Origin of the sequence: Roseisolibacter agri (genome assembly GCF_030159095.1) — a bacterium.
In the GTDB taxonomy this organism is placed as follows: domain Bacteria; phylum Gemmatimonadota; class Gemmatimonadetes; order Gemmatimonadales; family Gemmatimonadaceae; genus Roseisolibacter; species Roseisolibacter agri.
Window position 1 is genome coordinate 114547 of sequence record NZ_BRXS01000003.1, and the last position, 57193, is coordinate 171739.

The following is a 57193-nucleotide window of genomic DNA, read 5'->3' on the forward strand; positions in this document are numbered from 1 at the left end:
GACCGAGGGGGAGACTTGAGCTGCTTGACGCAGCTGTCACGATGCGCGCGTCGCGACGCGCGCATCGTGACCTTTCCGTGACTCAGGCCGATGGCGTGGAGCGCATGTACACCGCGCCCACCTCCTGCGCGCGCAGCACCGCGTAGACGCCCGACGGCTGCAGCACCACGCCCGGCACGAGGTGCGCGCGCACCTCGGCCCGCACGGCCTCGGGCGTCTGCGTCGTGCGGCGCGCGATCCCGCCGATCAGGTTCTCGAGCGCGACGTTGCAGGCCAGCACCACGCCGCCGTCGCGCACGATCCCCTCGAGATTCGGCTCCGGCTGCCCCTCGAGCATGACCGCGAAGTTCCCCTCGGGCTTCGGCGCGTCCGGCAGCGGACGCGCGTACGGGTTCCGCTCCGCCGGCTTCTTCGAGACGGGGTCGTTGATCTTCCGCGACTCGCCGAGCTTGTACTTCGCCCACAGCGCGTCGTCGACCGCCAGCACGGTGGCCGCGTGGCGGATGACCACCACCGGCACCGCCGCCTGCGCCTCGGCCGGCCCCAGCGCGTCGCGGTAGCCGCGGCGGAAGAGCCACGCCTGCCAGAGCGCGAGCCCGTCGGACACCTCGGGCGAGTCGAAGACGGCGCGGTGCTTCGCGGCCCGCACGCGCGCGCTCCACGCGTCGTCGAAGGCGGGCGCGCCGCCGGTCGCGCCGCCCGCGGGTGCGGCGCCGGCCGCGGGCCCCTGGGCGCCCGCCGTGCTCGCGGCGCAGCCGACGGTCGAGAGGCCGGCCGACACGAGGCCGGCGGCGGCGAGCTGCGCGAGGAAGTCGCGGCGGGGCGTGGTGTCGCTGGACACGGGACGGGGAGGACGTGGGGAGAGTGGGAGGGCGGCGCCGGAACGTACGACGGGGGACGCCCGGCGGCGCCCCCCGTCACCTTCAGTGGTGTCGGACCGCGGTCACCAGATCTGCGCGCGCAGCGCGGCCGGGCGGACCATCTTGTCGCCCTCCTTGCAGCCGAACGCCGCGCGGAACTCCGGCATGTTGGAGAGCGGGCCGTTCACGCGCCACATCCCCGGCGAGTGCGGGTCCGTCTGCACCTGGTTGCGCGCCGCCTCGTCGCGCTGGAGCGTGCGCCACACTTGCGCCCAGCCGAGGAAGAAGCGCTGCTCGGGCGTGAAGCCGTCGATCTTCTCGCGCGACTTCCCCTCGTAGGCCTTCTGCATCGCGGCGTAGGCGATGGTCAGCCCGCCGAGGTCCGCGATGTTCTCGCCGAGCGTGAGCTGGCCGTTCACCTTCGTCACGCTGTCGACGACGGTGTAGCCGTTGAACTGGTCGACGACCTTCTGCGCCTCGGCCTTGTACTTCGCGGCGTCGGCGGCCGTCCACCAGTCGCGCAGGTTGCCCTTCGCGTCGTACTGGCGGCCCTGGTCGTCGAAGCCGTGCGACATCTCGTGGCCGATGACCGCGCCCATCGCGCCGTAGTTCACGGCGTCGTCGGCGTTCGGGTCGTAGAACGGCGACTGGAGGATGCCCGCCGGGAAGACGATCTCGTTCCAGCTCGGGTTGTAGTACGCGTTGACCGTCGGCGGCGTCATGCTCCACTCGGTCTTGTCGATCGGCTTGCCCAGCTTGGCCCAGTTGCGCGCGCGGTTGAAGTCCTGCACGCGCTTCAGGTTCGCGAGGTACGGCCCGTCCTGGACGTCGAGCGCCGAGTAGTCGCGCCACTTGTCGGGGTAGCCGATCTTCGGCGTGAACGCGGCCAGCTTGGCGAGCGCCTGCTGCTTGGTGGAGTCGCTCATCCACGCCGCGGTCGTGATCTTGTCGCGCAGCGCGGCGCGCAGGTTCTCGACCATCGCCAGCGCGCGCTGCTTGTCCTTCTCGGTGAAGGTGCGGCGCACGTACTCCTGCCCCACCGCCTCGCCGAGCGCGCCGTTGGTGGTGTTGGTGCACCGCTTGGCGCGCGGCTGCTGCTCCTTCGCGCCGCTGAACGTCGCGCCGAAGCGGAACGCCTCGTTGACGAACGCGCTGCTCAGCGCGCCCGCCGACGCGTCGATCGCGTGGTAGCGCAGGTAGGCGCGCCACGTCTCCACCGGCTCGGTGGCGAGCAGCGAGTCGATCGCCCTGAAGTACGCGGGCTGGCGGACATTCACCTCGGTGAACGCGGGCGCGCCCTGCGCCTTGAAGTAGCCGGCCCAGTCGATGTGCGGCGTCATCTTCTGGAAGTCGGCGAGCGACATCTTGTTGTAGACGGCGTTCGGGTCGCGCATGGCGACGCGCGACATGCTCGCCTCCGCCATCTTCGTCTCGACCGCGAGCACGCGCTCGGCGTCCGCCTTCGCGGTCGCGGCGTCGGCGCCGGTCAGCTCGAAGTACTTCGCGGCGTGGGCGACGAACGCCTCCCGCACGCCCTTGCTGCGCGCGTCGTCCTTGAGGTACAGGTCGCGGTCGGGGAGACCGAGGCCGCCCTGGCTCGCGCTGACGATGAGGGCGTTGGAGTTCTTGGCGTCCGGCCCCGGCCCGGCCCCGAACGGCGCCAGCCCCGCCTCGGCCTCCAGCGGCCCGAGGGCGCGCGCGAGGTCCTGGTGGGTCTTGATGCCGTCGATGCGGGCGAGCAGCGGCTTGATGGGCGTGTAGCCGGCCGTCTCGAGCGCCACCGAGTCGATGCACGACCGGTAGAAGGCGCCGATGCGCTGGACGTTGGCCTGCGGGGAGCTCTTGGCGTCCACGACCGGGACCGTGCGGACGGCCTGGCGGTCGGGCCGGCCGGCGGTGCGCGCGTCGGGCTTCGGCTGGGCGGCGGCCGCCTCGACGATCTGGCGCAGCACGCCCTCGTTCTTGTCCGCGAGCTCGTTGAAGGCGCCCCAGCGCGAGTAGGCGGCGGGGATGGTGCTCCGCTTCAGCCAGCCGCCGTTGGCGAACTGGTTGAAGTCCGCGCACGGGGCGCAGGTGGTGTCGAGGTTGGCGGGGTCGAGGCCGCGGGAGCGGGCGGGACCCTGCGCGGCGAGGGGCGCGGCGCTCGCCAGGAAGGCGAGGAGCGCGAGGCGGGAACGACTCATGACCGACACGGCGGAGGAGGGTACGGCGGAGGACGAGGCGGCGGAGGGCGGAACGGCGTGCAACGATACGGCGGAGACCCTGGGGCGTCCGTCGGCCGTTCAGCCTCGCAGTGTACCCGCCGGATCCGCCGGTGCTCCAGATGAAGTGACACCGATTTCACCAACCCGGAACGGCGGCACCCTTGTCCCGATTCGGCCGCCGGTGGCCGGCAGAAAGTGCCAGACGGCAGCTTCTGCCGAGTGATCCACAGGTGGCCGCGCGGGCCGCAGAAAGCGCGCAACCGCTGGCCTGACAACGGCTTGAGCGAGCGCGACCGGAACGGCGCGGCGGTTGCCTTCCGGCGGGTGCCTCCCTCCTGCCCCTCCGCCCATGCCCTTTGGCTTCATCAACCGCGTCTCCTCCGCCGCGTCGCTGCGCTCCGCGCTCGACGTCAGCGCCGCGCGGACGCGTGCGATCGGCGACCGGGTCGCCAAGGCGTCGCTGAACAACGGCGACGGCTTCGCCCTCGCGGCAACTTCTGCCGAGAGCCCGGAAGGGGCCAAGCCCGGCCCGCCGGTGGACCTGGAGGGGGAGATGGTCAGCCTCGCCGACGAGCAGCTCCGCTACGAGGCCACGGCCAAGCTCCTCGAGAAGACGTACTCGACGATCCGGCTGAGCCTCCGCGACCGCTGACCGCGAGACCGTAGATGCCCTCGATCCCCAAGCTCGGCCTCCTCCCCGCGTTCGCGCCGCAGTCGCCGGTGCGCCCGATGTTCCGCTCGATGGCGATCGCCGCGAGCGGGCTCTCGGCGCAGCGCCAGCGCCTGGAGACGATCGCCACCAACCTGGCCAACGCGGAGACCACGCGCGGCCCGGACGGGACGCCGTACCGGCGGAAGGTGGCGGTGATGCAGACCGCGACGGCCGAGACGCAGCTGTTCGGCGCGACCACCCCGGCAGGACTTGCCGGCACGGTCTCGAACCCGGTCCCGCCGTTCGGCAACAACGCCTTCCAGGTGCCGGCGCTCTCGGCCATCCAGCCGCGCGGCGACTCCGACGCGATCCCCCTCCCCCTCGGCAACGACGACGGCCTGCACGGCGTCCGCGTGGCCGGGATCGCGGAGGACCAGACGGAGGGCCCGCTGGTCTACGACCCGTCGCACCCGGACGCGGACGGCAACGGCTACGTGCGCTACCCGAACGTCCGCGTGACCGACGAGATGATCGACATGCTGGACGCCCGCCGGATCTACGACGCCAACGCGACGGTCTTCCAGTCGGCGAAGGCGATGCTGAAGAAAGCCCTCGAAATCTGACCCCCGCAGGCCCCATGTCCGTCTCCAACGTCAACAACAACCCGCTCGCCGCCGCGCTCCGCGGCGCCGGCCGTCCGCTGTCCAACGGCGTCCAGCCGGGCGCGGGCAATGCCGGCCACGCCGGCGCCGTCCGGCCGCAGGCGGCCCCCGCGCCCGCCGCGCTCCGGCCGCAGCAGCCGCTGGCCGCGGTGCAGCCGTCGCTGCCGGCGGAGCCGCCGGCGGGCACCGACCCGGCGCTCTGGAGCGTGCTGACCGGTGAGGAGCGGGCGTTCTTCGCCAAGGCCGCCACGATGGGCCCGCTGACCTACAGCCGCATCTCGGCCGGCATCGGCCAGCTGCAGGGCGGCGCGCCCGCCCCGGCCGGCGCGATGATCGGCGGCCGCCTCGACATCCGCGCCTGAGGCCCCGACCATGGCCGACGCGATCTCCGGCATCACCAGCCGCATGGCCCAGCTGGGCGCCTACGGCCAGGGGCCGCTGGGCGGCATGGGCGGGCTGCGCGGCGTCGACACCGGCGCCATCAAGGTCCCCGCGGGCGCGCCCGAGACGGGCGGTGGAGGAACCTCCGGCGCCAGCTTCGGCGACACGCTGAAGCAGTTCATCGGCGGGGTGTCGGACGCCCAGGACGCGGCCGGCGAGCTGCGCGACAAGTTCGTGCGCGGCGAGAACGTCGAGCTCCACCAGGTGATGGCCGCCAGCGAGGAGGCCAGCATCTCGCTCGAGATGATGGTCGAGCTGCGCAACAAGGTCACCGAGGCCTACCGGACGCTGATCAGCATGCAGTAGGACGGGCAGTCGCGCGGCGGTCGCCGCTCGCGCCGCCCCTTCCGGGCGCCCACTCGCCACGCCGCGAGCGGGCGCCCGCGTGCATCCGGGGCGGCCGAGCGGCAAACCCGGCCGCTCGGAGGCCGGCAGGAATTGCCGTCCGGGCACGTTCGGACCGGCGCGGCAGAATCGGCCGAGGAAGGTAAGTCGCGCAACGACAGTGACTTGAGCGAACGGACGGGCGCGGTACGCAGACTGCCTCTACGGGTGGCACCACGGCACCACGGGCTCCCCCTCCCGCCCGCGCCGTCCCGCCTCGCTCCCGCCTCGTGTCCTCCTCCCTGCTCGATCCCATCCAGCCCCTGCTCGACCGGATCGGCGGCGCCCGTCGCGCCGGCATCCTGCTCGTGGGGCTCGTCACCGCCGGCCTGATCTTCGGCGTGTCGCGCTGGGCCACGGCCCCGGTGTGGGTCCCCGCCTTCGCGGGCGTGCCGGTGGAGAGCGTCGGCAAGATGACCGACAAGCTGACCGAGGCGGGGATCGCCTTCCAGCTGGAGAAGGGCGGCTCGGAGATCCAGGTCCGCACCGAGGATCTCGCCAAGGCCCGCGTCGCGCTCGCCCGCGAGGGGCTGCCGACCGCCGGCCGTCCCGGCCTCGAGCTGTTCGACCAGCCCAGCTGGGGCATGACCGACTTCACGCAGCGCATCAACTACCGTCGCGCGCTCGAGGGGGAGCTGGAGCGCACGATCGGGAAGATGCGCGGCATCGAGCACGCGCAGGTCCACGTGGCGATGGCGGAGAACGCCGTCTTCCGCCGCACCGACCGCCCGCTCGAGGCCTCCGTCGTCCTCAAGCTCGCCGGCGGCGAGACGCCGCCCGCCGACGTCGTGCGCGGCATCGCGCACCTCGTGGCCGCCAGCGTCGACGGCCTCGACTCCGACCACGTGACCGTCGTCGACGACGGCGGCCGCATGCTCACGCTCGACGCCGAGGACGCGTCGCTGGCCGGGCTCACGAGCCGGCAGCTCGCGGTGCAGCGCGAGGTCGAGAGCTACCTGGAGAAGAAGGCGCAGTCGATCGTCGGCCAGATCGTCGGCGGCGCCAACGCCCGCGTGCAGGTCTCCGCGCTGATCAACTTCGACCGCGTCGAGCGCACGACGCAGGCGGTCGATCCCGACAAGCAGGCGGTGGCCACCGAGCAGCGCGCCGAGATCACGCCGGGCGCGCAGGGCGGCGCGGCGTCGAGCAACGTCGCGACGAGCTACGAGACCACGAAGAGCACCGAGAGCTTCAGCGGCGCGATCGGCAACGTGAAGCGCCTGACGGTCGCGGTGCTGGTGAACGACCGCGCGGTGCCCGGCCCCAAGCCGTCGGCGCTCCCGCGCACGTCGGCCGAGCTGGCGCGCATCGACACGCTGGTGCGCAACGCGGTGGGCGTGGACAGCGCGCGCGGCGACAAGCTCTCGGTCGTCAACGTCGCCTTCGACGGCGCGCCGGTGGCGGTCGCCGACTCGGTGCCGCAGGACCTGTGGGCGAAGGTGTCGCAGGTGCAGAAGCCGCTCGTCACCGGCGGCGCGCTGCTGGCGATCCTGCTGGTCGCGGTGCTGACGATGCGATCGCTGCGCCCCGCGAAGCCGGCGCTCGATCCCGTGCTGGCGCGCGTGGGCCCCGGCGCCGCCGGCGCCACCGCGACGGCCGCGCTGACCACCGGCACGCACGCCGCGCTGAGCGCCGAGGAAATGCGCGCGCTCGGCTCCGGCGAGGGCGAGCGGCACTCGCAGGTCGTGATCGCGGGCCCCGAGGCGCACGAGCCGATCGTGCTGCGCGAGGTGGCGAACCCGGTGCGCGACCAGGTGGTCGCGATCATCGAGCAGCGCCCCGAGGCGGCGACGCGCGTCGTCCGCAACTGGCTGAAGCAGGACTGAGGCAGAGCCCCCGATGAAGACCTCGACCGCCCTCGCGCAGTTCACCGAGTCCAAGGCCATGCTGCACGGCCGCCCGCTCACCGGCCGGCAGAAGGTCGCCGTGCTGTGCATGGCGGTCGGCACCGAGTTCGCCGCCAAGATCACCACCGGCCTCTCGAACGACGAGGCGGAGATGATCTCGTACGAGATCGCGCAGCTCGACCGCATCCCGCAGGACCTGATGGAGGTCGTGCTCGCGGAGTGGCTCGAGAGCACGCTCGGCATCGCGTCGCTGACGACGGGCGGCCTGGAGTACGCGCGCGAGGTGCTGGAGAAGGCGTACGGGAAGTCGCGCGCGGACGGCATCCTGCGCCGCATCACGAGCCAGCTGGCCGACACGGCCGGCCTGCACCGCCTGCGCAAGGCCGATCCGCAGCAGCTCGCGACGACGCTGCGCGGCGAGCACCCGCAGACGGTCGCGCTGGTGCTCGCGCACCTCGACGCGCCGCACACCGCGGCCATCCTGCGCGAGATGCCGACCGCGTTCGGCGGCGAGGTGCTCTACCGCATGGCGCGCATGGAGAAGGTCTCGCCGGAGATGCTGCAGCTCATCGAGCGCGCGCTCTCCAGCGACGCGGACCTCAGCTTCTCGCAGGGCATGTCGGCCGCCGGTGGCCCGGCCGCGGTGGCGTCGGTGCTCAACCTCGTCAGCGGCACGCTCGAGAAGGAGCTGCTGGAGGGCGTCTCGGAGCGCGACACGATGCTCTGCGAGCAGATCAAGAACCTGATGTTCGTCTTCGAGGACCTCGTGACCCTCGACGACAAGTCGCTGCAGCGCCTCCTGCGCGAGGTCGAGGCCAAGCAGCTCGCGCTGGCGCTCAAGGCGGCCAGCGACGAGCTGAAGGGCAAGATCCTCGGCGCGATGTCGCAGCGTGCGGTCGCCGCGCTCAAGGAGGAGATGGAGTTCATGGGCCCGGTGAAGATGCGCGACGTCGAGGCCGCGCAGTCGGCCATCGTCTCGCAGGTCCGCAAGCTCGAGGAGACGGGCGAGATCGTGCTGAGCGCCGGGAGCGACGATGTCCTCGTCTGACCCGCGGCGCGTCGCCGTCCGCGGCGCGGTGCTCGGCCCCGACGCGCTGGCCGCGTTCGGCCTCGCCGGCACGGGCAGCACCGGCGCGGCGGGCGCGTGGCAGCCGCGCGACCTCGCCGACGCGGGCGCCGCGCCGGTCGCGACGCACGCCGCGCTGGAGGCCTTCGCATCGTTCGACGCGGAGCCGGTGGCCGTCGCGACGCCGTGGAGCGGCGACGTGGACGCCGCCGACGACGCCTTCGCCGACGCGCTCCCCGACTTCCTGACCGTCGAGGACGACGAGGTCGCGGTGGGCCTGTCGCCCGAGCTGACGCTGGTGCGCGAGCGCGCCGTGCGCGACGAGCTGGCGCGCGACTACGAGGCGCAGCTGGCCGCGATGGCCGCGCGCCACGAGGCGGAGCTGCAGGAGGCCTACGCCGCCGGCCACGCCGCCGGGCAGGCCGACGGCGCCGCGCAGGCCGAGCAGATGCTGGCCGACGCGATGAGCGTCCTCGAGGCCGCGCGCGCGCAGCTCCTCGCGCACGAGGACCGCTGGCTCGCGCACCTGCAGGAGAACGTCGCCGTGCTCGCGGTGGGCGTGGCGCGCCACGTCATCGGCCGCGAGATCGCGGGCGACGACACGCTGGTGCGCGCGCGCGTCGCCGCCGCGGTGGCCGAGTTCCCGCTGCACGAGCCGCTGACGCTGCGCGTGCACCCGGACGACCTGTCGCTGCTGAAGATGGCGTTCGAGCTGGAGCGCGGCGGCGACCTGCGCGAGCCGCGCTGGATCGCCGACGACCGCGTCGCGCGCGGCGGCTGCCTGGTGGAGGGCCGCGAGCGCATCGTCGACGGGCGCGTGGACACCGCGCTGGAGCGCGTGTACCGCCAGCTGAGCGGGCAGCATGCCTGAGCTCATGTCCGCGCCCGTCCTCGCCGACGATCCGGCGACCGCGCTGCTGGCGTCGCTCGCCGGCGTGCCGCAGGTCGTGAGCTACGGCAAGGTGACGCGCGTCGTCGGCCTCGTGATCGAGGCGACGGGGCTCGACGTCGGGCTCGGGGAGCTGTGCCGCGTGACGTCGCTCTCGGGCGACCGCTCGGTGCTCGCGGAGGTCGTCGGCTTCCACGAGAAGGGCGTCCTGCTGATGCCGCTGGGCGAGATCGACGGCCTGCATCCGGGCAGCGCGGTGCGCCCGCTCGGCCGCTCGTTCGGCGTCGACGTCGGGCCGCAGCTGCTCGGCCGCATCCTCAACGGCCTCGGACATCCGATCGACGGCAAGGGGAAGCTCGACGCCACGGAGCGCGTGCCGCTCTCCGCCGAGCCGCCCAACCCGCTCGTGCGCGAGATGGTGAGCGAGCCGCTCGAGACGGGCGTGCGCGCCATCGACGGCTGCCTGACGTTCGGCCGCGGCCAGCGCGTCGGCATCTTTGCCGGCTCGGGCGTCGGCAAGTCGACGCTGCTGGGCATGATCGCGCGCCAGGCGCGCGCCGACGTGAACGTGATCGCGCTGCTCGGCGAGCGTGGCCGCGAGGTGCGCGAGTTCATCGAGCACTCGCTCGGCCCCGAGGGGCTCGCGCGCAGCGTGCTGGTGGTGGCGACCGGCGACCAGGCCGCGCTCGTGCGCGCGCGCGGCGCGCTGGTGGCGACCGCGATCGCGGAGTACTTCCGCGACCAGGGCAAGCAGGTGCTGCTGATGGTGGACTCGGTCACGCGCGTCGCGATGGCGTGGCGCGAGATCGGCCTCGCCGTCGGCGAGCCGCCCACCACGAAGGGCTATCCGCCCTCGGTGTTCGCCGCGCTGCCGCGCCTCCTGGAGCGCGCGGGCAACGGCGAGACGGGCGGCATCACGGGCATCTACACCGTCCTCGTGGACGGCGACGACTTCAACGAGCCGGTCGCCGACGCGGCCCGCTCGATCCTCGACGGCCACGTGGTGCTGACGCGCAAGCTCGCCGCCGCGGGGCACTTCCCCGCGATCGACGTGCTCGACTCGAAGAGCCGCGTGCGCGACAACATCATCACGGCCGACCACAAGGCCGCCGCGAACCAGCTGCTGAAGCTCGAGGGCGCGTACCGCGAGAAGGAGGACCTGATCCTCGTCGGCGCGTACCAGCAGGGGAGCGACCAGACGGTGGACGCCGCGATCGCGCTGCGCGAGCAGGCGCTCGGCTTCCTGCAGCAGCCGCCCGACGAGGCGTCGCCGATGGCGCTGACGCAGAACACGCTGAAGCACCTCGCGATGCAGGTCGCCGCCCGCCGCAACGCGCCGCCGCAGCCGATGCAGCAGCAGATGATCCGCCGCTAGCCCGCCGTTCTCCGCTTCATCGTCTCACGCAGTTCCGTTCTCCGCCTCACCGTCCTCCGCCTCACCGTCCCGCGATGTTCCGCTTCCGCCTCCAGCGAGTCCTCGACATGCGCGCGCGCACCGAGCGCGACGCGGCCACCGCGCTCGTGTCCGCGCAGGAAGCCGCCGACGCCGCGCGCGACGAGCAGCGGCGGCTGGAGCGGCAGCGCGAGCAGCTGGCGGCGGCGCAGCGCACGCCCGACGCGGCCGGCGCCTCGGTGGGCGAGCTGCGCAACCTCGGCTTCCTGCTGGAGCGCATGGACGAGCAGGTCGCCGGCGCCGCGGCCCTCGCCGCCGCCGCCAACGACACGGTGCTGGAGCGCGAGGACGCGCTGCGCGCCGCGTTCCGCGAGCGCCGCACGCTCGACCGCCTGCGCGAGAAGCACGAGGACGCGTGGCGCGCGGGCGAGATCGCGCAGGACCGCGCGCTGATGGACGAGATCGCGCTCACCCGCTTCACCACCCAGGGCAACTCCGGCAAGCCCGGCGCCGCGCCCGCCTCCGACGCCGGTTCCGGGTCCTGACATGCTGAAGGTCATCCTCTCCGCCGTCGTCGGCCTGCTGGTCGGCCTGGGCGGCACCACCACCCTGGTCGTGCAGCGCGCCAAGCAGGCCGCCGCGAGCGCGCCCGCCGACAGCGCGAAGGGCGCGAAGGCGGCCAAGCACGGCGCCGACTCCGCCGCGAAGCCCGTCGCCGCCGCGCCGACCGACAGCGCCGCCGCGACCGACACGACCGCGCACGCCGCCGCGGCCGACAGCGCCGCCCCGCACGACGCCAAGCCCGCCGACGCGCACGCGCCGGCGCCCGCCGCGGCGCCCGCGAAGGTCGCCGCGAAGCCGGTCGCGAAGCCCGCCGCGAAGCCCGCCACGAAGCCCGCCGCGCCGACGACCGCGCCGACCGCCGCGAAGCCCGACAGCGCCGCGCAGCACGCGTCCGCGGAGTCGATCGCCGCGCGCGTGTCGAGCGCGAAGGCCGCCGACGCCGGGCAGAGCGCCGAGCGTCGCCTGGCGAAGTACTTCAGCGCGATGGCCGCGAAGGACGCCGCGAAGATCCTGGAGCAGATGGACGACCGCGACGTGCTGCACATCCTCAGCTTCGTCGCCGACCGCCAGGCGGCGGCGATCCTCGGCAGCCTGCCGGCACAGCGGGCGGCCTCCATCGGGCGCGCCACGCTGCGCCCCCAGCCCACGAAGGGACGCTGATGCAGATCACGACCGCATCCGCCGGCCTGGCCGACGTGCTCGCGCCGGCCGCCGCGCCGTCCGAGCCGCGCCCGTCCGAGTCCACGACCGCCGAGTCCACCGCCGCCGCGTTCGACGCGATGCTGGCCGCGCTCGTGGGCCCGAGCGTCGCGAGCAACCAGCCGACGCCGGTGACCTCCGAGACCGAGGAGGTCGTCGACGGCGAGACGCCGGAATCCGACGACGCGGCGTCCACCGACGCCGCCACCGGGATCGAGGGCGCGCTCGGCGCCGACGCGCCGACGATGGAGACGCTGCACTACGGCCTGCGCACCGACGCGCAGCTCACGACGCCGCGCGCCGAGACGGCGGGCGAGCCCGCGTCCGAGCAGGGGAAGGCCGCGCACGCGCGCCGCGACGCGCGCCACCAGCTGTCGGGCCACGGCCGCGGCTCGGCCGCGCACGACGCCGCGCGGCAGGCGCGCCTGGCCGCGAAGCAGACGCCCGATACCGCGAGCGACGACGTCGCGATCGAGGACGTGGCCGATGACGCGAGCGACGTGACCACCGCGGTCGCCGCCGACGCCGCAGCCGAGACGATCGCGCGCTTCGACACGAACGGGATGACGCGCGCGGCGCGCACCGAGCGCACCGAGCGCGCGGCGCCCGTGCCCGTCGCCAGCGACGCCGCCCGCGCGCACGCGAACGCGCACAGCCGCGTCGCGCGCACGACGACGGAGACGGCTGCGCCCGAGACGACGGCGCCCGCGTCCACCGCGCCCGCGTCCACGACGTCCACCGCGCCCTCGCGCGACGTCGCGGCGCTCGCGCCCGAGCTGCAGACGCGCCTGGAGCGCGTGATGGACCGCATGCGCGACGAGTTCGGCTACGACGTCGAGGTGGTCGAGACGCAGCGCTCGCAGGCACGCCAGGACGCGCTGTTCGCGCAGGGGCGCACGCAGCCCGGCGAGGTCGTGACGTGGACGCGCAGCTCGCGCCACCTCACCGGCGACGCGGTGGACGTGAAGATCGACGGCGGCTGGGACGACGCCGCGGCGTTCCGCACGCTGCAGCGCGTCGCGAAGGAGGAGGGGCTGAAGACGCTCGGCCCGCGCGACGCCGGGCACCTCGAGCTCCCGCGCCACCTCGCGAAGGAGATCATCGCCGCGGAGGTGGACGTGACCGCGCCCGCGACCGACGCCGCGCCCATCGCGCTGCCGAAGCCGGCCGCCGCGCCGAAGCAGGCCGCCCTCCCGTCGCACGTCGTCGCGCCGGTGGCCGAGGTCGCGAGCGTCGCGCAGGTCGCGCGCGTCGCGGAGGTCGCGGCCGTCGCCGCGCCGGCAATCGTCGCCAACGCGAACGCGAACGCCGACGCCGCGACCGACGCGAAGCCCGGCGTGCGCACCGCGCGCGGCCCGCGCGCCGGCGTGCCCGCCGCGACGCGCGCCACGCGCAACGACGAGAAGGGCGAGCGCGGCGAGGGCGCTCCCGGCCAGCAGGTCGCGGCCGGCACGCCCGCCTCGCAGCATGCGCCGCGCTTCGCGGCGACGGGCGCGCCCGTCCTCGGCGCCGCGGCGGTCGATCGCGTGACGCGCGTGACGGACCGCATCGAGGCCGCCGCGGCGGACCGCGGCGTCTCGCACCTCACGCTGCGCGTCGACAACGCGCTCGGCGGCGAGGACCACATCCGCATCGACGTGCGCGGCCTGACGGTGGACACGCAGATCGCGCTCGGCGATGCGGCCGCGGCGGAGCGCCTGGGCAACAACATCGGCGAGCTGCGGCAGGCGCTGGAGCGTCAGGGCCTGACCGCCGACACGGTGCGCATCAGCAGCGCCGGCGCGAAGGCGGCCGAGGCGGCGAACGCCGCGCCGGTGGACGCGGGTCGCGTCGCCGCGTCGTCGGGCGTCACCGCGGGCACGAACGCCGGCGACGCCGGCAGCGCGCGTGACGGCTCGTCGCAGTCGCAGCACCAGCAGTCGCGCGAGTCGATGCATCGCGACGCGTCCTCTTCATCGCAGCAGCACGGCTCGCGCGACCACCGCCGCGGCCACGACGCCGAGCCCTGGCTCGCCGACGAGTTCACGCCGCGCGGCCACGCCTACGGGCGGGCGCGCAACGGTCGCTGATCCACCGCCGATCACCCTTCCCGAGACACCATGGCCATCAACGGCACGACGACCGCGCCCCCGATGGGCTCCCTGGAGCCCACCACGCCCGGCGTGATCCCGAGCAACCCGAAGGGAAAGCTCGGCAAGGACGAGTTCCTGAAGATGCTGGTCGCGCAGATGCAGAACCAGGATCCGCTCTCGCCCATGGACGGGCAGCAGATGGCCGCGCAGCTGGCGCAGTTCTCGAGCGTCGAGCAGCTCGTGACGCTGAACGAGACGATGTCGAACCAGGCCGCGGGCCAGAGCGCGCTGCTCGAGTCGCTCGGCGGCAGCCTCACGCTCGGCGCGCTCGGCAAGTCGGTGGAAGTGGACTCGTCGCAGGCCGTCGACGCGAATGGCAACCCGGCGCCGCCGAACACGGTGCTGCGCGGCACGGTCGACGGCGTGCGCTTCACGCCCGAGGGCCCGGTGCTGACGATGGGCCAGTACGAGTTCCCGTTCGGCGCGGTTCTGTCGATCAAGTCGTGATGCACCGCGCGCAGAACTTCACGAATTTCTCGCTGCAATACGCGTAAACGGCGAAACGCGAACCGTGGCTCGCGCGTCGATAGACGCTGCATCGTGACGCTGCCACGTCACGACGCCTGGCGAGCAACACGCTCCGCGTTCGGCCGTCCTCCCCTGTCCTTCCTCTCAACGCCCCCGGAGTCGACCCCCCATGCTTCGCTCCCTCTTTGCTGGCGTCTCGGGCCTGCGCAATCACCAGGTCCGTATGGATGTTATCGGCAACAACATCGCGAACGTTAACACGGTCGCGTTCAAGGCCGGCCGCGTGACCTTCAAGGAGGGCTTCGCGCAGCTGCTCGCCGGCGCCAGCCGTCCGCCTGGAGACCAGGGCGGCATCAACCCGATCCAGGTCGGCCTCGGCATGCAGATCGGGTCCATCGACCAGCTCTACACGCAGGGCAACATCGAGACGACGGGCCAGAGCACGGACCTCGCGATCCAGGGCGACTCGCTGTTCGTGGTGCGCAAGGGGAACCAGAGCTACTACACGCGCTCGGGCAACTTCCAGCTCGACGCCGACGGCAAGCTGGTGTCGCCGACCAACGGCTTCGTGGTGCAGGGCCGCATGTACGACAACGGCCAGCTCGAGGACGGCATCCAGGACATCAAGCTGCCGTTCGGCCAGAAGGTCTCGGCCAAGCCGACGACCGAGATGACGATGGGCGGCAACCTGAACGCCGCCGCGCCCACGTTCGTCGGCGACTTCGACGACGCTGGCCGCGCCGACCCGCAGAACGCGAAGGCGTGGACCGAGACGACGCTCGGCGTGTTCGACTCGCAGGGCACGAAGTGGGACGTCAAGATCCAGTACTGGAAGACGGGCCCGAACACGTGGAACTGGCAGATGGACCCGATGGTCAGCGCCGCCTCGGTGGACTACGTCGTCGACGGCAACTACCCGCTGCCGACCGACGCGGCGAGCGGCCTCCCGGACGGCTACGAGATCCAGGAGGCGAACATCGAGGTCACGAGCCCCTCGGGCGTGCCGTACAAGAACCCCGACGACTACACGATCAACGCCGATGGCGAGATCGAGTTCGAGGCGTCGATCCCGGCCGGCTCGCAGGTGAAGATCCACTACCACATGAACCCGACGGACCCGGAGGCGGGCGCCAACACCGGCACCTTCACCTTCGACTCGGCCGGCACGATCATCCCGCCCGCCGACATGCCGTCGATCGACTTCGCGGTGCCGGGCGCGCTGCCGGTGCAGGTGAAGCTGCAGGTCGGCTCGGGCGTCAACGGCCTGACGCAGTTCGCGACCGCCAGCACCGCGGTGCTCCGCGACCAGAACGGCTACACCGCCGGCCAGCTGCAGAACTTCTCGATCGACCGCACGGGCCTCATCACCGGCTTCTTCACGAACGGCACGACGACGCCGCTCGGCCAGATCGTGCTCGCCGACTTCAACAACCCGTCGGGCCTCCTGCGCGTCGGCGACAACATGTACCAGGAGTCGGCCAACTCGGGCGGCGCGGTGCTCGGCTTCGCGCTCGAGGGGAGCCAATCGCAGATGACCTCCGGCGCGCTCGAGATGTCGAACGTCGACCTGGCGCAGGAGTTCACGAACATGATCATCGCCCAGCGCGGCTTCCAGGCGAACTCCAAGGTCGTGACGACCTCGGACGAGATGCTGCAGGAGCTGATGGGGCTGAAGCGGTAAGCGTCGAGCGGTGAGCGTCGAGCGTCGAGGCAGCTCCACTCGACGCTCGACGCTCGACGCTCGCCCGGCAGTTCCTTCCGCGCGCGCCGCCGGCAGTTCCTGCCGGCCGGCGCGTTCGTGCGTCCGGACCCGCCGCCGCCGGAAACGCCCAAGCGCCGATATCTCAAGCAGTTAGCCACGGGCAGCGGGGTGCCCGCCGCCTGGCACCGGCCCTGCCTTTCCCCTGGCCGAGCGCCACCGCGCGCTCGTCCCCTGCTCCCTGCCCCGCCACGGGCTCCCCGCCCGTCCCGCTCCCGCCATGGCTGCCTCTCCCGAGTCCGAAGTGCCCGCCGCCGACGAGGCGTCGCCGGCCAAGGGCGCCTCCAAGCTGACGCTGATCCTCGCCGTCGTCGGCGGCATCGCCGCCGGCGCGGCCGCCGGCGCGTTCGCGGTCGGCCCGCTGGTCGCGCAGAAGCTCGTGCCGCACGCGGCGGCCGCCGCGGCCGCCGCCGACTCGGCGAAGCTGGCCGAGGGCGAGGCGGAGCATGGCGAGGAGGGAGCCGAGGGCGCCGCGGCCAAGCCGGTGCACACGATCGACAACCTCGTGCTCAACCCCGCGCAGTCGGGCGGCCAGCGCTTCCTGCTGCTGACGATCGCGTTCGAGCTGAAGGACGCCGCGACGCTGGAGGCGATGAAGTCGCGCGACGCCGAGCTGCGCGACGTGGTGCTGCAGTCCGTCGGCGCGAAGTCGGTGGAGTACCTCGCCGACATGGCGCAGCGCGACTCGCTGAAGAGCGAGCTGAAGACGGTCGCCGGGAAGCTGTTCCCGGACAAGAAGGGCGTCATCCGCCGGATCTACTTCCCGCAGTTCGTCATCCAGTAGCCCGGGCGCGACGATGTCCTCCGACATGCTCTCGCAGTTCGACATCGACCGCCTGCTCGGCGGCGCCGGCGCGGCGCTGCCGTCGGCCGGCAACACGTTCGGCGGCGGCGCGCAGTCCGGCGCGGTGACGCTCGAGCAGGAGATGTCGGTCTACGACTTCCGCCGGCCGCACCGCGTCTCCAAGGAGCGCCTGCGCACGCTGGAGGCGATGTACGAGCGCCTGTGCAAGTCGCTCGAGGCGTGGCTCGTGTCGCGCGCGCGCGGCCACGTCGAGCTGCGCCTGCAGAGCGTCGAGCAGTTCTCGTTCGGCGAGTTCGCGCTCTCGCTCCCGACGCCCTGCGCCACGTACATCTTCGACGTGAAGGGCAGCGGCGGCGTGCAGGGCGTGATCGACGTCGGCCACGAGTTCGCCTACTTCCTCATCGACCGCCTGTTCGGCGGCGGCGGCACGCCGAGCATCCCGGGGCGCGCGCTGTCGCCGGTGGAGCGCCTGGCCGTGCGCACGGTCGGCGAGCGCACCGCGCAGCTGCTCGAGGAGATCTGGTTCGACCACGTCCCGCTCGAGCTGAACGTCACCGGCTTCGAGTCGAGCCCCGAGATCCTGCAGATCGCCAACCGCGAGGATCCGGTCCTCGTGGCGAACATCGAGGTCGTCGCCGGCCAGGCCAGCTCGCTGCTGCTGATCTGCCTCCCGTTCGCGGTGCTCGAGAAGTTCTTCCAGTCCAGCGGCCAGCGCCGCGTGGGCGGCGTCGCGGGCACGGAGCGCGAGCAGAAGGAGGCGCGCCTGCGCACCGAGCGCGCGCTGCGCGCCACGCCGGTGACGGTCGCCGCGCGCCTGCCGCAGTTCCAGATGTCGCTGCGCGACCTGAGCAACCTCGCGCCGGGCCAGGTGCTCGCCACCGGCATCCCGCGCGACGCGGAGCTGAGCGTGATGATCGGCGGCCGCGAGCGGTGCAAGGGCGCCGCCGGCCGCGTGGGTCGCCGCCTCGCCGTCCGCCTGCTCGACCAGATCGCGCCGCCCGCCGCACTCGACGAGGACAACGGCGGCTGATCCGCTCCTGGGTTTCGCGCCGTTCCGTCCTCCGCTCGCTCGTCCTCCGCCGTTCCGTCCTCCGCATCATCGCGCTCTCATGAATCCCGCCGAAATCGACGCCCTAGTCGCCAGCGTGCAGGCCGCGAAGGCCAGCGGCCAGCCGATCCCACAGGTCGCGTCCGACGAGCCCAATCCCGCCGACTACGGCATGGGCGCGGACTTCTCCGACGCCAACGCCGCGTTCGCGGGCTCGGAAGTGCCGCTCGGCATGCTGCTCGACCTGTCGCTCCCGGTCTCGATCGAGCTGGGGCGCACGAGCATGACCGTGCAGGAGATCCTGCGCCTCGGGCGCGGCGCGGTGATCCAGCTCGACCGCCTCGCGGGCGAGCCGATCGACGTCTACGTCGGCGACCGCAAGTTCGCCGAGGGCGAGGTGGTGGTGCTGGGCGAGCACTTCGGCGTGCGCATCGTGCGCATCTTCGCCGCCGCGCCGCAGCCGCAGGCCGCCTGAGCGTCCGAGCGACCGACCGATGAGCCTCAGCGCCACCCTCGGCGTCTTCGTCGCCCTCGGCGCCGTGCTGACGCTGCTCCTCGTCGCGCTGCGCGTGCTGAAGCGCTTCGCGCCGAACGCGGGCAGCGGGCGCGGCAGGCTGCCGATGGAGGTGGTGCAGCGGCTGCCGCTCGGCCCCAAGCAGAGCATCGCGGTGGTGCGCGTGGGCGACCGCGTGCTGGCCGTCGCGGTGGGCGAGGGCGGCATGCAGCCGCTCGCCGAGATCGAGGGCGACGACCGCGCGGCGGTGCTGGCGGCGTCGGTCGCGCCGACGCCGTTCGCGAGCTCGCCGGTCGCGCTGCGCGGCGTCGCGACGGCGATGGCGATGGTGCAGCATCCGGAGCTGAAGGCGCTGCCGGGCGCCGCGTGGCTCGCGCGCCGGCTGGCGCCCGCGCCCGACGCGACGACGGACGTGGCGACGACGGACGCCGCGGTGACGCAGCCGCTGCCCGAGGCGGCGGTCGAGACGCCCGCCGCGGCGCAGGTCCCCGCGGCACCCGCGGCCGATGCGTTCCGCGCGGTGCTCGGGATGGCGATGAGTGGCTCGACGCGCCTCGCGGCGCTGCTGCTGACGGCGGGCGCGCTGACGCTGGCCGCGCCGCGCGCGCAGGCGCAGGCGCCGACGGACTCGCAGCCGCCCGCGGTCACGGCGATCACGACGCCCGCGGTGCAGGCTCCCGCCGCACCGGCGACGCCCGCGCTCGCGACGCAGGCGCCCGCTGCCGCACAGAGCGCGCCGAGCGCCGCGCCGCAGACGGCCGCCGCGCAGGCCGCGACGGTGCAGGCCGCGCTGCGTCAGGCCGCGCTGCGTCGCTCGGCCGCGGCGCGCGTGGGCGCGGGCACCACGCCGCGTGGCAACACCGCGGCGCCCGCCGGGGGCTTCGCGGCGGCGCCGCCGAGCACCACGGCGCCCGCGAACGCGGTCGGCACGGTGGACACGCTCGTCGCGCGCCTCGCGCCGACGATGGACGTGCGCATGGGCGGCAAGGGCGAGGGGCTGCGCCTGAGCGGCACGGTGGGCGTCGTCGTGATGATGGGGCTCCTCACGCTCCTGCCGACGCTCGTGCTGATGATGACCGGGTTCACGCGCATCCTGGTCGTGCTGCACTTCCTGAAGCAGGCGATGGGCACGCAGACGGCGCCGCCGAACCACCTGATCGGCGCGCTGGCGCTGCTGCTCACGGGCTTCGTGATGGCGCCGACGATGACGGAGGTGAACCGCGTCGCGCTGCAGCCCTGGATGGAGGGGCGCATCGAGCAGGCGGAGATGATGAGCCGCGGCGCGGCGCCGCTGCGCGAGTTCATGCTGCGCCAGACGCGCGAGCGCGACCTGCAGACGTTCGTCGAGATGAGCAAGCCGGCCACGCCGCCCGCCTCGGTGGACGAGATCCCGCTGGTAGTGGTGATGTCGGCGTTCGTGACGAGCGAGCTGCGCACGGCGTTCCAGCTCGGCTTCGCGCTCTTCCTGCCGTTCATCGTGATCGACATCGTCGTCAGCTCGGTGCTGATGAGCATGGGCATGATGATGCTGCCCCCGGCGATGATCGCGCTGCCGTTCAAGCTGCTGCTCTTCGTCCTCGTGGACGGCTGGACGCTGGTGATCCAGTCGCTGGTGCAGAGCTTCAAGTAGGGCTGCGGACTGCGGGCTGCGGATTCAGGGGCTCGGGACGCGTCGACGCGCCGGGCCCCTGTGGCTTTTGGGGAGGATACGGATCCTTCGGATGAAGAAGGATCATGCGGATCGCTCCGCGTGGCGACGAGGTCCCATGCGCCGGTGCGGGACGATCCGAGGCATCCGTCTTGATCCGGAGCATCCGCATCCCCCAAAGGCAACAGGGCCAGCGCGTGAGCCCCGAAAGGACATCAGACAGGATGACCAGGAGGCTCCGCGCGGCGCGCCGTCCCATGCGCCATGCGGAGCCTCCTGGTCATCCTGTCATCCTGTCTTGCAGTTGTCGTTCGGGTCCGGCGGGACCAGGCTCCATCAGCGCGACGGATGCGGCGCGCTCGCCATCACCGACGCCGCCACGGGCTGCGTCGCGGGCGGCGCGACCGGCGTCGACGGTGCCGGCGCGACCGCCGCGCCCTCGCCGCTGCCCGTGCGCCCGCGCCGCAGCCGCGCCACCAGCTCGTCGAGGTACGTGTAGACCACCGGCGTCACGTACAGCGTGATCAGCTGCGAGAACGCCAGCCCGCCCACCACCGCGATGCCCAGCGGACGGCGCGACTCGGCGCCGGCGCCGTGGCCCAGCGCGATCGGCATCGTGCCCACCAGCGCCGCCATCGTCGTCATCATGATCGGGCGGAAGCGCACCTGGCACGCCTCCACGATCGCGTCGAACGCGCGGCGCCCCTCGCGCTTCTCCAGCTCCTGCGCGAAGTCGATCATCATGATCGCGTTCTTCTTCACGAGGCCTACCAGCAGGATCACGCCCACCCACGCATAGACCGTCAGCTCCGTGCCCGTCAGCAGCAGCGCCAGGAACGCGCCGAACGCCGCGAACGGGATGCCCGAGAGGATCGTCAGCGGGTGCACGAAGCTCTCGTACAGGATGCCGAGCACCACGTAGATCACGAAGATCGCGACCACGAACAGCAGCCCGAGCCCGCGCTGCGTGTCCTGGAACACCTGCGCCGCGCCCGAGAAGCCCGTCACGATCCCGTCCGGGATGTCGCGCGCCGCGGCCGAGACCTGCGCCGTCGCGTCGCCCAGCGCGAAGCCCGGGCGCACGTCGAACGACACCGTCACCGACGGCACCTGCCCCGTGTGGTTCACCAGCTGCGGCCCGATCGTCTCCGAGCGGCTCGTCACCGACGCCAGCGGGACCAGCGTGCCGCTGCGCGAGCGCACGTGCAGCAGGTCGAGCGCCGAGAGGTCCGTCTGGAACTCCGGCAGGAGCTCCATGATGACCCAGTACTGGTTGTTCGGCGTGTAGATCGTCGAGACCTGCCGCGAGCCGTACGCGTAGTACAGCGCCTGCTCGATCTGCTCGACGCTGACGCCCAGGCGCGCCGCGCGGTCGCGGTCGATCGCCAGCGACGCCTGCGGGTTCTTCACCTGCAGGTCGGTCGAGACGCTGGTGAGCGCGGGCATCCCCTTCATCGCGCTCTCCATCTGCTGCGCGGCCGCGTACAGCGCCGGCAGGTCCGCGCCCTGGAGCGTGAACTGGTACGGCGCCTTTGACGGCCGCGCGCCGATGTTGATCGCCGGCGGGATCTGCATGTACGCCGTGATCCCCGGGATGTGCGTCAGCTTCTCTCCCAGCGACTTCGCGATCTCCTGCACGCTCCCGCGCGTGTCGCGCGGCGTCAGGCGCATCGTCAGCCGGCCCTGGTTCGGCAGGCCCGTCGAGTTGCCCGAGCCCGTGCCGACGTTCGACAGCGCCACGGCGACCCCCGGCTCGTTGCGCGCCATCTCCGCCACCTGCTTCTGGTGCGCCACCATCGACTCGAACGACGTGCCCTGCGCCGTCTCGGTGGAGAGGCGCAGCATCCCCGTGTCCTCCGTCGGGAAGAGCCCCTTCGGCACCGCCTGGAAGAGCACCGCCGTCCCCACGAGCGTCGCCGCCGAGCCGACCATCACCGTGCGGCGGTGCTTCATGGCCCACGCCAGCGACCGCGTGTAGGCGCCGAGGACCGCCTCGTAGCCGCGCTCGAAGGCGTCGAACACCGCGTTGTGGCGCGCCTGCGCGTCGTGCCCGCCCGGCTTCAGGAAGCGCGCGCACAGCATCGGCGTCAGCGTCAGCGACACGAAGCCCGACATCAGGATCGCGATGCCGATCGTGACCGCGAACTCGTGGAACAGCCGCCCCACGATCCCGCTCATGAACAGCAGCGGGATGAAGACGGCCGTCAGCGACACGGTCATCGAGATGATCGTGAACCCGATCTCCTCGGCGCCGTCCAGCGCGGCCTGCATCGGCGTCTTCCCCAGCTCGACGTGGCGCACGATGTTCTCGAGCATCACGATCGCGTCGTCCACCACGAAGCCGACGGCCAGCGTGAGCGCCATGAGCGACAGGTTGTCGAGGCTGAAGTCCAGCAGCCACATGACCGCGAACGTGCCGACGAGCGACATCGGCAGCGCGAGGCTGGGGATCACCGTCGCCGAGACGTTGCGCAGGAAGAGGAAGATCACCAGGACGACGAGGACGATCGTCAGCACCAGCGTGAACTTCACGTCCTGCACCGACTCCTCGATGCCGGCCGAGCGGTCGAAGAAGGTGTCGATCTCGACCGAGGCGGGAAGCTGGGCGCGCAGCGTCGGCAGCAGCGCCTTCACCGCCTGCGCCACCGCGACCGTGTTCGTGCCCGGCTGCTTCTGGATCGCCAGCGTGATCGAGCGCGTGCCGTTGTACCACGCGGCGGCGCGGTTGCTCTGCACGTCGTCCTTCACGCGCCCGACGTCGCGGATGCGCACCGGCGCGCCGTTGCGGTACGCCACCACCAGCTCGCCGAACTGCGCGGCGTTCTGCAGCTGGCCGTCGGCGCGCAGCGTGTAGGCGCGGTTCGGGCCCCAGAGCACGCCCGTGGGAACGTTCGCGTTCCCCTGCGCCACCGCCTGCGCGGCCTCGTCCAGCCCGATGCCGCGCGCCGCCAGCGCCCGCGGGTCCAGCTGGATGCGCGCCGCGTACTTCTGCGAGCCGTACACCATCACCTGCGCGACGCCGCTGATCGTCGAGATGCGCTGCGCCAGCACCGTCTGCCCGTACTCGTCCAGCGTGGAGAGCGGCAGCGTCTGCGAGCGCAGGTTGAAGTAGAGGACCGGCTCGTCCGACGGGTTGGTCTTCTGCAGCGACGGCGCGACGATGCCCGGCGGCAGGTCGCGCATCGTCTTCGAGATCGCCGACTGCACGTCCTGCGCGGCGGCGTCCACGCTGCGCTTGAGCGAGAACTGGATCGTGATCGACGTCGCGCCCAGGGAGCTGGTGCTCACCATGTTGTCGACGCCGGCGATCGTCGTGAACTGCTTCTCGAGCGGCGTCGCGACGGCCGCGGCCATCGTCTCGGGGCTGGCGCCCGGCAGGCTCGCGCTGACCGTGATCGTCGGATAGTCGACGTTCGGCAGGTCGCTGACCGCCAGCCGCGTGTACGCCATCGTGCCGAAGACGAGGATGCCCAGCATGACGAGCGTCGTCATCACCGGGCGGCGGATGAAGAGCGCCGTGAAGTTCATGGCCGCGCCTCCGGCTGCTCCGTGCGCGTCGCGACCGACGGCGCGGTGCGCACCTCCACCGTCGCGCCGGGCGCGATGCGCGCCTGCCCGTCGACGACGACGCGCTCACCGCCCTTCAGCCCCTTCTCGATCAGCACGTCGCGCCCGACCGGACGGCCGGCGGTGACGGGCCGCATCAGCGCCTTGCTCTTCTCGTCGACGACGAACACGAACGTCCCCTCCTGCCCCGTCATCACCGCCTCGCCGGGCACCAGCACCGCGTCGGGCTGCACGAACAGCTGCAGGCTCACCTGCACGAACTGCCCGGGCCACAGGGAGCGCGCCGCGTTGTCGAAGCGCGCCTTCAGCGTCACCGTCCCCGTCGTCGTGTCGATGCCGTTGTCGACGAAGCTCAGCGTCCCTTCCACCGGCTCGGCGCCCGCCTGCGCGGGCGTCGCGCGCACGTGCAGCGCGCTGTCGCTCGCGTAGCGCTGCACCACCGGGAAGTCGCGCTCGCTCACGCTGAAGCGCACGAGCGTCGGGCGGATCTGGTTGATGACGACCAGCGGCGCGCCGGTGCCGGGCCGGACGAGGTTGCCCTCGCGCACCAGCAGCCCGCCCGTCTTGCCCGAGACGGGCGCGCGGATCGACGCGTTCTCCAGGTCCAGGCGGGCCGCCTCCACCGCCGCGCGGTCGGCCTCCAGCACGGCGCGCAGCGCGGCCGCGTTGGCCGCCGCCTGGTCGGCCTGCGAGCGCGTCACGTAGTCCTTCTGCACCAGCGCCGCGAAGCGCTCGGCCTCGCGCCGCGCGCTCTCGGCCTGCGCCTCGTCGCGCGCCAGCACCGCGCGCGCCTGCCGCAGCGCCGCGGCGTACGGCCGCGGATCGATCGTGAACAGCGGCTGCCCCGCGCGCACCTCGTCGCCCTCGGCGAAGTGCACGGCCGTCAGCACGCCCGTGACCTGCGACTGCACGGCGACGGTGCGCATCGGCTCGACGACGCCGTTGGCGACCACGACGTACGGCGCCTCGCGGCGCTCGGCGGTCGCCACGGTGACCGCGGCCGGCGGCTTGGCCGCGGGCGCCGGCTTGGAGCACGCCGCCGCGATCGTGAGCAGCGCGCCAGTAGCGAATGGGATGCGGCGGGACGTCATCGGTCGGAGTCGCGGGACGGAACGGAGGTGAGCGGCAGGCGCGTCTCGCCCGTGGGGCCGAGGACGCCGGTGTCGCGCGAGAGCTGGGCGAGCGACGCGTACCACTGCCAGCGCGCCAGGACGGCCTGCGCGCGCGCATCGGCGAGCGCGGTCTGCGCCGTCAGCAGGTCGAGGATGCTGCCCACGCCCTCGGCGTAGCGGCCGCGCGCCACCTGCTCGGACTGCGTCGCGCTGGCCAGCAGCTCGGCCGACGTGCCGACGCGCTGCGTCGCGGTGCGCAGCGCGTGGTACGACGTGAACACCTGCGCGATCGTCTCCAGCCGCAGCCGCTCGGCGCGCGCACCGGCGGCGACGGCGTCCTCGCTCGCGGCCACGACGTCGTACTGGCGCTGCTGGCCGTTGAACAGTGGCACTGAGAGACCAACCGTGAGGCCATAGGTGCGGCCCGACAGCGCCTCCGCGTTCGAGAAGCTGCGGCCCGCCGCGCCGCCGACCGTGACGCCCGGCCACTGCGCCGCGCGCGCGACGCGCACCTGCGCCTCGCGCTGCCGCGCCAGCGCCTCGGCCGCCGCGAGGTCGGGGCGGCCGCGCACCGCCTGCGCGATCAGCGCGTCCACGTCGGCGGCGATCGCCTGCACGGGCGTGGCGCCGCTGTCGGGCGCGATCGCGAAGGGCGCGTTGGCGGGCAGCCCCATCGCCACCGCGACCGACGCGCGCGCGGCCTGCGCGTCGGCGTCCGCGTCCTGATACGCGAGCTGCGCCTGCGCCAGCGCGGTGCGCGCCTGCAGCACGTCGGCGATGGTCGCGACGCCCACCTCGTGGCGCCGCGCGGCGGCGGCGAGGTTGGCGCGCGCCGTCTCGACCGTCGCGCGCGCGGCCGCGACGAGCCCCGTGCCCGCCTGGAACTGGAAGTACGCCTGCTCGGCCTGCAGCACGACGCCCTGCAGCGTCGCGTTGTGCGTGAAGTCGGCGGCGTAGAGCGCCTCGCGCGCCGCGCTGGTGGCGCCCGCGCGCCCGCCGAAGTCGAACAGCAGGTACTGCAGCGACAGCGACGGCGTGACGGTGGTGCGCTGCGCCGGGAGGCGCGCGGGGTTGGCGCTGATGGCGCGCGCCGGTCCGCCGACGACGTCGGCGCTGAGCGTCGGCAGCCACCGCCCACGCGCCGCCCCCAGCGTCGCGGCGGCCGAGCGGGCCTCGGCCCACGAGGCGCGGGTCTGGGGGCTGTTCTGGAGCGCGAGCGCGAGCACGTCGGCCAGCGTCATGCCGGCGGTCGGCACGTCGAGCGGCGGCGCCGACCGGGCGGCGGCGAGCGGCGCCTGCGCGGGCGCGGACGGCGTCCACACCGCGCCGGGCGCGGCCGGCGTGGCGGCGACGTGGTCGACGCGCCGCGGCGGCGTGGTGGCGCAGGCGGAGACGCCAGCGGTCCCGAACGCGAGGAGCGAGACCGTGGCCGCACGCCCCCGGCGTGGCCACGGAATCAGAGCCAGGGACATGCGGAGGCAGGAAGGCGCGAGAGGCAGGCGCGCCGGGCCGACCGGGGCGGGGACCGGCGCCGACACGAGGAACGCCGATCGGCGCCCGTCGCTCGAAGCTACGCGCGCACGCGAGGGGGCGTTGGCGCCCACGCCCCACCCTGGCGGAACCGGCGTCGGGGCGCGAGGTATTCCTTCGGTCGCCCACGTGACGGCACGGGATTCTCGCGCCCCGTCCCGCGTGGCCGCGTCCCGTGCAGGGCCGCCGCCGGCCCCGCCGTATCCGACCGCCCGCCGGAGAGCACGATGCCCCAGCCCACGTCCCCGCGCCGCCCCTGGTCGCGCCATTCGCGCACCACGCGCGCCGTCGGCGCCGCCGCCGTCCTCCTGGTCGCCGCGGCCGCCTGCGAGGGCGCCGACCCGCTCGACCCGATCGGCGGCGGCGGGCCCTCGCCCACGGTCGCCATGTCGGCGGCCGCCGCGACCTACCTGAAGAACGCGCTCGACTTCACGCAGGAGGTCTTCCTCTACCGGAGCCGCATCAACTGGACGCAGCTCCGGGCCGCGGCGACCGACTCGGCCAAGGGCGCGCAGACGACGGCCCAGACCTACCCGGGCATCCGCACCGCGGTGCGCCTGCTGAACGACCGGCACAGCGCCTTCTGGGAGCCGGCCGTGGCCCCGGGCCGCGTGGACGCGCCGCCGACCAACCCGCTCTACCAGACCGCCGGCGCCACGAAGGGGAAGCTCGCCTACCTCTACATCTCGCCCTTCACGGGCAAGAACCCGGTCGGCCGCGCCGACTCGATCCTGACGACCGTGCGGCAGCTCGACCAGGCGGGCCCGTGCGGCTGGATCCTCGACGTCCGCAACAACCTGGGCGGCTACTGGGCGGCGATGATCGCCGGCATCAACCCGATCCTGGGCGACGGGCGCTTCCTGGGCATCGAGGACGCGGACAAGAACCGCGTCTACTTCACGACCAGCGGGGCCAGCGTCTCGATCGTGCAGGACGCGCCGTACGACTCGCTCGAGGTGCTCCGCGCCAGCAGCAGCTACCGGCTGCGGAAGCCGGGCTCCCCGGTCGCGATCCTCCAGGGCGACCTGACGTCCAGCGCGGGCGAGATGATCGTCCTCGCCTTCAAGGGCCCGGGGAAGCCGCCGTCGCGGTCGTTCGGCGACTGGACCGGTGGCTACACGACCGGCCCCTACGGCGTCTACCTGCCGCCCGACAGCGCGTTCCTCAACATCACGGCGACCGTGATGTTCGACCGCAACCAGAAGGTCTACGGCGACTCGATCGCGCCGGAGCAGGCGGTGGTCGGGCCGAATCAGGTCAACGTGCCCGGCTCCGACGACCCGGTGATGGCGGCGGCCACGGCGTGGCTGATGGCTCGTCCCGAGTGCGCCAACGCGGCCGACCAGCCGGCGCTCGCCCGCATCCCGTCCGCGACGCCGACGGGCCGCCCCGGCTTCGCCCGGTCGGCCCCCAGGCTGGACGAGCTGCAGGCCGGCCAGCGGCTCCCGGTGAGCCCGATCTTCGGCGGCAGCCGGCGACTCGCGCCGGCCACGCACTGACCCTGCCCTGACCTCCCGACGGCCCGGCGGCGGCACATCCCGCCGCCACGCACCCGGCAAAAGCTGCCGGACGGAACGAACGGCGCGCCCACTCGGCGCGCCGTTCGTTTTTCGTATCCCGTTGTGCGGCAACGGGTTGAGCCGTGAGTCGACGGCCGCGGCCGCTGGCACCCGGCCTGCCTCTGTCCCCGTCGTCCGGCGTGCCCTCGGGTCCGCCGCCCCCTCTGCACCTCCCCTGCACGTCCCGCCCCGACCGCCCGCCGCCGTGAGCCACCAGCTCGTCGTCGACCTCGCCCGCAACGCCATCATGCTCGCCCTGCTCATCGCCGGGCCGATGCTGGTCGTCGCCCTCGGGATCGGGCTCATCATCAGCGTCATCCAGGCGGTGACGCAGATCCAGGAGCAGACGCTGTCGTTCGTCCCGAAGCTGATCGCGGTGGCCGCGACCTTCCTGATCGCGCTGCCCTGGACGCTCCAGCTGATGATCAAGTACACGACCGAGCTGTACCGGTCGCTCCCGTCCCTGGTCTCCTGAGCGCGGTGCCGCTCGACCTCTTCGCACCCGGCGCCGGCTCCGTGGCCGTCCTGCTCGCCCTGCGGGTGGGCGGGCTGCTGCTGGTGGCGCCCTTCTTCTCGGCCCGGACGATCCCGGTCGCCATCAAGACGTCGCTGCTGGTCGTGCTGGCGATCCTGCTGGCGCCGGTCGCCTACGCCGGCGTCACGGCCGCGGGCAACCCGGCGCTCGTCGCCATCACGCCGACGACCTTCCTCTGCGAGACGCTCGTCGGCATCGCGCTCGGCCTCGGCGCCGCGCTGCTGGTGGGCGCGGTCGAGACGGCGGGCGACCTGATGACGACGTCGATCGGCCTCTCGGGCGCCGCGCTCTTCGATCCGCTCAACGGCGCCAGCTCGAACGTGCTCGCGCAGCTCTGCCAGATGTTCGCGGTCACCGTGATGCTCGCGGTCGACGGCCACCTCGTGATGCTCGACGCGCTGGCCGAGAGCCTGCGCGCCGTGCCCGTGGGGAGCAGCGTCAACGTGCGCGACGGGCTGGCCGCGCTGGTCGCCAGCGGCGCGCACCTGTTCGTGCTCGGCCTGCGCTTCGCCGCGCCCGTCGTCGCCGCGTCGATCATCGGCAACGTGGCGCTCGGCCTGCTGACGCGCGTCGCGCCGCAGCTGAACGTCCTCACCATCGCCTTCCCGCTGCAGATCGCGGTCGGCCTCTCGGCCACCGTCGCGGCCCTCGCCTTCACCGCCACCTGGCTCACCGGGTGGACCGGCCACTATGCCGGTACGATCGAGACCGTCTTCGCGGGGCTGCTGCGATGAGCGATTCCGATCAGGAGAAGACCGAGGAACCGACCGAACAACGCCGGCGCGAGTCGGCGGAAGAAGGGCGGATCCCACGCAGCCAGGACCTGAACGCGGCCGTGCTGCTGCTCGCCTCCGCGGCGGCGCTGAACGCGACGGGCCCCGGGCTCGCGCGCGCGATGCAGGACGTCATGGGCTCGGGGCTCGGCTTCTCGACGGCGACGGCGCTCACCGGCCCCGCCGCCGTGGGCATGCTGCGCGGCGTCGGCTTCAAGACGATGGGCGCGCTGGCCGCGTTCCTCGGCGCGATGACCGTCGCGGCGCTCGCCATCGGCGCGGTGCAGGCGCGCGGCACGTTCACCGGCAAGCCGCTCGCGCCCAAGTTCGAGCGCATCGACCCGTCCAAGGGGATCAAGAGGATCGTCGGCAAGCAGTCGCTGATCGAGCTCCTCAAGTCGCTGCTCAAGCTGGCGATCGTCGGCTGGGCGGTGTGGAGCGTGCTGCGCACCGCGTGGCCCGACATCACGACGCTCGGCATGCAGTCGCCGCGCGCGCTGATGGAGATCGTGCGCAAGTACAGCATCGGCATGCTGATGAAGGCCGGCATGGCGTACCTCGCGCTGGCCGCCGCCGACTACGGCTGGCAGTTCTTCCAGCACGAGCAGGGGCTCCGCATGACCAAGGAAGAGGTCAAGCAGGAGTCGAAGAACCAGGACGGCGATCCGATGGTGAAGCAGCGCATGCGGCAGCTCGGCCGGCAGCGCGCGCGCCAGCAGATGTTCCGCGACGTGCCGAAGGCCGACGTCGTCGTCGTGAACCCCGTGCACATCGCCGTCGCGCTCAAGTACGACCCTGCGGTCGCGCCCGCGCCCTACGTGCTCGCCGTCGGGCGACGCAAGGTGGCGGAGCGCATCAAGGCCCTCGCCTTCGACAACCAGGTGCCCGTGGTCGAGAACATCCCCCTCGCGCGCGCCCTCGTGGGCAGCGTCAAGGTCGGGACGATGATCCCCGGTGAGCTCTACCTCGCGGTGGCCGAGGTGCTCGCCTTCGTGATCAAGCAGCGGCAGCGCGCCGGCGCCGGCTGGGGCGGGAGCGCGGCCGCATGAGCACCGCCGTCATGCCCGCCGCCAACGGCGCCAACGAGAAGAAGAGCGAGATCGCGATGGCCGTCGCGGTCCTGCTGGTCGTCGGCCTGCTCGTCGTGCCGCTGCCGCCGATCCTGCTCGACCTCTGCTTCGCGCTCTCGATCGGGCTGTCGCTGGTCGTGCTGCTGGTGTCGCTCAACACGACCGACCCGCTGCAGTTCAGCTCCTTCCCGTCGCTGCTCCTCATCTCGACGCTGTTCCGCCTCGCGCTCAACGTCTCGTCGACACGCCTCATCCTCTCCAAGGGCGAGGCGGGCGAGGTCGTCGAGGCGTTCGGCCACTTCGTCATCGGCGGCAACTTCGCGGTCGGCATCGTCATCTTCCTCATCCTGATCGCGATCAACTTCGTCGTGATCACGAAGGGCGCCGGGCGCGTCGCCGAGGTCGCGGCGCGCTTCACGCTCGACGCGATGCCGGGCAAGCAGATGGCCATCGACGCCGACCTGGGCGCGGGGCTCATCGACGAGAAGGAGGCGCGCCGCCGCCGCGAGGAGATCTCGCGCTCGGCCGACTTCTTCGGCGCCATGGACGGCTCGTCGAAGTTCGTGAAGGGCGACGCGATCGCGGCGATCCTGATCACGTTCATCAACATCGTCGGCGGCATCTTCATCGGCGTCGTGCAGCGCGGGCTGCCGTTCGCCAAGGCGGCCGCCGACTACACGATCCTGACGGTCGGCGACGGCCTCGTGTCGCAGGTCCCGGCGCTCATCACGAGCACCGCGGCCGGCATCATGGTCACCGCCGCCGGCGGCAACCAGCGCGTCGGCACGGTCGTCACCGAGCAGCTGGGCGCGCATCCGCGCTCGCTCTACATGACGGCCGGCGTGCTGGGCGTGTTCGCGCTCATCCCCGGCCTGCCGATGCTGCCCTTCATCGCGCTCGCCGCGGGCGCCGCGGCGCTGGGCCGCGCGGCCGCGAAGGCGGTGGCGAACCGCGTCACCGAGGCCGAGGCGATCGAGGCCGCGCCGGTCGAGAGCGCGCCGGCCGCGCCGGATCCGATGAAGGACCTGCTGCAGATCGACCCGATCGAGCTCGAGATCGGCTACGCGCTGATCCCGCTCGTGGACGAGAAGCAGGGCGGCGACCTGCTGGAGCGCATCTCGCTGCTCCGCAAGCAGAGCGCGCTGGAGCTGGGCATCCTCATCCCGCCCATCCGCATCCGCGACGACGTGCGGCTGCCGAGCAACGAGTACGTCATCAAGCTGCGCGGCAGCGAGGTCGCGCGCGCCGAGGTGATGCCGCGCTTCCTGCTCGCCCTCGACACGGGTGGCGTGGTGCAGGCCATCGACGGCATGGACACGGTCGATCCGTCGTTCGGCATGCCGGCCAAGTGGATCGCCAGCACGCGGCGCCAGGAGGCGGAGACGTACGGCTACGTGGTCGTCGAGCCGACGACGGTCGTCGCGACGCACCTCATCGAGGTGCTCAAGGCCAACGCCGCCGAGCTGCTGGGCCGCCAGGACGTGCAGGAGATGGTGGAGACCCTCAAGAAGTCGCACCCCGCGCTCGTCGAGGAGGTCATCCCCAACAAGCTCTCGCTCGGGACGCTCCACCGCGTGCTGCAGCGCCTCCTCAAGGAGCGCGTGCCGATCCGCGACCTGGTCACGATCCTCGAGGCGCTCGGCGACGCCGCCGACTCGACGAAGGACCCGGAGCACCTGTGCGAGTTCGCGCGCCGCGCGCTCAGCAACGTCATCGCGCGGCTGTTCGCCGACGCGAGCGGTGCGGTGCGCGGGATCACGGTGGGCCCGCGCCTGGAGCAGGCGCTCACCGGCCTCTTCTCGCCGCGCGGCATGCAGGGCCAGAACCCCGCGATGGGGCTGCTCACGCCCGACGGGCTGGCGGCGCTGCTGCGCGACCTGAACGACCTCTCGCTGGGCGGCTCGCTGGACGGGCGCCCGCTGCCGCTGATCGTCCCGCCGTCGCTGCGCGTCGGCGTGCGCCGGCTGATCGAGCCCGTGCTGCCGGCGCTGCCGGTGGTCTCGCTGGCCGAGCTGCCGCCGCAGGTCACGCTGCAGAGCGCGGGCACCTGGGAGATGCACGGAGGGATGCAGCATGCGGCGTGACGTGGTCCGGCAGACGTTCCGCGGGCCGGAGCTCTCGATCGTCGGCGCGCGCGCGCGCCGCGAGCTGGGCGACGACGCGGTGATCCTGGGAACGCGGGTGCTGCGCGTCGGCGGCGAGACGATCGTCGAAGCCCTCGCGGCATCGGCCGACGACGTGCAGCGCTTCGTGCGACGCACCACCGCGGCGCCGATCGAGCGCCGAGCGCCGAGCGCCGAGTCTGCTCCGCTCGACGCTCGACGCTCGACGCTCGACGCTCGCCCTCTCGTCGTGGCCCTGGTGGGTCCGACGGGCGCCGGCAAGACGACGTCGGCCGTGAAGCTCGCGCTGAACGCGCACGCATTCGGCACGCAGCGCGTCGGCCTCGTCACCCTCGACACCTACCGCGCTGGCGCCGTCGCGCAGCTCGAGACGTACGCCGAGGTCGCGCGGCTGCCGATGGAGGTCGTCTACGACGCGGCCGACGTGGAGGGCGCGCTGTCGCGCCTCGCGCATTGCGACGTCGTCCTCGTCGACACGCCGGGCCGCGGCCCGCGCACCAGCGACGACGACGCGCCGTGGCGCGCGCTGCTCGCCGCGCTCGCGCCCGACGAGGTGCATCTCGTGATCCCCGCGACGATGCGCACCGAGCTGGCCGAGGGGCTGCGCGATCGCCTCGATGCACTGCTCGCCGCACAGGCGGATCCGCGCGGCGTCACGCACGCGCTCATCACGAAGCTCGACGAGGTGCCGGACGACGACGGCGTCGCCGCGCTCGCGGCGCAGCTCGACCTGCCCGTGCGCTGGGTGGCGGAGGGACAGGACATCCCCGCCGACCTCGCGCCCGGCGCGCCGCGCCTGCTCGCCGCGCTCGGCCGCTTCGCCTCGATGATGACAGGCGTGATGCCTGTCACGCTCGATCGTCCTGCCGAAGACGTGCGACGTCGCGGCGGCGCCTCGGGCGCCCGCGCAACGGCGTGACGACAACATCACAGATCCCGCATTCCGCACACGCGCCGATGCTCCCCGCCCAACTCGACACCCTCCGCGCCTACGTGGCGTCGCGCCCCGCGGCCTCGCCGCGCGCGCGCGACGGCGTGCGCGCGGACGCGGCGACGACGGTGCTGGTGGTGGGGAGCGGCAAGGGCGGCGCGGGCACGTCGGTCGTCGCCGCGATGCTCGCGCTGAGCGCCGCCGCGATGGGCCGCCGCGTCCTGCTCGCGGACCTCGACGAGCACGTAGGCCCGCAGCGCCTGCTGCTCGGCGTCGCGCCGACGCAGGGCCTCGCGGCGCTGCGCCGGGGCGTCGCGCCCGAGTCGCTGCTGGTGCCGGTGAGCACGACGCTGTCGCTGCTGCCCGGCGGTCCCGACGACGCGTCGGATGCGCCGCTGGCGCCGGCCGAGCGTCGCGCGATGCTGCGGCGTGCGGCGTCGACCTTCGCGCAGCACGAGCTGGTGGTCGTCGACGCGGGCTCGCGCCTGGACGGCGTGCGCGCGGGCCTCGAGACCGCGCACGCGGCCGCGCAGGCGGCGAATGCTGCCGACGGTAACCTCGCGGTGCGCCTGCTCGTCGTCACCGGGTCGGACCCGATCGCGCTCGCCGCGTCGTACGCGCTCGTGAAGAGCGTCGCGGCGGGTGACGCCGCGTCCGACCTCCCTCCCCTCAGCGTCGACGTCCTCGCCAGCCGGCTGGACGACGACGAGGCCCGCCACGCGTTCGAGCATCTGGACGCGGCGGCCCGGCAGTTCCTGCAGCAGCCGCTGCGCTTCGTCGGCGCGGTGCCCGACGACGCCACGCTCGCGGTCGCGCTGCGCGCCGGCATGCCCCTGCAGGACGCCGCCACCGGCTCGCCGGCGGCCATCGCGATGCAGTCCGTCGCGACCAAGCTCGCAGTCCCCTCCCCCGCGACCGCCGCCCGAGGCGGCCGCTCCGCCACGACGCCACGCACCACGGTCCCGGGCCTCGCGCCCACGGACCGCGGACTCCGCGCCGCCGCGTCGCTCGCCTACTCGGGTTCACCGCAAGGTTCCGCGCGATGACCGTCATGACTGCACCTCGCGCTCCACGTTCCGCCTCCGGAACGCCGTCCTCCGCCCGCTCCGCCAAGACCGCGACTGCTGCGACCACGCAGCCCGCGGTGACGGCGACGCGTCCCACGCCCGCCGGTGCGCACGCCAGCGTGGACCACGCCATGTGGGAGCGCTACGCCGCGGGCGACGCGGCCGCGCGCGAGCGCCTGCTCACCGACCATCTGGGCCTCGTGCACCACGTCGCGCGGCAGATGTCGCGCACGCTGGCCGTGAAGGCCGACTTCGACGAGCTGGTGAGCGCCGGCTCGATGGGCCTGATGGCGGCGCTCGACAGCTTCGATCCGTCGCGCGGCCTCGCCTTCAGCACGTTCGCGGCGCCGCGCATCCGCGGGGCGATCCTCGACGAGCTGCGGCGCCAGGACCACGTGCCGCGCAGCATCCGCCGCAAGACGCGCGAGATCCACGCCGCCCGCGAGTCGCTCATGCGCGCGCTCGGCCGCGCGCCGGAGGACCACGAGGTCGCGGCGCACCTCGACGTCGACCTGCAGACGCTGTGGCGCTGGCAGGGCGAGATCGAGGGCGCGCACCACATGCCGCTCGACCGCGCGCCGGGCGACCGCGAGAACACCGCGCCCAGCCCGTCCGACGTGCTGGCCGCCGAGGAGGACCGCGGCGTCGAGGACCGCCTGAACCACCAGCAGGAGGTCGCGATCCTGCGCGACGCGATCCTCAAGCTGAAGGAGCAGGAGCGCGTGGTGCTGTCGCTGTACTACTTCGAGGAGCTCAAGCTGCACGAGATCGCGACGGTGCTCGACCTCACCGAGAGCCGCGTGTCGCAGATCCGCTCGAAGGCGCTCGGCAAGCTGCGCGGCGAGCTGAAGCCGCTGCGGGAGCACGTCGCGTGATTGGCGGGATGCGCGTCGACCGCGAGCGCGCGCGCGAGCTCGGGCGCGTCGCGCTGCGGCTGGCCGGTGCCGGCGTGTTCGGCACCGCGATCGGCGCGATCGGCAGGCGCTTCTCCCTCGCCGACCTGCCGGACGTGATGCAGCTGCCCGTGTGGGAGTCGGCGCGCCGCGTGGTCGCGACCGCGCCCGCGCTGCAGGTGCCGCCGGCGCGCGTGCCGTCGGTGCGTCTGCCCTCGCTCGCGTCGTCGCCCGCGCCGTCGCCCGAGATGGTGCCGGTGCTCGCGCTGTCCGTGCTGGCGCTGGGCCTGGCCGCGGTGGCGGCGTTCCTGTGGACGCGCACGTCGGCCACGACGGATGGCGCGGTCGCGCCGTCGCGGACGCTCGACCTGACCGCGCTGGTGGCGGTCTTCCGCCGGCCCGCGCAGCGTCGCGCCGCGCCGCAGCGCGCGGGCCTCGTGCCCGAGCTGGCGGCGACGGGCGTGGACCGCGCCGAGATCGCGCGCCGCACCGGGCTGTCGCGCGACGCGGTGGCGCTGTCGCTGAACCTCGCGGCCCGGCAAGTCTGACCGGAGCGGCAAGAAGTGCCGCCGCCCGCGCGCCGATCCGGCCGCGAGCGCGAGGCGGCGAGAACGACGCAAGACGCACGAGGACAACGAGTTGCACCACTGACACCGGCGGGCGCCCAGGCGGCCCGCCGGTTGCTTTTACCAGTGGTGCGCGGGGCGTGGCAGCGACCGGCGCGACGCACGGCCCTGCACCTCCTCTGTACGTCCCTCCTCGTTCCTCCTCGTTCCATGCCTCCCGTCACCGGCCTGACCAGCGCCGCCGCGTCCCTGCGTTACTGGGAGCGCCGGTCGGAGATCACGGCCAACAACCTCGCCAACGCCTCGACCGACGGCTTCAAGGCGGAGCGCGTGTTCGCGCGCCTGCTGGGCGCCGCGGGCGAGGAGCTGCCGGTCGCGCAGGCCGCGACCGACATGCGCGGCGGCACGGTGCGCACGACGCAGAACCCGCTCGACGTCGCGCTGCAGGGCGACGGCTTCCTCGTGGTGGACACGCCGGCCGGCGAGCGCTTCACGCGCGGCGGCTCGCTGCGCCTGGACGCGCAGCACCGCCTCGTGGATGCCGGCAGCCGTCCCGTCCTCGGCGAGAAGGGCCCGATCGTGGTGCCCGCGGGCGCGCAGGTCGTGATCGGCGACGACGGCACGGTGAGCGCCGGCGGCCGGCCGATCGACCGGATGCGCGTCGAGCGCGCCGGCGCCGGCGCGACGCTCGCCCACGAGGGCGGCACGCTCTTCGTCCCCGACGCCGGCCGCACCTCGGTGGCACCGGCCGAGCGCCGCGTGCAGCAGGGCGCGATCGAGGAGAGCAACGTCAATCCCGTCAGCGCGATGGTCGACATGATCGCCGTGCAGCGCGCGTACGCGAGCGTGCAGAAGGCGGTGACCACGCTGGACTCCGTCCGCGAGAAGGCGACGTCGGAGCTCGGACGCCCGGTCTAGGCACGACACGCAGCACGCAGCACGCAGCACGCAGCATCCCCCGAAGAACCTCCCTCCGCACGAGTCCCCATGGATCCCGCACTCCGCGCCGCCGCGAGCGGCATGATGGCGCAGCAGCTGCGCACCGAAGTCATCGCGAACAACCTGGCCAACGTGAACACGACCGGGTTCAAGCGCAGCCGCGCGCAGTTCGAGGATCTGCTGTACCAGACGGTGCAGGGCTCCGCGGTCATCGGCTCGAGCGACAACGGGACGGCGCCCGCGATCCAGATCGGACGCGGCACGCGCCTCTCCGGCGTGCAGCGCCTGCACAGCCAGGGCACGCTCGAGCAGACGAACCGCCCGCTCGACCTCGCGATCGAGGGCGAGGGCATGTTCCAGGTGCAGACCGGCGGCGGGCAGACCGCGTACACGCGCGACGGCTCGTTCCAGATCTCCGACCAGGGCGTGCTCGTAACGTCGGGCGGCTACACGCTCCAGCCGACCATCCGCGTCCCCAACGACGCCAGCGGCGTGACGATCTCGCGCACCGGCATCGTGACCGTGACGCGCGGCAACGACGCCGCCGCGCCGCAGGAGATCGGCCGCATCGAGCTGGCGCGCTTCGCCAACCCCTCGGGCCTGCAGTCGCTGGGTGAGAACCTCTACCAGCCGACCCCCGCCTCCGGCGAGCCGACCGTCGGCTTCCCGCAGGAGGAAGGCATGGGCCGCGTGGTGCAGGGCAGCCTCGAAGGGAGCAACGTCGAGATCGTGCAGGAGATGGTCGACATGATCACCGCCATGCGCGCGTACGAGATCAACTCGAAGGCGATCAAGAACAGCGAGTCGATGCTCGAGATCGCGAACAACCTGGTGCGCTGACCGTGTCCGCCTCGCGCTCGCGCCGTACCGCTCGTTCCGCTCGTCCCGACGTGTCGTCGGGGTGGCTGCTGTCGCCCGCGCTCGCCCGCCTCGCGGCGTGCGGTGCGGGGCTCATGCTCGTGCTGCCCGTGCAGCTGCCCGCGCAGTCGGTCGTCCAGCCGCCGCGTGCGGTGGCGCGCGCCGCCGCCGTGCGTGCGGCGGCGCCGGTCACCGCGCCGGCTGCGGTCGCGCCGACCGCCGCGCGCGACCTGCCGCGCGGCCACACGCTGGTCGCCGACGACGTCACGCCCGCCACGCCGGCGCTCGTCGGTTGGATGACGCGCCGCGTGATCACCGCCGGCGAGCCGCTGCGCGAGCCCGGCATCGCGCGGCCGCTCGCGGCCAGCGCCGTCACCGCGGGCCAGCGCGTCGCCGTGCTCTATCGCGACGCCGGCGTCGAGCTGCGCATGGCCGGCGTCGCCGCGAACGCCGCGCCCATCGGCGGGCGCGTGCAGGTGCGCCTCGATGCGCGCCGTCGCCTCGAAGGCACCGTCGTCGCCCCCGGCGTCGTGCAGCTGACCCGCTGATCGTCTCCCCCGCCCTGCCTCCGCGTTCCATGCCGCGCTCCACCGCCCTCCTCGCCGCCCGCCTGCTCGCCGCGTCGCTCGCCTCCGCGGCGATCGCGAATGCACAGCAGCCGGCCGCCGCCGCGCCCGCGACGCCCGCGTCCACGACGCCCGCGTCCACCGCGCCCGCGGCCGCGCCGCAGTGGCAGCCGACGCCCGCCGCCAACCGCCCGGCGATGCGCTCGTGGCTCGGCGACCGGCGCGACTTCGTGGTCGGCGACATCGTCACCGTGATGGTGGACGACTACACCATCACGTCGGCGGTGAAGGACGACCTGGCCTCGCAGCGCCGCACGCGCGACCTGGGCTTCGGCATCGACGCGAACACCGGCGGCCCCAAGGCGACCGCGATCGACGCCAGGATCGGCACGCGCAACGACGGCAACACGCAGCAGCGCGGCGAGGCGCGGCGCGAGAACCGCTTCCAGAGCGAGATGAGCGCGCGCATCGTCGCCGTCGGTCCCAACGGCACCTACCAGATCCGCGGCACGCGCGTGGTCGACGTCGACAAGGGCAAGCAGGACGTCGCCGTCACCGGCTGGATCCGCGCGCAGGACGTCAGCGCCGCCAACACGATCGAGTCGGCGCGCATCGCCGACGCGCAGGTCACCTACCAGTCGCCCGGCCCCCTCGGCAAGACGAAGAGCGGGCTGCTCACGCGGATCGTCGGCCTGGTGTGGCCGTGAGCCGCGACCGCGACGTGACGACCGTGACGACCGTGACGACCGTGACGACCGTGACGACCCCGCACCACGCGAGCGCTCCCATGTGGCGTCAGCTCCTCTCCCGGCTCTTCCGCCCGCGCGACGGGCGCGCCGCGGCCCCGCGTCCCACGCTGGCCGAGCGCATCGCGCAGGGCCGCGCGCTGGCCGACGCGGACGCGCGCATGCTGGCCGCGCGCCGCGCCACCGACACCATCGCGCGCGCCGCCGCGCTGGCGGCGCGCCAGGCCGTCGCGGCGCACCGCACCGAGATGCGCGACCTGCTCCGCGCCGCCGACGCCACCGGCGCCGGCGCGGTCGAGGCGGCGGTCACCGACCTGCTGCGCGTCCCCGGCGTCGCCGACAGGTCGCGTCTCACGCCGCCCATCGGCGCGGAGATCATCCGCCGCCGCGGCGGGCGCATGATGCTCGGCATGCTGTTCGTCTGCCTCGCGGGCGCAGGGGACGCGATGGCGCAGGACGTCGCCATCCGCGACCTCACGATCGCCGAGGGCGCCGCGCCGATCCGCCTCACGGGCTACGGCATCGCCGTGGGCCTCGACGGCACCGGCGACCGCACGACGGGTGGCGGCGCGCGCGGCGGCGGCATGACGGTGCAGAGCGTCGTCAACCTGCTGCGCAACTTCAACGTCGAGATCCCCGCGGAGCTCGTGCGCACGCGCAACGCCGCGGTGGTGCTGGTGACCGCCGAGGTGTCGCCCTACCTGCGCGCCGGCGGCCGCTTCGAGGTGCACGTCTCGTCGCTCGGCGACGCGCGCTCGCTGCGCGGCGGCGTGCTGTACATGGCACCGCTCGTGGCCGAGGCGGGCGGACGCCCGGTCGGCATCGCGCAGGGCTCGCTGCTGCTGAGCGAGGCCGCCGACGGACGCGTCGCCTACGGCGTCGCGCGCACGCCCGAGACCACCGCGCGCATCCCCTCGGGCGGCCAGCTCGAGGCCGACCTGCCGCGCCCGCAGTTCGCGGGCGGCACGCGCCTGCTGCTGAAGGAGCCCGACGTCACCACCGCGTCGCGCATCGCCGCCGCGGTGAACGCCGCGCTCGGCCCCAACACCGCGAAGGTCGAGGATCCGGGCGCGGTCGCGCTCACGCTCCCCGACAGCGGCGACCGCGCGGCGACGCTCGGCCGCATCCTCGCGCTGGGCGCGCGCCCCGAGCGGGCCGCGCGGCTGGTGATCGACGCGCGCGACGGCAGCGTCGTCGCCGGCGGCGAGCTGACCGTGGGCGCCGCCACCGTGAGCCATGGCGGCGTGACGCTGACCATCGGCGGCGACGCGCCGGTGGCAGCGGGCGCTGCGCCGGCCGCGCCGCCTGCGGCCGGCCAGGGCATCCCCGGCGACGTGCGCATCGCGCCCGGCACCTCGGTGCAGCGCATTGCCAGCGCGCTGCACGCGGTGCAGACGCCGGCGTCGGACATCGCGGCGATCTTCGCCGCGCTCCGCGAGGTCGGCGCGATCGCGGCCGAGGTGGTGGTCCGGTGATCGGCTCCATTCCCGGCGACCCGTCGCGCGCGCGCGGCATGATGCCTCTGGGCAACACCGCGCCCGCCCAGTCCGCGCCCACGTCCGGCACGCCCGGCGAGGACCCCAAGCTGCGCAAGGTCGCGCAGCAGATGGAGGGCGTCTTCGTGCAGGAGCTCTACAAGGCGATGCGCGCCACCGTCCCGCAGAACGACGGCGTGGTGGGCGGCGGCGCGGGCGAGGAGATGTTCACGGGACTCATGGATCAGCACCTCGCGACCGAGACTCCCCACGCGTGGGGACGTGGGCTCGGCGAGGCGATCTACGCGCACCTGCGCGGCCGGCTCGCCCGGGAGGGCGCCGCCGCGCCGGACGCACCGAACGAAGCAGTGCCTGATGCACCGCACGACGCAGCGCCCGTCGGCCTGCAGGGCCTCCAGGCCACGCCGACGCCGCTGCCGCTCCGGCCGACGCTCCAACCGATGCTCCTCACTCCGTCCCGCGACGCAGGTCGATAGATGGCGCCCTTTCCAACGCCTCACGTCACGCTGCCCGCCGCCCCCCGCCCCGCCGCCGCGGCGTACGGGCCGGGGATGCCCCTGCTGCGCGTCGCCGAATCGGCGCACGCGGGCGTCGCGGCCGCGCGCGCGCCACGCCCCGCGAGCCCCGGCGGCCCGCACGCCCCGGCGACGCTGGACGCGCTGCTCGACTCGCTGAAGTCCGAGCGCAAGCTGCTCGAGGACCTCGCCGCGACGATGCGCCGCCAGCGCGCGGCCGTCGGCGGCGACGACCTGCAGACGGTCGACGACACCGTGTTCGCGACGCACCGCATCCTGGCCACGCTCGGCCAGGCGCGCCTGCGCCGCCGCCAGCTCAGCCGCCTGCTCGCCGGCGTCGACGAGTTCCCGATGCGCGAGCTGGAGGAGGTCGTCGGGCCGCAGATGACCGACGCGCTGCGCGACGCGCGCGACGAGCTGCAGACGAGCGCGCTCGCCCTGTCGCGCGAGGTGGACATGAACCGCCGCATCCTGCGCGACGCGCTGACGCACGGCGAGACCCATGCGCGCGCCCTGGCGGGCGTGAGCGAGGAGAGCCCCGCGGGCGCGAACGTGCGCTACGCCACCGACGGCCTCGCGCGCCCCGCGGTGACGGGCGGCGGACGGCTCGTCAACCGCACCGCCTGACGGACCGCCGGAGCCCGCCGTGTCCCTCTCCAGCATCCTCAGCGTCGCGCGCACCGCGCTGAACTACCAGCAGGCCGTCATCCAGACGGCCGGCCACAACATCGCGAACGCGGAGACCGACGGGTACTCGCGCCAGCGCGTCGACTCGATGGCGGCGACGCCGCAGTTCTTCCCGTACGGGAACGTCGGCACGGGCGTGGCGATCGACGACATCCGCCGCACGCGCGACGAGCTGCTCGACGTCGCGTACCGGCAGGAGTCGGCGGGCTACGGCGCCGCGACGCTGCGCGAGGAGCTGCTGGGGCAGGTCGAGGCCGTCCTCGGCGAGCCGTCGGACGACGGGCTGGCCGCGGCGATGGACGCGTTCTGGTCGTCGTGGTCGGAGCTCGCCAACGCGCCCACGAGCAACGCCGCGCGCAGCGTGGTGCAGCAGCGCGCGCGCAACGTCGTCACGCAGCTGAACGCGTTCGACCAGCGGCTGACCGACCTGCGCACGCAGACGAACATCCGCATGAGCAACACGCTCACGCAGCTCAACGGGCTGGCGGACCAGATCGCGCAGCTCAACGGCCGCATCGTGGAGGCGGAGGTCGGCGGGAAGATGGCCAACGACCTGCGCGACCAGCGCGACGTCGCCATCGACCAGCTGTCGAAGCTCGGCGAGGTGCGCGTGCTGCCGCAGGCCAACGGCTCGACCACCGTCCTGCTGGGGAACAACACGCTGGTCGACGGCGTGCACGCGGAGCGGCTGCAGATCGCCGTCGGCACGGGCGCGACGCTCAAGCTGGCGACGCAGCGCGCGCCGGCCGACCCGCTCCTCCCGGTGGGCGGCGAGCTGCAGACGATGCTCGACTTCCAGAACAGCGAGCTGGCCGAGACGCAGGAGCGCCTCGACGCGATGGCCAACACGCTCGCGCGCACCGTCAACGCCGTGCACAACATGGGCAACGACGGCACCGTGGGCGCGCCCTACCTGAACTTCTTCGTCGACAAGGCGAGCGACACGTACGTGGCCGGCGACGCGTTCGCCTCGCCGCCGGTGGCGGGCGTCGTGACGGCGCGCAACATCGCCCTGTCGTCGCAGATCTCGCAGGACGCGTCGCGCATCGCCAGCACGTCGTCGCTGACCACGCGCCCCGCCGACAACGACGTCGCGCTGGCGCTGGCCGGCCTGCGCACCGCGTCCAGGGCGGTGCTGGGCGGCGTGACGCTGGCGACGATCGACTTCACGACCGTCGACCGCTCCACCAACCCCGCCGGCCGCCGCACCTCGGCGCCGACGAGCATCGCCGACTTCTATCGCGCGACCACCAGCGGGCTGGCGACGCAGGTCAAGGATGCCGAGAGCGCCGCGACGGTGCGCCGCACGCTGGCGGAGCAGGCGGACCTGCGCCGCACGTCGGTGCGCGGCGTCAACATCGACGAGGAGCTGACGACGCTCATGCGCGCGCAGCAGGCGTACGCGGCGGCCGCGAAGGTCATCACCGCGGCCGACGAGATGATGCAGACCGTCCTCGGGATGATCTGAGAGACGATCGGATGCGTCGGTCGTCGTTCTCCTGTCCCCTCCCGTCCCTCTCTCTCACGCGCGCCCCGGTGGGCGCTCGGGGTGCCGCATGCTGATCCTCGGTCGCCGCGTCGGCGAGTCCATCGTCATCGACGGGGGCATCACCGTCACCGTGCTCGCCTGCGAGCGGGGCGGCGTGCGCCTGGGCATCCAGGCGCCGTCCGAGATCACCATCCTGCGCGGCGAGATCGTGCGGCAGGTGGAGGAGTCGAACCGGCGCGCCCCCGCCGACCCGGCCGCCGCGCGCGCCCTGATGGCGCGCCTCGCGCCCGGCGCCGAGCCGGCCCCGGACGCGACGCAGAGCGCCAGGAAGGACGCGGCCTGACGCGCGTCGACATCACGAACGCGACGCGGGGCCGGACGGCGACTGCCGTCCGGCCCCGCGTCGTCTGCGGCGTGTCGCCGCTCAGCCCGTGCGTGGGCGGCGGCGCGCGATGCCGGCCGAGGAGAGCTCCCAGGAGGTCCCGCTGCCACCGGCGGCGCGCCGATCCGCGCCGTCAGCCGCCCCGTGCGCCCGCCAGCGTCGGCAGCGCGACCCCGCCGCCGCGCGCGCCCAGCCACCCCTCGCCGGCCCCGCCCGGGAGCGGCCAGCGCGACGTCGCCGCGTCGTCGGGCGCCTCCGCCGCCTCCACCCGGATCTGCACCGTCGCCCCGTCCACGGTGCCCACGAGCCGCACGCCGCCGCCGAGGGCGATCGCCGCCCCCTTGGCCGCGTCCAGCGCCGCCAGCAGCGCGTCGGCCGCCGCGGCCGGCTCGGCCAGCACGGGAGGGAGGTCGTCCGCGCCCTCCACGGCGCAGGGCACGTCGCGCAGCGCCGGGTGGTGCGCGTGGAGCGCGACCACGCCCGCCAGCAGGTCGGGCAGGTGCACCGGCTCGGGTGCCGACGCCGGCTCCAGGCTCAGGCGCCGGAACTCCTCCAGCAGCTGCTCCAGCCGCTCCGTCTCGCCCTGCAGGACCGTCGCGGCCACGCCCGCCGCGGGCGCCTGGGGGTCGAGCATCCCGGCCACCGCCGCGACGGTCCCCACGCGGTTGCTGAGCGCGTGGACGAGCCCCCGCAGCACGGCATCGCGCGCCGCGGCCAGCGCGCGGAGCGGTGCCGCATCGGAGTGGTCCAGATCGGACGCCGAGTGGCCGATACTCACGGGTGTCGGGCCCCGAGTGTGGGCTCGCCCGTGCCGTCCCCCGCCCCGTCCGCCCGCGTCGTGTTCACCATCATCGGCCTGCTGGTCGTCATCGGAAGCGTCATCGGTGGCTACGTCATGCACCATGGCAAGGTCGGTGTCCTCTGGCAGCCCACCGAGTTCATCATCATCGGTGGCGCCGGCCTCGGCGCCTTCATTGTCGCGAACGGGATCGGCACCCTCAAGGCGTCGTTCGCGGCGACGCTCGGCCTGCTCAAGCCCAATCCGTTCTCCAAGACCGCGTACAGCGAGCTGCTGCAGGTCCTCTACGAGATCTTCCAGAAGGCGCGCAAGGACGGCCTGGTGGGCCTCGAGGCGCACATCGAGGAGCCCGAGAAGAGCGACGTCTTCACCAAGTATCCGGCGTTCAGCGCCAACCACCACGCGGTGGCGCTGCTGGCCGACACGCTGAAGGTGCTGCTCACCGGCGCGGTCGAGGACCACAACCTGGCCGAGATCCTCGACATCGACCTCGATCAGCAGCACGAGGCGAACATGCACGTGCCGCACGCCATCACCACGGTCGGCGACGCGATGCCCGGCTTCGGCATCGTCGCCGCGGTGCTCGGCGTGATCATCACGATGGGCTCCATCGGCGGCGCGGCGAGCGAGATCGGCGAGAAGGTCGCCGCGGCGCTCGTCGGCACGTTCATCGGCATCCTGCTCGCCTACGGCATCATCGGCCCCATCGCGACCGCGATCCAGGCGCGCGTGAAGGCGGAGCATGCGTACATGTGCTGCATCCGCACGGCGCTGCTCTCGTTCGCGCGCGGCGACGCGCCGATGACGGCCGTCGAGTTCGCGCGTCGTAACATCGACCCCCACGAGCGCCCGACCTTCGCGGAGCTCGAGCAGATGACGCGCAAGAAGGCCGCCTGACGCGGCGCGACCCATGCCTCCGGAATCCGGCAAGAAGATCGTCATCGTCCGCAAGAAGAAGGTCGTCGCGGGCGGCCACCACGGAGGCTCGTGGAAGGTCGCCTACGCCGACTTCGTCACGGCCTCTGAATAAAGGCGACCTTCCGCGTGCGGACCGTGATCTCCGACGGGAGTACCTGATCGTGCTCGGCTGACGTGCGCTAACGCAGCGGGGCGCCTTGAGGCGAGAGAGGGGCACCGGCGATGCCAGTGCCCCTCTCGCCGTTAAGCAGTACAAGTTGATGGCGGCACGACGGACCGGTCCAATTAGCCATCTGCCTGGTAGCGTGCAGTCATATCCAGCACGTTCAAGCAATGCTTGAGCAAGTTGCGAGGTTGACCGTGTAAGTCTGGCATCCGCAGACCGTTGATCACAGCCACCAATTCGTTCTGGGCCAGCGGAATGTCCACGAATCGGGTGCCCTGCTCAACCTGCCGAGCGACGCGTGCTCGTTCCTCAGGCGATGCGCCTTGATAGAACAACGGGACCACGAAGTTATTGATGCCGCCGTTCTTCACCCAAGTCACGCCGGCCGGGTACTCGGCAACGTGCTTGACTACATCCAGAATTTCGGCATGCCCTGTCCTCAGCTTGGCGTACAGACCGCCAGCGGCCACGCGCACAACTGCCAGCGTCGCGACCAACTGTTCAGGAAAATAGAAGCGTGGGTCAAGCATCCGCACGATCGCGGCAATCTGCGCAGCAATCTGCTCCTGAGTCCTGAGCGACAGATCGAAGACGTTTGACAGCTCAGCGAGTGTCTCAACCAGTAGATCGACGTGCACTGGGTTGTTGCCGCGCTTTCGCATGAACTCGACGACCCCAATACGCGCGAACACAGAGGTCAGAAACGCATCGCGCGTGAGCGTCGGCACCTGAAGCTCGACATCAAAGAATCGCCGAAGGTACTGATCACCGTCGAAGCCAGCACCGTATACGGCGCGCACTGCGTGTGCCAATTGCTCACGGTCAATGGCCAAGACGAAGACGATGCCAGGTACGTTAAAGCAGTGCTTCAGGTCTTCGAGCAGCTGAATGGCGTACGAAGGCCGACACCGATCCAACTCGTCGATAAAGAAGACGAGCGGTCTTTCGGGATGCTCGGGGTCGCGGACAGCTTCGACAAGATTTCCCAAGGCAATCCTGAAGTTCGCCAGTGACCTGCGACCTTCCTCAAAGTTTGCGATGCGATCCTTTGCCGCGTCTTCGACGACTGATTCGACGGCGGTGGTGAGCGGAAGCGCGCCGGCGCCTGCCGCGACAGCGATGGCTTGCACGGCAAGTTTCGACATCGCGACCGCGTTCCGGCGGATCAGTTTCGAGCTCGCCTCGCGAACCGCTGCCCAAGCAATATCGACTGCCGGGTTCTCAGCCTCACTCAGCGCTGCGCCTTGTAGCGCCAAGTGCAATGTGCCAAGCATCGCAATCAGTGGGTCGTCCCCGAAATCCGTATCCCAAGCGTTGAAGGTCACAGGGACGATCGATTCAAGGACTAGCAAAGATCGCCAACGCTCGATGAACGTGGTCTTTCCCGTTCCCCATCGGCCGTTGAGTGCGATCACGAACGGCTGCTCAATAGCGGAGACGAGCCGTGTCAAGTTCTCGGCGAAGAACTGATGTTGGTCTCCTTTCGGGAAAGGATCAGCGTCGTCATTCAGCAGGGCTTCAGGGCGTCGGTAGAGGGCAGTCAGTTCAGCCACGACTTTTGAGATTGGGGTTGTGCAGCTGGCTATCCCGCCCGGTCCACATGCCGACTCAGACCTTTCATGAAGAACGAGAACGGCTGCTGGTAAATGTCAGCGAAGCTCGCGAGTTCAACGGGATCGATGCGCCGTTCACCGGACTCGCACTTGGAGACGAATGACTGCGGGACACCCAGAGCACGTGCGACTTCCGACTGAGTCATCTCCGCAGCGAGCCTAGCTTCCTTCAACCGCGTGAGCAGCAGTCGATACTTGGGCGAATGAACGTTGGTCAACAGAGACGCCGGGCATGGGAGTAAGCACTTGCGCCCAGCGAGCGTACATCCCATCTTGGAATATCCCATATTAGGATATCGATACACGAACGATCTCCGGCCTTGCTAGCGCCGTGGCCCCTCAGAAGCCTACCGATCCAGACGAGATCGAGGTGCTGCCAATCGTACTCGACGATGAGGCACCACTCCCCGAGTTACCGCCCGAGTCCCTCGCCGACTTCTACAGCCCGGAGGAGTGGGCGAGCGCGAAGGCGCGTCTCTTAGCCACACGAGCCAAGCGTAAACCGCAGCGACAAGCAATCGCGGACCGGTACTACGCTTCAATCTTCAAAGCCCTTTGGGCGCATTTCCTGGCGACGGAAGGCAAGGACTCCGGGCCACGCTAGATGCGACTGCTCCGGGCAGCCCCCGTGGGCTGCAGTCGGCCACGATCAAGAAAGAACGCCATCATCGCAATCGATGCCGATGATGGCGTTCTTCATCGCTGATCGCCCGTGATTGTTCGTGCCCGCCAAGTCGTTGCCAAGCAACCTTTTGCACGCTGCCTCGTCCCTTCAAGGCAGGCGTCAGCTTCGTGGTCACTGCTGCCGACGTCCACACGCACACGCGCGGAGTGCAGTCCTTGAGTCGAGCAGTCGAGACTTGAGCGAGCTTGGACTCCGCTGCACCGCCAAGGACCAGCAGCGGCGGACACGCACCGCACCACAACCGTAAACACAAGCAGAAGCTTCACTTACGCCAGAGACGACTGTCCCCGTGCCCCCAGAATCCGGCAAGAAGATCGTCATCGTCCGCAAGAAGAAGGTCGTCGCGGGAGGTCACCACGGCGGCTCTTGGAAAGTTGCGTATGCGGATTTTGTCACGGCGATGATGGCGTTCTTCATGGTGATGTGGATCCTGGGCATGGACGACAAGGTGAAGCAGGCCATCGAGGGCTACTTCTCCAACCCGGTCGGCTACAAGAAGGGCGCCTCCGCGGGCGCGAGCCCCATCTCGTCGGGCTCCAGCCCGATGAAGGCGCCCGACACGCAGGTGAAGATGATCGTCCGCTCGGCCGAGCAGCGCCGCTTCGGCGAGCTGGCCGCACAGCTGAAGCAGGTGCTCGACGGCCACGCGCAGCTGAAGAAGCTCGGCGCGAAGGTGGACGTCGTCGTCACCAAGGACGGGCTGCGCATCGAGCTGATCGAGAGCGGCTCGGGCGAGGTGTTCTTCCCGGTCGGCTCGTCGCAGATGAAGGCCGCGGCGGTGATCGCGCTGCAGATCATCGCGCCGGAGCTGCGCACGCTCACGAACCCGGTGGTCCTCGAAGGGCATACGGACGCGGCGCGCTACGGCACGACGGCGTCGTACACGAACTGGGAGCTGTCGGCGGAGCGCGCGAACGCCGCGCGGCGCGTGCTGGAGGCGGGCGGGCTGCCCGCGGGGCGCGTGTCGGAGGTGCGCGGGCTCGCCGATCGCCAGCTGCGCGACGCCGCGCATCCGACGGCGGCCGAGAACCGCCGCATCACGATCCTGCTGCCGTACAGCCGCCTGCCCGATCCGGTCGACGCGACGGCGGCGGTCGATCGCCCCGGTGCGTCGTCGCTGCCCGCGCGCACCGCGGCGCGCGAGACGGAGCGCGCGATGAACGCCGCGCCGTCCGGCACCGCCGGAGACGACGCGCAGCGCTAGCCGCGGTCGCGCACGTCGTCTTTGCGCGCGTCGTCGTCGTCGCGCACGACGCGCAGCACGCGGCCGGTCGCCGCGTCCACCTCGACGTCCATCACGGTGCGCCCGTCGGCCGTGCGGATGTCGTACGCGAAGAGGAGCACGCCGTCCTCCTCCTCCAGCTCGGCCTCGAGCACCTGGCCGCCGGGCACCCGCGCGAGCGCGGCCGCGCGCGCGGTCGCTTCGGACACGGTCGCGCGGGCCAGCAGCCCGGGCGTGTCCTCACGCAGCGCGATCGCGCCCGACGCCTCGCGCGCCGCGGCACGCTGCGTCGCCGGCGCCGCCGTGGCGGCGGGCTCGCCGTCCGCGCATCCCACCACGAGCAGGACCGCGATGCCGGCCCCGGCGACCGTGCGACGATCGATGCGCACACGCTCCTCCCGCGTCCGAGGGTGGACGTCCTCGCTCGACGGTGCACGGTAGCGCGCGATGCGTCGCGGCGGCAAGCGAGCTGCGGCACGACTGCGGGCTGCGGGCTGCGGGCCGCGCATCCTCTCGCTCCGTGCCCTCGGCGCGCGACGTCGCGCCTCGCCAGCCGTAACTACTCGGGAGGATACGGATGCTCCGGATGAAACGGATCGTTCGGATCGCTCCTCGGAGCGCGAGGTCCCCTGCGCCCGTGCGGAGCGATCGGGGGCATCCGTCTGGATCCGGAGGATCCGCATCCCACTGTTCGCCGACCAGTGCAGGGCGCGCCAGGCCCTGAGCTGCGAACGGCTCTGACAGGATGACGAAGAGGCTCCGCATCGGCGCTTGGAACGTCGCGCACCGCGGAGCCTCCTGGTCATGCTGTCCTGTAGTTGTCGTTCAGATCCGCAGCCCGCAGCCCGCAGCGCTCCCTAGTTCATGCCGCGCACGCGCTCGCCCGCCCAGCCCAGCGCCTCGGTGTACAGCGCCGAGACCTGCGACATCGACAGCCCCACCGCCTCCGCCGCGTCCTGCACCGCGCTCCAGTCGCCGCGCTCCTGCGCCTCGACCAGCGCCAGCGTGCTCGCGTACGGGCCGCTGCGCGTCAGCAGCGCGTCCTTCACCTCCTGCCCGATCGCCATGCGCGCGAGGATCCCCTCCATCGGCATGCGCAGCAGCGCGTCGAGCAGCGAGAAGAGCCCCACCAGGAAGAGCGGCCCCATCTCCGAGCGACGCCCCGAGCGCTCGCCCACCAGCTCCGCGAGGCGCGCGCGCACCAGCGCCGCGAGCACCAGCTCGAGCGCGATGCCGTTGTTCGACGCCACCGACGACACGAGCAGCACCGTCAGCCAGCGGTGCAGCACCCCGCGGCCCACCATGCGCAGCGCGAAGCCGATGCTCGTCACGTCGCGCCCGCCGAACGCCGCCGAGTTGGCGATGCGCAGCAGCTTGTACGACAGCGACGGGTCGGACTTGAACGCGTTCTCGATCTCCCCGTCGCTCGCCTTCGAGTCCTCGAGGAGGTTCAGCAGTCGCAGCATCGTCGAGTGCTCGACGCTCAGCTCGCGGTGCGAGACGATCTGCGGCTTGCTGTAGTAGTAGCCCTGGAAGAGCGTGTAGCCGTGGCGGCGGCACATGTCGCGCACCTCCGCCGTCTCCACGCGCTCGGCCAGCAGGCGCACGCCGAAGCGCCGCAGGTCGTCGGCGACCTTCTTCACCTCCGCCTCCGACTTGTTCAGCACGTCGATCTTCACGATCGACGCCAGCGCCAGCAGCGGCTCGTAGCCCGGCGCGTTCACGAAGTCGTCGAGCGCCAGCGTGTAGCCCTTGCGGCGCAGCTGCTCGCAGGCGGCGATCACCTCGGGCTCCGGGTCCACCGACTCCAGCAGCTCGATGACGACCGTCTTCGGCTCGAACAGCTGGTACTGGCCCGTGAGCAGGAAGTCGCGCGTCATGTTGACGAACGCCAGCGTGCCGCCCGTGAGCGGCGCCATCCCGATGCTCAGCAGCGCGTGGATGACCGTGTCGGTGCACATCTGGTCCGCCGACACGCCGTTCGCCCAGTTCTGCTGCGCGCCGCTGCGGTAGAGCAGCTCGTACGCGAACAGCCGGTCGCGCTCGTCGAAGATCGGCTGGCGCGCCACGAACACGTCGTGGATCCCGCTCGCCTCCGCGGGCGCGGCGGTCGCCGCCGCGGCGGCGGTGGCCGATGCGCTCACGGGTGCGCTCGCGGCGGCATCGACCGGCGGGGATGCGGGCGACTCGGCCGCGCGACGGGCGTTCGAGGAGAAGCTGAAAAGCGGCGACATGGCATCGGGTGGGGTACCGGTGGGACGAGCCACCGGCGGCGAAGGGCACAGCGCCACGGCAGCGCCGCAGCGGCGCCGGGACCGCCGGTAGGGGCTGCGGGGTATGCCGTGTCGTCGAGGGGCGGCGCCATCCTGGCAGCCGCGCCGCGGCCCCACGCCCGCACGTCCCGCACGCCCTTCCCGCCCATGCGCTCCGCTCCCCGCCGCCCTGCCGCCGTCGCGCTGCTGCTCGCCCTCGCCGCAGTCGGCGCCTGCGGCCGCGACGACGCCCCAGCCCCCGACGCGGACTCGGCCCTCGCGCGCGACCTCACGCTCGCCACCGCCCCGGTGCCCCCGCGGCGCGACTCGCTCGCGCTGGGCGACACGGCCGTCGTCGCGGAGACGCCGCCCGCGCCGGTCGTCGCTGCACCGGAGCCCGCGCCCGCACGTCGCGCCCCCGCGCGGGTGGCCAGCGCGCCCACGCCGCGCGCCGTCGAGACGCGCCCTGCGCCCACGCCCGCGCCCGTCGCGCCACCCGTCGCCGCCGCCCCGCGCGCCGAAAAGCCGGCCGAGGAGCCGGCGCCGACCCCCGTGCGCCCGGCGAGCGACGCGGGCAGCGGGCCGTCGCTCGGGCGCGGGACGCTGCTCGCCGGCACGACTGGCTCGCGGATCTGCTCCACGTCGAACCGCCCGGGCGATCGGCTGGTCGCGACGCTCGCCGCCGACGTCACCGGCGCCGACGGCGTCGTGCTCCCCGCCGGCACGGGCGTCGTGCTGGAGGTCGCGAGCGTCTCGCGCGAGGGGAAGGTTGAGCTGCTCGCCCGCGGCGTGTCGCTGAACGGCGCCTTCCATCCGATCGTCGCCGACGTCGCCGTGGGCGAGGCGCCGCTCGAGAAGCGCACGGTCGCCGGCACGAACGACACGAAGGGGAAGGCCGTGAAGGGCGCGATCGCCGGCGCGATCATCGGCCAGATCCTCGGCCGCGACACGAAGGGGACGATCATCGGCGCGGCCACCGGCGCCGCCGCCGGCGCAGCGGCCGGGCAGCTCGGGAAGAAGGAGGAGCTGTGCCTGGCGGCGGGGGCGCCCGTGCGGGTCACGATCCGATAAGGGCGGAGAACGGAGTGGCGGAGGACGGAACGGCGGAGGACGGTGGAGCGTGAGACGGAAGAGCGGATGCTACGAGCCTGACGCTGCTCCGCCGCCCTCCACTTCACCGTCTCACGCCGTATCGTTCTCCGCCCCATCGTCCTCCGCCGTTCCGTTCTCCGCCGTACTCGTCCCGTGCTGCTCTCCGTTCAGGATCTCCGCAAGTCCTACGACGGCCAGCTCGCCGTCCGCGCCCTCAGCTTCGCCGTGGGGCCGGGCGAGGTGCTGGGGCTCGTGGGGCCCAACGGCGCCGGCAAGACGACGACGCTGCGCTGCCTCGCGGGCATCGTCGCGCCGTCGGAAGGGCGCGTGCGCATCGCGGACATCGACCTGCACGACGACGCGGTGGCCGCGAAGCGCGCGCTCGCCTTCGTCCCCGACGAGCCGGCGCTCTTCGACTACCTCACCGTCGACGAGCACCTGCGCTTCGTCGCGCGCCTCTACGGCGTCGCCGACGCGGCCGCGCGGATCCCGCCGCTGCTCGCGGAGCTCGAGCTGTCGCACAAGCGCGGCGCGCTGCCCGGCGAGCTGTCGCGCGGCATGCGGCAGAAGCTCGCCATCGCCTGCGCGCTCCTGCACGACCCGCGCGTGCTGCTGCTGGACGAGCCGCTCACCGGGCTCGATCCCGCCGGCATCCGCCGCATGAAGGCGACGATCCGCGACCGCGCGCGCGCCGGCAGCGCGGTCGTGCTCAGCTCCCACCTGCTCCATCTCGTGGAGGAGCTGTGCACGCGGCTGCTCGTGGTGCACCGCGGGCGCGCCGTCGCGCAGGGCACCATCGCGGAGATCGTCGCCGCGCGCCCCGAGCTCGCGGGCCGCTCGCTGGAGGACGTCTTCGTCGCGCTCACGAGCGAGGACGAGGACGCCGTCGGCGACGGGATGCCCGACCTGCGCGCCAGCGCCTGACCATCGCCTGATCACCAGCACCTGATCGCGTGCTGCTGTCCGCCGTCGCGTACCTGAGCTGGGCCTCGCTCCGCAACCGCGTGCGCGTGCAGCTGCGCCGCGCGCGCTCGCCGCGCACGGTCGTCGCCGTGGCCGCGGGCGCGACGTACGTGTGGTGGTTCCTCGTGCGCCCTGCCAACCGCGGCGGCGCCGCCGCCTTCCTCACCGACGCGTGGGCGCCACGCCTCGCCGCGCTCGGCCTCACGCTGCTGGCGGCGCGCTGGTGGCTCGCGGGCGCCGACCCGCGCGCCCTCGCCTTCTCGCCGGCCGAGGTGCACCTGCTCTTCCCCGCGCCGGTGACGCGCCGCGGGCTGGTCGCCTACAAGCTCCTGCGCGCGCAGCTCGTGATCCTCGCCAACACGATCATCTGGACGGTGATCCTGCGCGGCGAGGGGACGCACCTCGCGTCGTGGCGGCGCGCGCTCGGGCTCTGGATCCTGCTGTCGGTGCTCTACCTGCACCGCTTGGGCGCGGCGCTCGTCACGGCCGCGCCGCCGGTGGACGCGCGCGCGGCCCACGGCTGGCGGCGCGTCGTGCGCCGCGCGCTCCCGCCGGCGCTGCTGGCGGCGGCCGCGGTGGCGGTGCTCGTGCCCGTCGTCGCGCATCGTGCGCCCCTCGGCGTCGCGTGGAACGGGGGCGTCGCCACCTTCGGGCGCGCGCTCGGCGGCGTGCTGGAGGCGACGTCGGCGACGCTCGTGCTGGCGCCCGCGCGGCTGCTGCTGACGCCCACCTTCGCGGTCGACGTCGGGACGTGGGCGCGCGCGCTCGCGCCCGCGCTGGCGCTGCTGGCGCTGCACTTCGTGTGGGTGCTGCGCACCGACGCCGCCGTGCACGAGGCGGCGCTGGTCGCGAGCGAGGAGCGCGAGCGGCGCCGCGCGGACCGCCGCGCCGGCGGCACCGGCGTGGACCGACGCCCCGCGCGCGACGACGACGCCGCGGACGTGCCGCCGCCGCGCCGCTGGACGCCGCCGCTGGCGCCCGTCGGGCCGGCGGCGCTGGCCATCGTCTGGAAGAACGCGGTCGCGGCGCTGCGCGCGACGGCGCTCGCGCGCGTGCTGGCGCTCTACGGCGTGGTCGCCGCCGGATTGCTCGCGCTGTCCACGCGCGATCCGCGGCTGGCGGAGATCGTCACCGTCGTCGTCGGCGTGTGGCTGACGATGCTGCTGGTGGCCGGCCCACTCTGGGTGCGCTTCGACCTGCGACACGACCTCGCGCACCTCGCGGTGCTGCGCGCGTGGCCGCTGGCCGGCCGCGACGTCGTGGCGGCGGAGGTGCTGGCGTCGACGCTGGCGCTGACGGCGGCGCAGCTGGCGATCCTCGTCCTCCTCTTCGTCGCGTCGCTGGGGGCGCCGTTCGCGCTCGGCTTCTCGCTCGACGAGCGGGCCGCCGGGCTCGCGACCGCCGCCCTCGGCCTCCCCGGGGTGAACGCGGCCAGCCTCACCGTGCAGAACGGGGCCGCGCTCCTCTTCCCCACCTGGGTGCGCCCGACCGGCGGCCCGCGCGGCGTCGAGGCGATGGGGCAGAACCTGCTCTCGACGGGGCTCGCGATCGTCTTCGCCGCGGCGCTGCTCGCGCTCCCCGGCGCCATCTCGGCGCTGCTCGCGTGGGGGCTCTGGCCGATGCTCGGCCCGTGGGCGCTGGCGCCGGCCGCGACGCTGCTGACCGCCGCCGCGACGCTCGAGCTGCGCCCGGTGCACGCCTGGCTCGGCCGCGTCTTCGAGCGCACGGACCCGAGCGCCATCGGGACGGCGCGCTGAGCGGGACCGATCCCCTCGCATCGCTTCGCCCGCACCGTGCGTTGACGTACGGACGACCGGCGGACGGCGCGTGGGCGGCACCGCCGCGCCGTCGGCGGCGCTATCTTGCGAGGGCGCGCTCCGGCGCCGCCGGCCTCGCCGCCGCCGGGTGCGTCCGCGCCCATCCTCCCGACCGCGCTTCGGCGCTGCGCTTCGTGTCGCACCTGCACCTGGAGAGTCCGTGAAGTCCGACGACGCCTACGACCCCTTCGCGGACGGCGACGAGCCCGACGACGAGTTCGACGGCGACGACATCGACGACGACGAGGAGGACGAGGACGACGACGCGGAGGACGACGAGGACGGCCCGCAGCGCCCGGCCGTCTTCATCACCACCGCGCAGCCGGTCTCGATCCGCGTCGACCGCCTGGACGACGACCGCGCGCCCGACGGCTCGGTGCTGGGCGCGTACATCGGCGACCGGCTCGTCGCGCGCAGCGCCATGGAGCCCGAGGCGATCGAGCGCCTGCTCGGCCTCGGCCTGTTCCAGCAGCCGGTGCCGCTCGGGCTGTTCGCGTACGAGGAGGATCCGGGGCTCCAGTGCCGCCTGTTCGCGCTGGTGCCGAGCGGCACCTTCTCCGAGTCCGCGCACGCCGACGAGCCGTGGAAGGCGAGCGTGCCGAGCTACGAGGACGCGCTCAAGGCGTCCGACGACGAGGACGACGACGGTCCCCAGCTGGAGACGATCCTGCTCGGCCACATCGTGCGCTTCGCCGCCGACCGGAAGCATCCGGACGACCTGGCCGCGGAAGCGGTGGACGTGCTGCACAAGATCCTGACGGGCGGCACGCTGAGCGACGCGAACAGCAAGGCGATCGACGATCTCCTCGATAATCTCTGAGGCGGAGGACGGACCGGCGGAGAACCGAACTGCGGAAGGCGAAGAGGCGTGAAACGAACGAGCGGACGCCACGAGCTTCGAGCTCGGAGCGTCCGCTTTTCCGTCTCACGCCGTAACGTCTTCCGCGGTATCGTCTTCCGCAGTTCCGTCGTCCGCGGTTCCGGTCCTGTGCTTAGGCAGCCAGCTGGTTCGCCGGCTTCCAGCCCTTCGTCTTTCTGCCAGTGCGCACCAGCTCATAGCGCGCCGGCGGGAAGCCGTACACGCCGATCTCCAGCAGATCTCCGACCTGCACGATGGCCTGCTCGGCGATCGCTTCCAGCGCGTCGTCGAACGTGTCGCTCTGCACCTCCCCCGCTTCGCGGAGGGTGCCGGCCTTGCCGAGGGCGAAATTGAAGCGGGGCATGCGGTCTCCTGTGCTCGGGTCCCGGGCGCGTGGTGACACTGCCTACCCTCTCTAACGCGAGTGGCGTGCCGGACGTGCCGGGGCTGCGTGTTACTACCCCGGAAGGGCGGAAACGGATACCTGGAGGCGCGAACCGCGGAGGACGAAACGGCGGAGAGCGGAGGGGCGGAGGACGGAAGCGCGTGAGACGGAACGGCGGACGCCATGAGCTTCGAGCTCGCAGCGTCCGCCGTTCCGTCTCACGCCTCATCGTTCTCCGCGGTTCCGTCTTCCGCGGTTCCGTCTTCCGCGGTTCCGTCCTCCGCAGTTCAGGGATTCAGCCAGTACGACAGCTTCACCAGGAACGTGTTGTTCGGGTGCAGCCCGAGCAGGTCCTGGTACTCGCGGCGCACGTTCAGGCGGTCGTTCGGGTCGGTCGTGAACGCGTCGCGGCCGTGCGCCCACACCACGAACAGCGTCGAGCCGGGGCGGTACTCCCAGCGCAGCACCGAGTTGGTGCGCAGCTGCTTGAAGTCCAGCCCCCCCGGGTCGCGTCCGGCACCGTACGGACGATAGCGGTCCGCGTACGCCTCGGCGCGCGGGTTCGCGAGCTCGCGCCAGTCGGAGTACTCGCCGAGCGCGATGTACGGCTGGCCGTAGAACTGGAACGACAGCGTCGGCGAGGCCGTGTAGTTCAGGCGCGTCGTCAGGCTCAGCGTGCGCTGGTCGAGGTGCGCGAACGTGTAGTGCGTCGTGTCCACGCCCGACACGCCGTAGTTGCCGTACCACTGGCTGTTGTCGCTCGCGCGATTGTAGGACACGCCCAGCGAGGCCGAGAACTGCGAGCGGAGGCGGAAGTTGACCGAGGGCTCCATCCAGTAGCCCCGCGTGTTCCCCTCGTCGCCGCCGTACAGGCCGGCGAACAGGTACGGCGTCCACGGCTTGCGGTTGTCGCCCTCGACGCCGCTCCACACCTCCCACGACGTCGATCTCCGCACCGCCGGGCCGCCGCGCGCGTCTCGGTC

The 57193-nt window shown here is 72.9% G+C and carries 53 protein-coding genes and 1 pseudogene (1 of these 54 cut by a window edge); 42 read left to right on the top strand and 12 right to left on the bottom strand.

Going from position 1 to position 57193, the window contains the following annotated elements:
- Nucleotides 1-82: 82 nt before the first annotated feature.
- Both rosag_RS09250 and rosag_RS09255 read right to left on the bottom strand, forming a co-directional pair.
- On the bottom strand, nucleotides 83-841 hold the full coding sequence (locus tag rosag_RS09250; RefSeq protein ID WP_284349810.1) for a hypothetical protein: 759 nt from the start codon (nucleotides 839-841) through the stop codon (nucleotides 83-85).
- Nucleotides 842-943: 102 nt separating this feature from the next.
- Nucleotides 944-3043, bottom strand: coding sequence for a M13 family metallopeptidase (locus tag rosag_RS09255; RefSeq protein WP_284349811.1), 2100 nt, complete (start codon nucleotides 3041-3043; stop codon nucleotides 944-946).
- 370 nt (nucleotides 3044-3413) lie between these two features.
- On the opposite strand from rosag_RS09255, the gene rosag_RS09260 reads away from it, so the two are divergent.
- The 17 genes from rosag_RS09260 to fliP all read left to right on the top strand — a co-directional run bounded on the left by rosag_RS09260 (nucleotide 3414) and on the right by fliP (nucleotide 20017).
- Nucleotides 3414-3716 carry a hypothetical protein gene (locus rosag_RS09260; RefSeq protein ID WP_284349812.1) on the top strand — a complete coding sequence of 101 codons (303 nt, stop codon included), beginning with the start codon at nucleotides 3414-3416 and terminating at the stop codon, nucleotides 3714-3716.
- A gap of 14 nt (nucleotides 3717-3730) precedes the next feature.
- The gene (gene flgC, locus rosag_RS09265) at nucleotides 3731-4339 is read left to right on the top strand and encodes a flagellar basal body rod protein FlgC (RefSeq protein WP_284349813.1); all 609 of its coding nucleotides are present in this window, start codon (nucleotides 3731-3733) and stop codon (nucleotides 4337-4339) included.
- A 14-nt stretch (nucleotides 4340-4353) separates the two neighbouring features.
- Complete coding sequence (locus rosag_RS09270; protein WP_284349814.1) at nucleotides 4354-4740, top strand: hypothetical protein; 387 nt, start codon at nucleotides 4354-4356, stop codon at nucleotides 4738-4740.
- A gap of 10 nt (nucleotides 4741-4750) precedes the next feature.
- On the top strand, nucleotides 4751-5125 hold the full coding sequence (gene fliE / locus rosag_RS09275) for a flagellar hook-basal body complex protein FliE (RefSeq protein ID WP_284349815.1): 375 nt from the start codon (nucleotides 4751-4753) through the stop codon (nucleotides 5123-5125).
- Nucleotides 5126-5433: 308 nt separating this feature from the next.
- Complete coding sequence (fliF, locus tag rosag_RS09280) at nucleotides 5434-7029, top strand: flagellar basal-body MS-ring/collar protein FliF (RefSeq protein WP_284349816.1); 1596 nt, start codon at nucleotides 5434-5436, stop codon at nucleotides 7027-7029.
- A gap of 13 nt (nucleotides 7030-7042) precedes the next feature.
- Complete coding sequence (fliG, locus tag rosag_RS09285) at nucleotides 7043-8098, top strand: flagellar motor switch protein FliG (RefSeq protein WP_284349817.1); 1056 nt, start codon at nucleotides 7043-7045, stop codon at nucleotides 8096-8098.
- Nucleotides 8085-8987: a FliH/SctL family protein gene (locus rosag_RS09290; RefSeq protein ID WP_284349818.1), complete on the top strand. Its 903-nt coding sequence runs from the start codon at nucleotides 8085-8087 to the stop codon at nucleotides 8985-8987. Before fliG ends, rosag_RS09290 begins: the two co-directional genes overlap by 14 nt.
- Complete coding sequence (locus rosag_RS09295) at nucleotides 8980-10380, top strand: FliI/YscN family ATPase (RefSeq protein ID WP_284349820.1); 1401 nt, start codon at nucleotides 8980-8982, stop codon at nucleotides 10378-10380. Before rosag_RS09290 ends, rosag_RS09295 begins: the two co-directional genes overlap by 8 nt.
- Before the next feature lie 74 nt (nucleotides 10381-10454).
- Nucleotides 10455-10943 (top strand): flagellar export protein FliJ, encoded by a 489-nt coding sequence (gene fliJ, locus rosag_RS09300; protein ID WP_284349821.1) that lies wholly within the window; start codon nucleotides 10455-10457, stop codon nucleotides 10941-10943.
- Nucleotide 10944: 1 nt separating this feature from the next.
- The gene (locus rosag_RS09305) at nucleotides 10945-11622 is read left to right on the top strand and encodes a MotE family protein (RefSeq protein ID WP_284349822.1); all 678 of its coding nucleotides are present in this window, start codon (nucleotides 10945-10947) and stop codon (nucleotides 11620-11622) included.
- Nucleotides 11622-13730 (top strand): flagellar hook-length control protein FliK, encoded by a 2109-nt coding sequence (locus tag rosag_RS09310; RefSeq protein WP_284349823.1) that lies wholly within the window; start codon nucleotides 11622-11624, stop codon nucleotides 13728-13730. Before rosag_RS09305 ends, rosag_RS09310 begins: the two co-directional genes overlap by 1 nt.
- A gap of 30 nt (nucleotides 13731-13760) precedes the next feature.
- The gene (locus rosag_RS25450) at nucleotides 13761-14240 is read left to right on the top strand and encodes a flagellar hook assembly protein FlgD (protein WP_284349824.1); all 480 of its coding nucleotides are present in this window, start codon (nucleotides 13761-13763) and stop codon (nucleotides 14238-14240) included.
- A gap of 190 nt (nucleotides 14241-14430) precedes the next feature.
- A complete protein-coding gene (locus rosag_RS09320; RefSeq protein ID WP_284349825.1) occupies nucleotides 14431-15942 on the top strand; it encodes a flagellar hook protein FlgE in 1512 nt (503 codons plus the stop codon).
- Between the two features lie 298 nt (nucleotides 15943-16240).
- A complete protein-coding gene (locus rosag_RS09325) occupies nucleotides 16241-16804 on the top strand; it encodes a flagellar basal body-associated FliL family protein (RefSeq protein ID WP_284349826.1) in 564 nt (187 codons plus the stop codon).
- Nucleotides 16805-16817: 13 nt separating this feature from the next.
- Complete coding sequence (locus tag rosag_RS09330; RefSeq protein WP_284349827.1) at nucleotides 16818-17855, top strand: flagellar motor switch protein FliM; 1038 nt, start codon at nucleotides 16818-16820, stop codon at nucleotides 17853-17855.
- 79 nt (nucleotides 17856-17934) lie between these two features.
- Complete coding sequence (fliN, locus tag rosag_RS09335; RefSeq protein ID WP_284349828.1) at nucleotides 17935-18348, top strand: flagellar motor switch protein FliN; 414 nt, start codon at nucleotides 17935-17937, stop codon at nucleotides 18346-18348.
- 19 nt (nucleotides 18349-18367) lie between these two features.
- Complete coding sequence (fliP, locus tag rosag_RS09340) at nucleotides 18368-20017, top strand: flagellar type III secretion system pore protein FliP (RefSeq protein WP_284349829.1); 1650 nt, start codon at nucleotides 18368-18370, stop codon at nucleotides 20015-20017.
- A 354-nt stretch (nucleotides 20018-20371) separates the two neighbouring features.
- Here the strand turns inward: fliP and rosag_RS09345 are convergent, their stop codons facing one another.
- Genes rosag_RS09345 through rosag_RS09355 form a run of 3 tightly spaced genes read right to left on the bottom strand, consistent with a single transcriptional unit; the run spans nucleotide 20372 to nucleotide 26186 of the window.
- A complete protein-coding gene (locus tag rosag_RS09345; RefSeq protein WP_284349830.1) occupies nucleotides 20372-23563 on the bottom strand; it encodes an efflux RND transporter permease subunit in 3192 nt (1063 codons plus the stop codon).
- Nucleotides 23560-24693 (bottom strand): efflux RND transporter periplasmic adaptor subunit, encoded by a 1134-nt coding sequence (locus rosag_RS09350; RefSeq protein WP_284349831.1) that lies wholly within the window; start codon nucleotides 24691-24693, stop codon nucleotides 23560-23562. Before rosag_RS09350 ends, rosag_RS09345 begins: the two co-directional genes overlap by 4 nt.
- Nucleotides 24690-26186 carry a TolC family protein gene (locus tag rosag_RS09355; RefSeq protein ID WP_284349832.1) on the bottom strand — a complete coding sequence of 499 codons (1497 nt, stop codon included), beginning with the start codon at nucleotides 26184-26186 and terminating at the stop codon, nucleotides 24690-24692. The genes rosag_RS09350 and rosag_RS09355 overlap by 4 nt, the downstream gene beginning before the upstream one ends.
- Before the next feature lie 285 nt (nucleotides 26187-26471).
- On the opposite strand from rosag_RS09355, the gene rosag_RS09360 reads away from it, so the two are divergent.
- The 18 genes from rosag_RS09360 to csrA all read left to right on the top strand — a co-directional run bounded on the left by rosag_RS09360 (nucleotide 26472) and on the right by csrA (nucleotide 43400).
- Nucleotides 26472-27743 (top strand): S41 family peptidase, encoded by a 1272-nt coding sequence (locus rosag_RS09360; protein WP_284349833.1) that lies wholly within the window; start codon nucleotides 26472-26474, stop codon nucleotides 27741-27743.
- 265 nt (nucleotides 27744-28008) lie between these two features.
- Entirely contained in the window at nucleotides 28009-28278 is a 270-nt protein-coding gene (gene fliQ, locus rosag_RS09365) for a flagellar biosynthesis protein FliQ (RefSeq protein ID WP_284349834.1), read from the top strand.
- Between the two features lie 5 nt (nucleotides 28279-28283).
- A complete protein-coding gene (gene fliR, locus rosag_RS09370) occupies nucleotides 28284-29072 on the top strand; it encodes a flagellar biosynthetic protein FliR (RefSeq protein WP_284349835.1) in 789 nt (262 codons plus the stop codon).
- Nucleotides 29069-30160 (top strand): EscU/YscU/HrcU family type III secretion system export apparatus switch protein, encoded by a 1092-nt coding sequence (locus tag rosag_RS09375; RefSeq protein ID WP_284349836.1) that lies wholly within the window; start codon nucleotides 29069-29071, stop codon nucleotides 30158-30160. The genes fliR and rosag_RS09375 overlap by 4 nt, the downstream gene beginning before the upstream one ends.
- Nucleotides 30157-32265: a flagellar biosynthesis protein FlhA gene (gene flhA, locus rosag_RS09380; protein ID WP_284349837.1), complete on the top strand. Its 2109-nt coding sequence runs from the start codon at nucleotides 30157-30159 to the stop codon at nucleotides 32263-32265. Before rosag_RS09375 ends, flhA begins: the two co-directional genes overlap by 4 nt.
- Nucleotides 32255-33223: a flagellar biosynthesis protein FlhF gene (locus rosag_RS09385; RefSeq protein ID WP_284349838.1), complete on the top strand. Its 969-nt coding sequence runs from the start codon at nucleotides 32255-32257 to the stop codon at nucleotides 33221-33223. The genes flhA and rosag_RS09385 overlap by 11 nt, the downstream gene beginning before the upstream one ends.
- A gap of 38 nt (nucleotides 33224-33261) precedes the next feature.
- Nucleotides 33262-34281: a P-loop NTPase gene (locus rosag_RS09390; RefSeq protein ID WP_284349839.1), complete on the top strand. Its 1020-nt coding sequence runs from the start codon at nucleotides 33262-33264 to the stop codon at nucleotides 34279-34281.
- Between the two features lie 98 nt (nucleotides 34282-34379).
- Entirely contained in the window at nucleotides 34380-35177 is a 798-nt protein-coding gene (locus tag rosag_RS09395; RefSeq protein ID WP_284349840.1) for a sigma-70 family RNA polymerase sigma factor, read from the top strand.
- 8 nt (nucleotides 35178-35185) lie between these two features.
- A complete protein-coding gene (locus tag rosag_RS09400; RefSeq protein ID WP_284349841.1) occupies nucleotides 35186-35743 on the top strand; it encodes a hypothetical protein in 558 nt (185 codons plus the stop codon).
- Nucleotides 35744-35971: 228 nt separating this feature from the next.
- Complete coding sequence (locus rosag_RS09405) at nucleotides 35972-36679, top strand: flagellar hook-basal body protein (protein WP_284349842.1); 708 nt, start codon at nucleotides 35972-35974, stop codon at nucleotides 36677-36679.
- A gap of 69 nt (nucleotides 36680-36748) precedes the next feature.
- Nucleotides 36749-37540 (top strand): flagellar basal-body rod protein FlgG, encoded by a 792-nt coding sequence (flgG, locus tag rosag_RS09410; protein WP_284349843.1) that lies wholly within the window; start codon nucleotides 36749-36751, stop codon nucleotides 37538-37540.
- 2 nt (nucleotides 37541-37542) lie between these two features.
- Nucleotides 37543-38106 (top strand): flagella basal body P-ring formation protein FlgA, encoded by a 564-nt coding sequence (locus rosag_RS09415; RefSeq protein ID WP_284349844.1) that lies wholly within the window; start codon nucleotides 37543-37545, stop codon nucleotides 38104-38106.
- A 29-nt stretch (nucleotides 38107-38135) separates the two neighbouring features.
- Complete coding sequence (locus tag rosag_RS09420; RefSeq protein WP_284349845.1) at nucleotides 38136-38831, top strand: flagellar basal body L-ring protein FlgH; 696 nt, start codon at nucleotides 38136-38138, stop codon at nucleotides 38829-38831.
- On the top strand, nucleotides 38828-40345 hold the full coding sequence (locus rosag_RS09425) for a flagellar basal body P-ring protein FlgI (RefSeq protein WP_284349846.1): 1518 nt from the start codon (nucleotides 38828-38830) through the stop codon (nucleotides 40343-40345). The genes rosag_RS09420 and rosag_RS09425 overlap by 4 nt, the downstream gene beginning before the upstream one ends.
- Entirely contained in the window at nucleotides 40342-40842 is a 501-nt protein-coding gene (locus tag rosag_RS09430; RefSeq protein WP_284349847.1) for a rod-binding protein, read from the top strand. The genes rosag_RS09425 and rosag_RS09430 overlap by 4 nt, the downstream gene beginning before the upstream one ends.
- Nucleotides 40843-41508 carry a flagellar export chaperone FlgN gene (flgN, locus tag rosag_RS09435; protein ID WP_284349848.1) on the top strand — a complete coding sequence of 222 codons (666 nt, stop codon included), beginning with the start codon at nucleotides 40843-40845 and terminating at the stop codon, nucleotides 41506-41508.
- A gap of 19 nt (nucleotides 41509-41527) precedes the next feature.
- Nucleotides 41528-43036 carry a flagellar hook-associated protein FlgK gene (gene flgK / locus rosag_RS09440; RefSeq protein ID WP_284349849.1) on the top strand — a complete coding sequence of 503 codons (1509 nt, stop codon included), beginning with the start codon at nucleotides 41528-41530 and terminating at the stop codon, nucleotides 43034-43036.
- Between the two features lie 88 nt (nucleotides 43037-43124).
- Entirely contained in the window at nucleotides 43125-43400 is a 276-nt protein-coding gene (csrA, locus tag rosag_RS09445; protein WP_284349851.1) for a carbon storage regulator CsrA, read from the top strand.
- Nucleotides 43401-43572: 172 nt separating this feature from the next.
- Here csrA and rosag_RS09450 read toward each other — a convergent pair whose 3' ends face one another.
- Nucleotides 43573-44217, bottom strand: a complete 645-nt coding sequence (locus rosag_RS09450; RefSeq protein WP_284349852.1) for a hypothetical protein — start codon at nucleotides 44215-44217, stop codon at nucleotides 43573-43575.
- Nucleotides 44218-44247: 30 nt separating this feature from the next.
- Here rosag_RS09450 and motA point away from each other — a divergent pair, with 30 nt between their 5' ends.
- On the top strand, nucleotides 44248-45135 hold the full coding sequence (motA, locus tag rosag_RS09455; RefSeq protein ID WP_284349853.1) for a flagellar motor stator protein MotA: 888 nt from the start codon (nucleotides 44248-44250) through the stop codon (nucleotides 45133-45135).
- A 13-nt stretch (nucleotides 45136-45148) separates the two neighbouring features.
- A pseudogene (locus rosag_RS09460) lies at nucleotides 45149-45259 on the top strand (flagellar motor protein MotB); the annotation flags it as partial.
- Nucleotides 45260-45441: 182 nt separating this feature from the next.
- On the opposite strand, the gene rosag_RS09465 reads toward rosag_RS09460, so the two are convergent.
- Both rosag_RS09465 and rosag_RS25410 read right to left on the bottom strand, forming a co-directional pair.
- Nucleotides 45442-46875, bottom strand: coding sequence for a KAP family P-loop NTPase fold protein (locus rosag_RS09465; RefSeq protein ID WP_284349855.1), 1434 nt, complete (start codon nucleotides 46873-46875; stop codon nucleotides 45442-45444).
- Between the two features lie 29 nt (nucleotides 46876-46904).
- Complete coding sequence (locus tag rosag_RS25410; protein ID WP_345784827.1) at nucleotides 46905-47222, bottom strand: helix-turn-helix domain-containing protein; 318 nt, start codon at nucleotides 47220-47222, stop codon at nucleotides 46905-46907.
- A gap of 687 nt (nucleotides 47223-47909) precedes the next feature.
- On the opposite strand from rosag_RS25410, the gene rosag_RS09470 reads away from it, so the two are divergent.
- The gene (locus rosag_RS09470) at nucleotides 47910-48824 is read left to right on the top strand and encodes a flagellar motor protein MotB (RefSeq protein WP_284349856.1); all 915 of its coding nucleotides are present in this window, start codon (nucleotides 47910-47912) and stop codon (nucleotides 48822-48824) included.
- Here the strand turns inward: rosag_RS09470 and rosag_RS09475 are convergent.
- Together rosag_RS09475 and rosag_RS09480 are read right to left on the bottom strand one after the other, a co-directional pair.
- Nucleotides 48821-49231: a PepSY domain-containing protein gene (locus tag rosag_RS09475; protein ID WP_284349857.1), complete on the bottom strand. Its 411-nt coding sequence runs from the start codon at nucleotides 49229-49231 to the stop codon at nucleotides 48821-48823. The genes rosag_RS09470 and rosag_RS09475 overlap by 4 nt on opposite strands.
- Nucleotides 49232-49699: 468 nt before the next feature.
- Complete coding sequence (locus rosag_RS09480; protein ID WP_284349858.1) at nucleotides 49700-50986, bottom strand: EAL and HDOD domain-containing protein; 1287 nt, start codon at nucleotides 50984-50986, stop codon at nucleotides 49700-49702.
- Nucleotides 50987-51262: 276 nt separating this feature from the next.
- Here rosag_RS09480 and rosag_RS09485 point away from each other — a divergent pair, with 276 nt between their 5' ends.
- From rosag_RS09485 to rosag_RS09500, 4 genes are all read left to right on the top strand, one after another.
- A complete protein-coding gene (locus rosag_RS09485) occupies nucleotides 51263-52165 on the top strand; it encodes a YMGG-like glycine zipper-containing protein (RefSeq protein WP_284349859.1) in 903 nt (300 codons plus the stop codon).
- Nucleotides 52166-52342: 177 nt separating this feature from the next.
- Nucleotides 52343-53110, top strand: a complete 768-nt coding sequence (locus rosag_RS09490; protein WP_345784832.1) for an ABC transporter ATP-binding protein — start codon at nucleotides 52343-52345, stop codon at nucleotides 53108-53110.
- A 29-nt stretch (nucleotides 53111-53139) separates the two neighbouring features.
- A complete protein-coding gene (locus rosag_RS09495; protein ID WP_284349861.1) occupies nucleotides 53140-54906 on the top strand; it encodes a hypothetical protein in 1767 nt (588 codons plus the stop codon).
- Nucleotides 54907-55126: 220 nt separating this feature from the next.
- Entirely contained in the window at nucleotides 55127-55786 is a 660-nt protein-coding gene (locus rosag_RS09500; RefSeq protein WP_284349862.1) for a hypothetical protein, read from the top strand.
- Nucleotides 55787-55958: 172 nt separating this feature from the next.
- Here the strand turns inward: rosag_RS09500 and rosag_RS09505 are convergent, their stop codons facing one another.
- Both rosag_RS09505 and rosag_RS09510 read right to left on the bottom strand, forming a co-directional pair.
- A complete protein-coding gene (locus rosag_RS09505) occupies nucleotides 55959-56189 on the bottom strand; it encodes a hypothetical protein (protein ID WP_284349863.1) in 231 nt (76 codons plus the stop codon).
- 308 nt (nucleotides 56190-56497) lie between these two features.
- Nucleotides 56498-57193: the 3' portion of a DUF5916 domain-containing protein gene (locus rosag_RS09510; RefSeq protein WP_284349864.1), read on the bottom strand. It continues 1914 nt past the right edge of the window; the window shows 696 of its 2610 coding nt (coding positions 1915-2610); its start codon lies beyond the right edge, outside the window — the gene reads right to left on this strand; its stop codon occupies nucleotides 56498-56500.

Bases quoted from the DNA above. Each gene is read 5' to 3' on its own strand.
- rosag_RS09255 (WP_284349811.1), bottom strand. From the start codon at position 3,043: ATGAGTCGTTCCCGCCTCGCGCTCCTCGCCTTCCTGGCGAGCGCCGCG.
- rosag_RS09260 (WP_284349812.1), top strand. From the start codon at position 3,414: ATGCCCTTTGGCTTCATCAACCGCGTCTCCTCCGCCGCGTCGCTGCGC.
- flgC (WP_284349813.1), top strand. From the start codon at position 3,731: ATGCCCTCGATCCCCAAGCTCGGCCTCCTCCCCGCGTTCGCGCCGCAG.
- rosag_RS09270 (WP_284349814.1), top strand. From the start codon at position 4,354: ATGTCCGTCTCCAACGTCAACAACAACCCGCTCGCCGCCGCGCTCCGC.
- fliE (WP_284349815.1), top strand. From the start codon at position 4,751: ATGGCCGACGCGATCTCCGGCATCACCAGCCGCATGGCCCAGCTGGGC.
- fliG (WP_284349817.1), top strand. From the start codon at position 7,043: ATGAAGACCTCGACCGCCCTCGCGCAGTTCACCGAGTCCAAGGCCATG.
- rosag_RS09290 (WP_284349818.1), top strand. From the start codon at position 8,085: ATGTCCTCGTCTGACCCGCGGCGCGTCGCCGTCCGCGGCGCGGTGCTC.
- rosag_RS09295 (WP_284349820.1), top strand. From the start codon at position 8,980: ATGCCTGAGCTCATGTCCGCGCCCGTCCTCGCCGACGATCCGGCGACC.
- fliJ (WP_284349821.1), top strand. From the start codon at position 10,455: ATGTTCCGCTTCCGCCTCCAGCGAGTCCTCGACATGCGCGCGCGCACC.
- rosag_RS09305 (WP_284349822.1), top strand. From the start codon at position 10,945: ATGCTGAAGGTCATCCTCTCCGCCGTCGTCGGCCTGCTGGTCGGCCTG.
- rosag_RS09310 (WP_284349823.1), top strand. From the start codon at position 11,622: ATGCAGATCACGACCGCATCCGCCGGCCTGGCCGACGTGCTCGCGCCG.
- rosag_RS25450 (WP_284349824.1), top strand. From the start codon at position 13,761: ATGGCCATCAACGGCACGACGACCGCGCCCCCGATGGGCTCCCTGGAG.
- rosag_RS09320 (WP_284349825.1), top strand. From the start codon at position 14,431: ATGCTTCGCTCCCTCTTTGCTGGCGTCTCGGGCCTGCGCAATCACCAG.
- rosag_RS09325 (WP_284349826.1), top strand. From the start codon at position 16,241: ATGGCTGCCTCTCCCGAGTCCGAAGTGCCCGCCGCCGACGAGGCGTCG.
- rosag_RS09330 (WP_284349827.1), top strand. From the start codon at position 16,818: ATGTCCTCCGACATGCTCTCGCAGTTCGACATCGACCGCCTGCTCGGC.
- fliN (WP_284349828.1), top strand. From the start codon at position 17,935: ATGAATCCCGCCGAAATCGACGCCCTAGTCGCCAGCGTGCAGGCCGCG.
- fliP (WP_284349829.1), top strand. From the start codon at position 18,368: ATGAGCCTCAGCGCCACCCTCGGCGTCTTCGTCGCCCTCGGCGCCGTG.
- rosag_RS09345 (WP_284349830.1), bottom strand. From the start codon at position 23,563: ATGAACTTCACGGCGCTCTTCATCCGCCGCCCGGTGATGACGACGCTC.
- rosag_RS09350 (WP_284349831.1), bottom strand. From the start codon at position 24,693: ATGACGTCCCGCCGCATCCCATTCGCTACTGGCGCGCTGCTCACGATC.
- rosag_RS09355 (WP_284349832.1), bottom strand. From the start codon at position 26,186: ATGTCCCTGGCTCTGATTCCGTGGCCACGCCGGGGGCGTGCGGCCACG.
- rosag_RS09360 (WP_284349833.1), top strand. From the start codon at position 26,472: ATGCCCCAGCCCACGTCCCCGCGCCGCCCCTGGTCGCGCCATTCGCGC.
- rosag_RS09375 (WP_284349836.1), top strand. From the start codon at position 29,069: ATGAGCGATTCCGATCAGGAGAAGACCGAGGAACCGACCGAACAACGC.
- flhA (WP_284349837.1), top strand. From the start codon at position 30,157: ATGAGCACCGCCGTCATGCCCGCCGCCAACGGCGCCAACGAGAAGAAG.
- rosag_RS09385 (WP_284349838.1), top strand. From the start codon at position 32,255: ATGCGGCGTGACGTGGTCCGGCAGACGTTCCGCGGGCCGGAGCTCTCG.
- rosag_RS09390 (WP_284349839.1), top strand. From the start codon at position 33,262: ATGCTCCCCGCCCAACTCGACACCCTCCGCGCCTACGTGGCGTCGCGC.
- rosag_RS09400 (WP_284349841.1), top strand. From the start codon at position 35,186: ATGCGCGTCGACCGCGAGCGCGCGCGCGAGCTCGGGCGCGTCGCGCTG.
- rosag_RS09405 (WP_284349842.1), top strand. From the start codon at position 35,972: ATGCCTCCCGTCACCGGCCTGACCAGCGCCGCCGCGTCCCTGCGTTAC.
- flgG (WP_284349843.1), top strand. From the start codon at position 36,749: ATGGATCCCGCACTCCGCGCCGCCGCGAGCGGCATGATGGCGCAGCAG.
- rosag_RS09420 (WP_284349845.1), top strand. From the start codon at position 38,136: ATGCCGCGCTCCACCGCCCTCCTCGCCGCCCGCCTGCTCGCCGCGTCG.
- flgN (WP_284349848.1), top strand. From the start codon at position 40,843: ATGGCGCCCTTTCCAACGCCTCACGTCACGCTGCCCGCCGCCCCCCGC.
- csrA (WP_284349851.1), top strand. From the start codon at position 43,125: ATGCTGATCCTCGGTCGCCGCGTCGGCGAGTCCATCGTCATCGACGGG.
- rosag_RS25410 (WP_345784827.1), bottom strand. From the start codon at position 47,222: ATGGGATATTCCAAGATGGGATGTACGCTCGCTGGGCGCAAGTGCTTA.
- rosag_RS09485 (WP_284349859.1), top strand. From the start codon at position 51,263: ATGCGCTCCGCTCCCCGCCGCCCTGCCGCCGTCGCGCTGCTGCTCGCC.
- rosag_RS09505 (WP_284349863.1), bottom strand. From the start codon at position 56,189: ATGCCCCGCTTCAATTTCGCCCTCGGCAAGGCCGGCACCCTCCGCGAA.